This window comes from Oceanicaulis alexandrii DSM 11625 (assembly GCF_000420265.1).
In the GTDB taxonomy this organism is placed as follows: Bacteria; Pseudomonadota; Alphaproteobacteria; order Caulobacterales; family Maricaulaceae; genus Oceanicaulis; species Oceanicaulis alexandrii.
The window spans coordinates 1,406,250-1,461,443 of record NZ_ATUP01000001.1 but is presented as its reverse complement, the minus strand read 5'-3'; the positions used below and the strand labels follow the sequence as shown (position 1 = coordinate 1,461,443).

The 55,194-nt window shown below is 61.9% G+C and carries 58 protein-coding genes (2 of these 58 running past the window's edge); 38 read left to right on the top strand and 20 right to left on the bottom strand.

Features of this window, described 5'->3' with window-relative positions; translation table 11 throughout:
* The 4 genes in view from mnmG to G405_RS0107170 are tightly spaced (at most 10 nt apart) and all read left to right on the top strand, a layout consistent with a single transcriptional unit that may run on beyond the window.
* Window positions 1-92 carry the final stretch of a tRNA uridine-5-carboxymethylaminomethyl(34) synthesis enzyme MnmG gene (mnmG, locus tag G405_RS0107185; protein WP_022700839.1) on the top strand. The gene continues 1,801 nt to the left of window position 1, outside the view, so only the last 92 of its 1,893 coding nucleotides appear in the window; its start codon lies beyond the left edge, outside the window; the stop codon is at window positions 90-92.
* The gene (locus tag G405_RS0107180; protein ID WP_022700838.1) at window positions 89-727 is read left to right on the top strand and encodes a 16S rRNA (guanine(527)-N(7))-methyltransferase RsmG; all 639 of its coding nucleotides are present in this window, start codon (window positions 89-91) and stop codon (window positions 725-727) included. Before mnmG ends, G405_RS0107180 begins: the two co-directional genes overlap by 4 nt.
* A gap of 10 nt (window positions 728-737) precedes the next feature.
* Window positions 738-1,556 (top strand): ParA family protein, encoded by an 819-nt coding sequence (locus tag G405_RS0107175; protein WP_040705353.1) that lies wholly within the window; start codon window positions 738-740, stop codon window positions 1,554-1,556.
* A complete protein-coding gene (locus tag G405_RS0107170; RefSeq protein WP_022700836.1) occupies window positions 1,553-2,485 on the top strand; it encodes a ParB/RepB/Spo0J family partition protein in 933 nt (310 codons plus the stop codon). Before G405_RS0107175 ends, G405_RS0107170 begins: the two co-directional genes overlap by 4 nt.
* Before the next feature lie 108 nt (window positions 2,486-2,593).
* Here the strand turns inward: G405_RS0107170 and holA are convergent, their stop codons facing one another.
* Genes holA through G405_RS0107155 form a run of 3 tightly spaced genes read right to left on the bottom strand, consistent with a single transcriptional unit; the run spans window position 2,594 to window position 4,629 of the window.
* The gene (holA, locus tag G405_RS0107165) at window positions 2,594-3,640 is read right to left on the bottom strand and encodes a DNA polymerase III subunit delta (protein WP_022700835.1); all 1,047 of its coding nucleotides are present in this window, start codon (window positions 3,638-3,640) and stop codon (window positions 2,594-2,596) included.
* Entirely contained in the window at window positions 3,637-4,140 is a 504-nt protein-coding gene (gene lptE, locus G405_RS16455) for an LPS assembly lipoprotein LptE (RefSeq protein WP_022700834.1), read from the bottom strand. The genes holA and lptE overlap by 4 nt, the downstream gene beginning before the upstream one ends.
* A 9-nt stretch (window positions 4,141-4,149) precedes the next feature.
* Window positions 4,150-4,629 (bottom strand): DUF3576 domain-containing protein, encoded by a 480-nt coding sequence (locus tag G405_RS0107155; protein WP_022700833.1) that lies wholly within the window; start codon window positions 4,627-4,629, stop codon window positions 4,150-4,152.
* Window positions 4,630-4,880: 251 nt separating this feature from the next.
* Between G405_RS0107155 and G405_RS0107150 the strand changes: the two genes are divergently transcribed.
* Both G405_RS0107150 and G405_RS0107145 read left to right on the top strand, forming a co-directional pair.
* Window positions 4,881-6,065 carry a porin gene (locus G405_RS0107150; protein ID WP_022700832.1) on the top strand — a complete coding sequence of 395 codons (1,185 nt, stop codon included), beginning with the start codon at window positions 4,881-4,883 and terminating at the stop codon, window positions 6,063-6,065.
* Window positions 6,066-6,163: 98 nt separating this feature from the next.
* The gene (locus G405_RS0107145; protein ID WP_156861410.1) at window positions 6,164-6,730 is read left to right on the top strand and encodes an NtrZ family periplasmic regulatory protein; all 567 of its coding nucleotides are present in this window, start codon (window positions 6,164-6,166) and stop codon (window positions 6,728-6,730) included.
* Here G405_RS0107145 and G405_RS0107140 read toward each other — a convergent pair.
* The gene (locus G405_RS0107140; RefSeq protein WP_022700830.1) at window positions 6,727-7,344 is read right to left on the bottom strand and encodes a thiamine phosphate synthase; all 618 of its coding nucleotides are present in this window, start codon (window positions 7,342-7,344) and stop codon (window positions 6,727-6,729) included. The genes G405_RS0107145 and G405_RS0107140 overlap by 4 nt on opposite strands.
* On the opposite strand from G405_RS0107140, the gene G405_RS0107135 reads away from it, so the two are divergent.
* Window positions 7,343-8,038, top strand: a complete 696-nt coding sequence (locus G405_RS0107135) for a YggS family pyridoxal phosphate-dependent enzyme (RefSeq protein WP_022700829.1) — start codon at window positions 7,343-7,345, stop codon at window positions 8,036-8,038. The genes G405_RS0107140 and G405_RS0107135 overlap by 2 nt on opposite strands.
* On the opposite strand, the gene G405_RS0107130 is transcribed toward G405_RS0107135, so the two are convergent.
* Window positions 8,035-8,544: a L,D-transpeptidase family protein gene (locus G405_RS0107130; RefSeq protein WP_022700828.1), complete on the bottom strand. Its 510-nt coding sequence runs from the start codon at window positions 8,542-8,544 to the stop codon at window positions 8,035-8,037. The two genes, G405_RS0107135 and G405_RS0107130, sit on opposite strands and share 4 nt — an antisense overlap.
* A gap of 329 nt (window positions 8,545-8,873) precedes the next feature.
* Here G405_RS0107130 and G405_RS0107125 point away from each other — a divergent pair, with 329 nt between their 5' ends.
* A complete protein-coding gene (locus G405_RS0107125) occupies window positions 8,874-9,560 on the top strand; it encodes a response regulator transcription factor (RefSeq protein ID WP_022700827.1) in 687 nt (228 codons plus the stop codon).
* Between the two features lie 236 nt (window positions 9,561-9,796).
* On the top strand, window positions 9,797-10,411 hold the full coding sequence (locus G405_RS0107120; RefSeq protein ID WP_028284611.1) for a helix-turn-helix domain-containing protein: 615 nt from the start codon (window positions 9,797-9,799) through the stop codon (window positions 10,409-10,411).
* On the opposite strand, the gene G405_RS16450 is transcribed toward G405_RS0107120, so the two are convergent.
* From G405_RS16450 to G405_RS0107090, 6 genes are all read right to left on the bottom strand, one after another.
* Window positions 10,392-10,841, bottom strand: coding sequence for a BLUF domain-containing protein (locus tag G405_RS16450; RefSeq protein ID WP_022700825.1), 450 nt, complete (start codon window positions 10,839-10,841; stop codon window positions 10,392-10,394). The two genes, G405_RS0107120 and G405_RS16450, sit on opposite strands and share 20 nt — an antisense overlap.
* Before the next feature lie 9 nt (window positions 10,842-10,850).
* Window positions 10,851-12,206, bottom strand: a complete 1,356-nt coding sequence (locus G405_RS0107110; RefSeq protein WP_022700824.1) for a globin-coupled sensor protein — start codon at window positions 12,204-12,206, stop codon at window positions 10,851-10,853.
* Window positions 12,207-12,319: 113 nt separating this feature from the next.
* Window positions 12,320-13,129, bottom strand: a complete 810-nt coding sequence (gene xth, locus G405_RS0107105) for an exodeoxyribonuclease III (RefSeq protein WP_022700823.1) — start codon at window positions 13,127-13,129, stop codon at window positions 12,320-12,322.
* A gap of 32 nt (window positions 13,130-13,161) precedes the next feature.
* The gene (locus G405_RS0107100; RefSeq protein ID WP_022700822.1) at window positions 13,162-13,788 is read right to left on the bottom strand and encodes a hypothetical protein; all 627 of its coding nucleotides are present in this window, start codon (window positions 13,786-13,788) and stop codon (window positions 13,162-13,164) included.
* A 303-nt stretch (window positions 13,789-14,091) separates the two neighbouring features.
* Window positions 14,092-16,137: a putative bifunctional diguanylate cyclase/phosphodiesterase gene (locus G405_RS0107095; protein WP_233346049.1), complete on the bottom strand. Its 2,046-nt coding sequence runs from the start codon at window positions 16,135-16,137 to the stop codon at window positions 14,092-14,094.
* Window positions 16,138-16,357: 220 nt separating this feature from the next.
* Window positions 16,358-17,359, bottom strand: a complete 1,002-nt coding sequence (locus tag G405_RS0107090; RefSeq protein WP_022700820.1) for an adenosine kinase — start codon at window positions 17,357-17,359, stop codon at window positions 16,358-16,360.
* A 137-nt stretch (window positions 17,360-17,496) separates the two neighbouring features.
* Here G405_RS0107090 and G405_RS0107085 point away from each other — a divergent pair, with 137 nt between their 5' ends.
* Window positions 17,497-18,393, top strand: a complete 897-nt coding sequence (locus tag G405_RS0107085; protein ID WP_022700819.1) for an ATP-grasp domain-containing protein — start codon at window positions 17,497-17,499, stop codon at window positions 18,391-18,393.
* Here the strand turns inward: G405_RS0107085 and G405_RS0107080 are convergent.
* The gene (locus G405_RS0107080) at window positions 18,390-18,974 is read right to left on the bottom strand and encodes a hypothetical protein (RefSeq protein ID WP_022700818.1); all 585 of its coding nucleotides are present in this window, start codon (window positions 18,972-18,974) and stop codon (window positions 18,390-18,392) included. The two genes, G405_RS0107085 and G405_RS0107080, sit on opposite strands and share 4 nt — an antisense overlap.
* A gap of 45 nt (window positions 18,975-19,019) precedes the next feature.
* Between G405_RS0107080 and G405_RS0107075 the strand changes: the two genes are divergently transcribed.
* The 14 genes from G405_RS0107075 (at window position 19,020) to trmB (ending at window position 30,610) form a co-directional block, all read left to right on the top strand.
* The gene (locus tag G405_RS0107075) at window positions 19,020-19,523 is read left to right on the top strand and encodes a universal stress protein (protein WP_022700817.1); all 504 of its coding nucleotides are present in this window, start codon (window positions 19,020-19,022) and stop codon (window positions 19,521-19,523) included.
* Between the two features lie 90 nt (window positions 19,524-19,613).
* Window positions 19,614-20,174 carry a NifU family protein gene (locus tag G405_RS17275; protein ID WP_028284608.1) on the top strand — a complete coding sequence of 187 codons (561 nt, stop codon included), beginning with the start codon at window positions 19,614-19,616 and terminating at the stop codon, window positions 20,172-20,174.
* Window positions 20,175-20,268: 94 nt separating this feature from the next.
* A complete protein-coding gene (locus G405_RS0107065) occupies window positions 20,269-20,907 on the top strand; it encodes a malonic semialdehyde reductase (protein WP_022700815.1) in 639 nt (212 codons plus the stop codon).
* A 3-nt stretch (window positions 20,908-20,910) separates the two neighbouring features.
* Entirely contained in the window at window positions 20,911-21,558 is a 648-nt protein-coding gene (gene tsaB, locus G405_RS0107060) for a tRNA (adenosine(37)-N6)-threonylcarbamoyltransferase complex dimerization subunit type 1 TsaB (RefSeq protein ID WP_022700814.1), read from the top strand.
* Window positions 21,555-21,998, top strand: coding sequence for a GNAT family N-acetyltransferase (locus G405_RS0107055; protein WP_022700813.1), 444 nt, complete (start codon window positions 21,555-21,557; stop codon window positions 21,996-21,998). The genes tsaB and G405_RS0107055 overlap by 4 nt, the downstream gene beginning before the upstream one ends.
* Before the next feature lie 92 nt (window positions 21,999-22,090).
* On the top strand, window positions 22,091-22,507 hold the full coding sequence (locus G405_RS0107050; RefSeq protein ID WP_028284606.1) for a Fur family transcriptional regulator: 417 nt from the start codon (window positions 22,091-22,093) through the stop codon (window positions 22,505-22,507).
* A 125-nt stretch (window positions 22,508-22,632) separates the two neighbouring features.
* Window positions 22,633-24,039, top strand: coding sequence for a tRNA (N6-isopentenyl adenosine(37)-C2)-methylthiotransferase MiaB (gene miaB / locus G405_RS0107045; RefSeq protein WP_022700811.1), 1,407 nt, complete (start codon window positions 22,633-22,635; stop codon window positions 24,037-24,039).
* Complete coding sequence (locus G405_RS0107040) at window positions 24,036-25,049, top strand: PhoH family protein (protein WP_022700810.1); 1,014 nt, start codon at window positions 24,036-24,038, stop codon at window positions 25,047-25,049. Before miaB ends, G405_RS0107040 begins: the two co-directional genes overlap by 4 nt.
* The gene (gene ybeY, locus G405_RS0107035) at window positions 25,042-25,518 is read left to right on the top strand and encodes an rRNA maturation RNase YbeY (protein WP_022700809.1); all 477 of its coding nucleotides are present in this window, start codon (window positions 25,042-25,044) and stop codon (window positions 25,516-25,518) included. The genes G405_RS0107040 and ybeY overlap by 8 nt, the downstream gene beginning before the upstream one ends.
* Before the next feature lie 2 nt (window positions 25,519-25,520).
* A complete protein-coding gene (locus G405_RS0107030; protein WP_022700808.1) occupies window positions 25,521-26,444 on the top strand; it encodes a hemolysin family protein in 924 nt (307 codons plus the stop codon).
* A 3-nt stretch (window positions 26,445-26,447) separates the two neighbouring features.
* A complete protein-coding gene (lnt, locus tag G405_RS0107025) occupies window positions 26,448-28,070 on the top strand; it encodes an apolipoprotein N-acyltransferase (RefSeq protein WP_022700807.1) in 1,623 nt (540 codons plus the stop codon).
* Window positions 28,071-28,126: 56 nt separating this feature from the next.
* Window positions 28,127-28,561, top strand: coding sequence for a helix-turn-helix domain-containing protein (locus G405_RS0107020; RefSeq protein ID WP_028284604.1), 435 nt, complete (start codon window positions 28,127-28,129; stop codon window positions 28,559-28,561).
* 88 nt (window positions 28,562-28,649) lie between these two features.
* Entirely contained in the window at window positions 28,650-29,822 is a 1,173-nt protein-coding gene (gene metK / locus G405_RS0107015; protein WP_022700805.1) for a methionine adenosyltransferase, read from the top strand.
* Window positions 29,823-29,905: 83 nt separating this feature from the next.
* Window positions 29,906-30,610 carry a tRNA (guanosine(46)-N7)-methyltransferase TrmB gene (trmB, locus tag G405_RS0107010; protein ID WP_022700804.1) on the top strand — a complete coding sequence of 235 codons (705 nt, stop codon included), beginning with the start codon at window positions 29,906-29,908 and terminating at the stop codon, window positions 30,608-30,610.
* Between the two features lie 2 nt (window positions 30,611-30,612).
* Here the strand turns inward: trmB and G405_RS15280 are convergent, their stop codons facing one another.
* The gene (locus G405_RS15280; protein WP_022700803.1) at window positions 30,613-31,248 is read right to left on the bottom strand and encodes a hypothetical protein; all 636 of its coding nucleotides are present in this window, start codon (window positions 31,246-31,248) and stop codon (window positions 30,613-30,615) included.
* A 218-nt stretch (window positions 31,249-31,466) separates the two neighbouring features.
* Between G405_RS15280 and rimP the strand changes: the two genes are divergently transcribed.
* The 4 genes from rimP to infB all read left to right on the top strand — a co-directional run bounded on the left by rimP (window position 31,467) and on the right by infB (window position 37,141).
* Window positions 31,467-32,003, top strand: a complete 537-nt coding sequence (rimP, locus tag G405_RS0107000; RefSeq protein ID WP_022700802.1) for a ribosome maturation factor RimP — start codon at window positions 31,467-31,469, stop codon at window positions 32,001-32,003.
* Window positions 32,004-32,022: 19 nt separating this feature from the next.
* Window positions 32,023-33,759 carry a transcription termination factor NusA gene (nusA, locus tag G405_RS0106995; protein WP_022700801.1) on the top strand — a complete coding sequence of 579 codons (1,737 nt, stop codon included), beginning with the start codon at window positions 32,023-32,025 and terminating at the stop codon, window positions 33,757-33,759.
* Entirely contained in the window at window positions 33,756-34,397 is a 642-nt protein-coding gene (locus G405_RS0106990; RefSeq protein WP_022700800.1) for an RNA-binding protein, read from the top strand. Before nusA ends, G405_RS0106990 begins: the two co-directional genes overlap by 4 nt.
* A gap of 137 nt (window positions 34,398-34,534) precedes the next feature.
* Window positions 34,535-37,141 carry a translation initiation factor IF-2 gene (infB, locus tag G405_RS0106985; RefSeq protein ID WP_022700799.1) on the top strand — a complete coding sequence of 869 codons (2,607 nt, stop codon included), beginning with the start codon at window positions 34,535-34,537 and terminating at the stop codon, window positions 37,139-37,141.
* 180 nt (window positions 37,142-37,321) lie between these two features.
* Here the strand turns inward: infB and G405_RS0106980 are convergent, their stop codons facing one another.
* Entirely contained in the window at window positions 37,322-37,852 is a 531-nt protein-coding gene (locus tag G405_RS0106980; protein ID WP_028284603.1) for a phosphoribosyl-AMP cyclohydrolase, read from the bottom strand.
* Between the two features lie 122 nt (window positions 37,853-37,974).
* Here G405_RS0106980 and G405_RS15275 point away from each other — a divergent pair, with 122 nt between their 5' ends.
* On the top strand, window positions 37,975-38,904 hold the full coding sequence (locus tag G405_RS15275; RefSeq protein WP_022700797.1) for a LysR family transcriptional regulator: 930 nt from the start codon (window positions 37,975-37,977) through the stop codon (window positions 38,902-38,904).
* A 12-nt stretch (window positions 38,905-38,916) separates the two neighbouring features.
* Here G405_RS15275 and G405_RS0106970 read toward each other — a convergent pair whose 3' ends face one another.
* Together G405_RS0106970 and G405_RS15270 are read right to left on the bottom strand one after the other, a co-directional pair.
* Window positions 38,917-39,765, bottom strand: a complete 849-nt coding sequence (locus G405_RS0106970; protein WP_022700796.1) for a phytanoyl-CoA dioxygenase family protein — start codon at window positions 39,763-39,765, stop codon at window positions 38,917-38,919.
* Window positions 39,762-40,403 (bottom strand): TetR/AcrR family transcriptional regulator, encoded by a 642-nt coding sequence (locus G405_RS15270; RefSeq protein ID WP_169447503.1) that lies wholly within the window; start codon window positions 40,401-40,403, stop codon window positions 39,762-39,764. Before G405_RS15270 ends, G405_RS0106970 begins: the two co-directional genes overlap by 4 nt.
* A gap of 173 nt (window positions 40,404-40,576) precedes the next feature.
* Between G405_RS15270 and G405_RS0106960 the strand changes: the two genes are divergently transcribed.
* The 6 genes from G405_RS0106960 to pnp all read left to right on the top strand — a co-directional run bounded on the left by G405_RS0106960 (window position 40,577) and on the right by pnp (window position 46,481).
* On the top strand, window positions 40,577-42,031 hold the full coding sequence (locus G405_RS0106960; protein WP_022700794.1) for a TrkH family potassium uptake protein: 1,455 nt from the start codon (window positions 40,577-40,579) through the stop codon (window positions 42,029-42,031).
* Window positions 42,032-42,055: 24 nt separating this feature from the next.
* A complete protein-coding gene (locus G405_RS0106955) occupies window positions 42,056-42,517 on the top strand; it encodes a DMT family transporter (RefSeq protein WP_022700793.1) in 462 nt (153 codons plus the stop codon).
* Between the two features lie 70 nt (window positions 42,518-42,587).
* Window positions 42,588-43,010 carry a 30S ribosome-binding factor RbfA gene (rbfA, locus tag G405_RS0106950; RefSeq protein WP_028284601.1) on the top strand — a complete coding sequence of 141 codons (423 nt, stop codon included), beginning with the start codon at window positions 42,588-42,590 and terminating at the stop codon, window positions 43,008-43,010.
* The gene (truB, locus tag G405_RS0106945) at window positions 43,010-43,963 is read left to right on the top strand and encodes a tRNA pseudouridine(55) synthase TruB (protein ID WP_028284600.1); all 954 of its coding nucleotides are present in this window, start codon (window positions 43,010-43,012) and stop codon (window positions 43,961-43,963) included. Before rbfA ends, truB begins: the two co-directional genes overlap by 1 nt.
* A 15-nt stretch (window positions 43,964-43,978) precedes the next feature.
* Window positions 43,979-44,248 carry a 30S ribosomal protein S15 gene (gene rpsO, locus G405_RS0106940; RefSeq protein ID WP_022700791.1) on the top strand — a complete coding sequence of 90 codons (270 nt, stop codon included), beginning with the start codon at window positions 43,979-43,981 and terminating at the stop codon, window positions 44,246-44,248.
* 103 nt (window positions 44,249-44,351) lie between these two features.
* Complete coding sequence (gene pnp, locus G405_RS0106935; protein WP_022700790.1) at window positions 44,352-46,481, top strand: polyribonucleotide nucleotidyltransferase; 2,130 nt, start codon at window positions 44,352-44,354, stop codon at window positions 46,479-46,481.
* A gap of 77 nt (window positions 46,482-46,558) precedes the next feature.
* Here the strand turns inward: pnp and G405_RS0106930 are convergent, their stop codons facing one another.
* A complete protein-coding gene (locus G405_RS0106930) occupies window positions 46,559-47,044 on the bottom strand; it encodes a hypothetical protein (protein WP_169447502.1) in 486 nt (161 codons plus the stop codon).
* Window positions 47,045-47,055: 11 nt separating this feature from the next.
* Complete coding sequence (locus tag G405_RS0106925; protein WP_022700788.1) at window positions 47,056-47,535, bottom strand: hypothetical protein; 480 nt, start codon at window positions 47,533-47,535, stop codon at window positions 47,056-47,058.
* A gap of 506 nt (window positions 47,536-48,041) precedes the next feature.
* Between G405_RS0106925 and G405_RS0106920 the strand changes: the two genes are divergently transcribed.
* Window positions 48,042-50,492 (top strand): S9 family peptidase, encoded by a 2,451-nt coding sequence (locus G405_RS0106920; RefSeq protein WP_022700787.1) that lies wholly within the window; start codon window positions 48,042-48,044, stop codon window positions 50,490-50,492.
* 74 nt (window positions 50,493-50,566) lie between these two features.
* Here the strand turns inward: G405_RS0106920 and G405_RS0106915 are convergent, their stop codons facing one another.
* Window positions 50,567-52,111, bottom strand: coding sequence for a porin (locus G405_RS0106915; RefSeq protein ID WP_022700786.1), 1,545 nt, complete (start codon window positions 52,109-52,111; stop codon window positions 50,567-50,569).
* Window positions 52,112-52,217: 106 nt separating this feature from the next.
* A complete protein-coding gene (locus tag G405_RS0106910) occupies window positions 52,218-53,039 on the bottom strand; it encodes a LytTR family DNA-binding domain-containing protein (RefSeq protein WP_022700785.1) in 822 nt (273 codons plus the stop codon).
* 184 nt (window positions 53,040-53,223) lie between these two features.
* Between G405_RS0106910 and G405_RS0106905 the strand changes: the two genes are divergently transcribed.
* The gene (locus tag G405_RS0106905; RefSeq protein ID WP_022700784.1) at window positions 53,224-54,387 is read left to right on the top strand and encodes an acyltransferase family protein; all 1,164 of its coding nucleotides are present in this window, start codon (window positions 53,224-53,226) and stop codon (window positions 54,385-54,387) included.
* A gap of 77 nt (window positions 54,388-54,464) precedes the next feature.
* Window positions 54,465-55,194, top strand: partial view of a hypothetical protein gene (locus tag G405_RS0106900; protein ID WP_028284598.1) — the 5' portion only. Its footprint extends 338 nt past the window's final position; only the first 730 of its 1,068 coding nucleotides appear in the window; its start codon is at window positions 54,465-54,467; its stop codon lies beyond the right edge, outside the window.

Sequence of the window (55,194 nt, the reverse complement as noted above, 5' to 3'; positions counted from 1 at the left end):
AAGCGGCTCGTATTGAAGGCGTTACGCCTGGCGCCCTGACGGCGCTCCTGGCGCATCTGAAACGTCGGACGGCCGGGGCGCAGAGCGCATGAGCGAGATGAGCTACGGGCCTGAGCAGTTTCAGGCTGAAACCGGTGTTTCACGTGAAACACTGGAGCGGTTCGAAACCTGGCGGCGGCTTCTGGAAGAGACCAGCGCCCACACCAATCTGGTGGGGCGGGGGACGCTGGCCGAATTCTGGCATCGTCATGCGCTGGATAGCTGGCAGGTGCTGGAGTTGATGCCAGGCGCCGCCCGCTGGGCGGATCTGGGCGCCGGGGCGGGTTTTCCGGGTCTCGCCATCGCTTTCGGCTTGATGGAGCGTGGTGTTGAGGCGGGCCATGTGTTGATGGTGGATTCTGTCGCCAAGAAAATGGCGTTCGTGAACCAGGTCATCCGGGAAACCAAAGCCCCCGCGATTGCGCGTGCAGACCGGGTGGAATCGATCCATCCTGTCCCTGAAATGGATGTCGTCACCGCCCGCGCCATGGCGCCTTTGGGCAAATTGCTCGGCTATGTCCATCCATTTGTGGAAAAAGGGGCTGTAGCCCTGCTTCCGAAGGGCGCACGGTATAATGAGGAATTGACCGAGGCGCGGAAAAGCTGGACTTTTGAGGCAGAGGTCTTGCCGAGCCGTACATCGCCCGAGGCCGCTATTCTTAAAATCAGGGGACTTGCTCGTGTCTGAAAGCTCTCGCATCGCGCCGCCCAAGGTTATCGCCGTCGCGAACCAGAAGGGGGGCGTGGGCAAGACCACGACCGCCATTAATCTGGCCACGGCGCTCGCCGCCATCGGTCAACGGGTTGTCGTCCTCGATCTGGATCCGCAGGGTAACGCGTCCACGGGTCTGGGCGTCTCTCGTGCAGACCGGCGAGCAACCTCCTATGACGTGCTGGTTGATGAGCGTCCGTTGCAGGACGCTTTGATCGACACGGATGTGCCGGGCCTGGCGATCATTCCCTCTGATGAGAATTTGTCGGGCGCCGAGCTTGAACTGTCGGATGCGCCGCGTCGCTCCTATCGGTTGCGGCATGCGATTGACCGTTTTCGCCGGACGCTCTCAGGCATGGGCGAGCATTGCGATTACATCCTGATCGACTGCCCGCCCTCTCTCAATCTTCTGACGGTGAACGCCATGACGGCGGCCGATTCCGTGCTGGTGCCGCTGCAAACGGAGTTCTTTGCGCTGGAAGGTCTGACCCAGCTGATGCGGACGATTGATCTTGTTCGCGGAAACTTGAACAAAACCTTGGAAATACAAGGTGTTGTCCTGACAATGTATGACCGCCGCAACAACCTCTCATCTCAGGTCGCCGCCGATGTGCGTGAGCATTTCGGAGACAAGGTCTACAAGACGGTCATACCGCGTAATGTTCGGGTGTCCGAGGCGCCGAGCTTCGGCAAACCGGTTTTGCTGTACGATCTCGAATGCGCCGGGGCGCAGGCCTATCTCAAACTGGCCAGTGAAGTGGTCAAGCAGGAGCGGCGCGCAGCTGACGCGCTGACCCCGGCATGAGTGCAGACGAACGCAAGCCGAGCCGCGGTCTGGGCCGAGGTCTGTCCGCCCTGCTGGGCGAAGGGGAAGAGGCGGACGCCATCCGCGCGGACACCGCCAACGCCAAGCGGTCCAGCTCCAGCCGGGACGGGGTGCAGATCTTGCCCGTGGAACTGGTTCAGCCCAATCCTGACCAGCCGCGCAAGACCTTCACCGAAGCTGATCTGGCCGAGCTGAGTGACTCCATCGCGACGAAAGGCCTGCTCCAGCCCATCCTGGTGCGTCCGATGTCGGGTGAGACCGAGCGCTACCAGATTGTCGCCGGTGAACGCCGGTGGCGGGCGGCGCAGCGCGCGCAGCTGCATGAAGTCCCGTGTCTGGTTCGTGAGCTAACCGATCGCGAAACCTTGGAAATCGCGATCGTCGAGAACGTCCAGCGGGCGGATCTCAATGCGGTCGAAGAGGCGCGCGCCTTCCGTCAACTGGTGGAGACGTTTGGTCATACTCAGGAAGACGTGGCCAAGGCGGTCGGCAAGTCGCGCGCTCATGTGGCGAACACCCTGCGACTTCTGGCGATGCCCAAAGCGGTGCTTGCGCATCTGGAGGCTGGCAGTCTGACCGCCGGGCATGCGCGCGCTATCGCCACAGCGCCCAATCCTGAAGCCTTGGCCGAACAGATCATTCGTGACGGCTTGTCAGTGCGCGCTGCGGAAGCTCTGGCGCGGAACGCCTCAGGCCAGGCGCCGGAGCGCAAGTCGGCGTCCAGCGGGTCCCAGCCCAAAGATGCGGATACGCGGGCGCTCGAAGCGGATCTCTCCAGCCGGCTTGGCCTGGCGGTCGAGATCAAGGCGAAGGGCGAGCAAGGCGAGCTGCGTGTCCGCTTTTCCAGCCTCGAGCAACTTGATGATGTGTGCCGTCGACTCAGCCAGACCGGATCAGGCGCCTATTAACCTGAATTTCCATTTCGCTGAGAGCGCTTGATCCGTAGACAGATACGCCGATTGAAATTTCAGGCGCTCTCAGCAAAATTTTTCCATAAGTAACTGTAATAAAATCACTTATCGACGCGCATTTGCGGCGGCGCGTGACAGGCGCAAGATCAGATCCCCGACAATGGCCTCGGCCGGGGCGCCCGAACGTTTGACAGCGCGTTCAGCGTCAAAGGCATATTTACGCGCCTGGTCCAGACGCCGTCCGGTCCATAGTCGCGCTGACCGTTTGAACTGGTCTGCTGGCGGTCCAAAGCGCGGAGCGCCCGCCCGAGCCAAAGCGCCCGCATCGCCGCCACCGGTGTGGAAGGTGTCAAACTGGTCGATGCGGCGTTGCAAGCCCCGTAGCACGCCGACAGGGTTCAGACCGGCGGAGAGCCCGCGGGCATAGGCGGCGTCCGCTGCGCGCACATCACCCCCGAGCGCTGGATCCAGGATCTGGTCCATGGCGGCTTCTGAGCCCACGGCCGAGATGTCAGCGATATCCTGCCGGGTGATCTGCGCGGGTACTCCGTCGCGTTGCGCGGCGAGACCTTTATACAGGATGAGCTTTTCCACCTCGCTACGCGCCAGGGCGCGATCGCCTTCCAGAAAGGGCGCGAGCATGGCGCGTGCGTCCGGGTCCAGGGAGAGGCTCTCGGCGCGAAACATCTCTTCAGCGAGGCCGATCAGATCGCGTGCATTATCGGCATAGCAGGGCGCGGCGAGGCTGCGTTTGCCGTCTTCCGCGGCCTTGCGGAGTTTTGAGGTTTTTCTCAGATCGCCTGATTCAATCACCAAAGTGGCTTCTGACGGCGTTACGCCGTCATCGACTTCAGTCAGCAGACGGGCGACGGGCGCAGAATCGCCTGACAGGCGCAAGCGCACCAGACGCGGATCCCCGGTCATCGACAGAGCTGCAAGCGCGTCGGCCAGCGCAGCGGGATCGGCTTTCACGTCATCATCGGTCAGCCGAGTGACAGCGAACGGATCGTCGGGATCCTTGACCAGCGCTTTGGCCAGGGTATCGGCGCGTTCGCGCACCATGCCCAGATCCGGCCCATAAACCAGATAGATCGAATAAGAGCCGTCAGGCTTGGACAGAGCCCGGTCCGCATCGCGGGGTTTGAGCTTCACCGTCGCTCAATCGCCTCGCGCTGACGCAGCGCAACGGCGATCTCCTGCACCAGACGTTCCGCCATGGCCTCAGAAGCCTGCTCTTCCGCGTTCGAGGCGCCGGATACGAGCGAATAGGGATCTGAGCTTGCATCGAAGAGAGATTCTTCGCGCAGCCGGCCTTCCGTGATCACTGCGCCTGCAGCGTCGGTCAGCGTATACGTCGTCGTGATGACCAGAGCGTATTGGCGAGCGATGCCCGTGGCGCTCAGACCGAGTGAGCTTTGCGCCGTCTCATTGGTCAGAGTCAGGTGATAGGGACTGCGTCCATCACCCAGAAAATCACGCAGGGCGTCTTCAATCAGATAGTCCACGCGCTCCTGACCGCGGCTGACTTCGAGCCCGGGCAATTGGCTGAACCCTGCGCCGCCATAGAGCGGTTTGAAGCCGCAGGCGGACAGGCCGATCAGTGTGATCACCAGAACGCCGGTGCGAAGCAGGGAGGAGCGCAAGGACAGCATCTGTGCGGATTAGTCCTGAATGGTCTGAATGCGCAGCTGGCGTGCACGGGTCAGAATGGCGTTTTCGATCTGGATCCGGGTTGCAGGATCAACCTCGGCGTCCGCCCAGTCGCCATCGGCGCCGCGCACTTGCTTGAACAGCTGAACGGACAGGGCGTCGGCCCGCAAGCGGGTATCCAGAATGTAGACAGTCGCCTTGAAGCGCTCATTCTGGATCTCGGGATTGGCGTACCAGTCGGTGATGATGACGCCGCCGAACGGATCGACTTCAGAAAGCGGCATGAAGGACAGCACTTCGAGAGAAGACCGCCACAGGAAGCTGTTCACGCCGATGCCGGCTTCAGGTGCGTCGCTGACCTGTCCGCCGCCGCCGAAGACGCCGCCCAGAAGACCACGATCCTGACTGTTGTCGCCACGTGATGCGCATGCAGCCAGGCTCATCACACAAGCGGCGACGGCGAACGGAGTGATCAAACGGCGAAACAACATGTAAACGGCTCCCGGCCAAGCGGTTTAGCGCCGGTTTCCGACGCGTCTTTATCTTATTGCTCTATAGCATGCCGGTGCGCGGACGCCAGTCTTGAGGCTGGCGCTCTTGACGGAACAGCTGTTGTTTTCATGTCACAAATATTCAATTCCGCCGTCTGATTTGGCCTGTCAGCTTGACGGTCAGCATGGGTTAGGCGGAGAAAACAAGGGCACGTCCGGGGGGACGGGGCCGTTCGGCGAGGCCACGAGTTATGACCTGTTTCCGTAAGGCGCTGATTTTAGGCGTCTTCTCAGGCGGGCTCGTGGCCGCGCCGACATCAGCCTGGAGCCAGGATGCTCCGGCGCGCCCATCTTTTCTTTCTGAAACACATTTTGAGTTTGAAGCGGATGTTGATCTCGTCGTCGGGGTCGGAGAATCCGCAGTTCGAAAAGACTCGCCTTACGCCGATCTGACGCTGCGCGGCTCCAGTGAAACCCTCACAGAGCAAGCCTGGCGCTATGGAATCGAGCTTGAAGCGCGTCTGACCAGCTCGGACGGGCGGCGCGGCTTGGCGCGTTCCGGGTTGATCGGACCCGAAGTCTCAGGGCGCCCTGTTGCGGGTCTGTTGACGGGCTTGTCAGGCGATGCGGGGCTTGATGACGCCAGTGCGCGGTTCATCGCTGAACAGGCGCAGCTCTATCTTCAGACACAATGGGTGAAACTTCGCGCCGGATTGGGCGAGACTGCTGCAGAGTTGGAAGCGTCTGAGCCGCTGCACACGTTTCGCCTGACCCGCGCTCAGGGCGGGCTGTTTGACCTGAGCGGTCTGAATCTGGCGGATACCGGGCTGACATTGGCGGATGCAGCGCCGACTGTGTCGGTTCAAACGCAACGCCTTGTGGGTCTGAGGATGTCAGCATCCTTTGCGCCAGACAGTGACCCCTGTGCGCAGGGTTGTCATCCGGCCGGACCTGAGGTTCTGCGTGCCGATTTGAGCGCGATCTGGTCGCTGGCCGCCAGTTTTGACCGGCGCTCGCCGTCAACCGGCGTGCGGTGGAGCGCATCACTGGGGTATGAATCCGCGCAGGCGGAAGGTCCGGTCGCAGGCCTGTTCGATAATCCCTGGCTGTTGCGGGCGGACGTGGTGCGCCAGGCGGGCGATCTGACGCTCAACATGTCTGGTCTGACTGGGTCAGACGGCTATCTGGACGCTGAATACGACAGTTTTGGCTTTGGGTTGGCGTATGAACAAGGCGACTGGGTCTATGGCGCCGAGCTTGGGTATGGCCGGTCTGAATTGGTAGGCGCCGAGAGTGTCAGCGCGCTCATCGGCGCGTCCCGGCTGGTTGGCGCGAACGGGTTATTGGGAGTTGGGCTCATGACGGTGCGTGAACGTGCGAACGGCGCGGATCGTGACAGCGTTCAAGTGCTTGTAGAGACAGGGTTGCGTTTTTGACACGCTCAATGCGGATTGTGACGGTCGGCCTCTTCCGGCGCCTTACAAGCGTCACAGGGCTACGCTATGTTTGAGTTTGAATTTGATTGGATGGACTGATGCGTTTCAAGACGCTCCTTGCGACACTGCTGTGCACCGGCGCTCTTTGCGCCGGCACGACGGCGTATGCGCAAGAGTCCAATTCCGACAATGCGTTCGCCTTGACCGGGGGCGCCAGCCTGGCCCCTGTGCTTGAGCCGTTCACGCTGTCTCTACGGACATTTGACGCCCTGGATGCGGCGCCCGACGCTGTGATGTCTGATCCGGTGGACCTGCCGTCTCGCCCAACCGTCATTGATGATCGCGGTTCGGCTTCTGCGCTGCCCTGGTATGAGCGGTTTACGCTTGCGCCGTCGGCCACGCGGTCGGTCTGGGCCCAGCCGTCTGACGAATTTCAGCTCCAAGCGGGCGATCGCTGGGGTGTGACGCTGGGATACACCGCGCCGGCGCGCGGTGATCAGGGCGTCGACCTGGAAGACTTCAGCGCTGGCGCTTTTATCGAGTTTTCGGACCATTTCCGCTTTGGCGGCGAGGTGCGGTTCACCTCTCCTGAAGAGCAGGTGTTTGGAGAAAACGGCGAGGACAAAGCGCCGGAAATCCGGTTCGAGTCCGCCTTCCGCTTCTAGGTTTGCGTCTCGCCTGACACGGCGCCCACTGCGCCAATTCCTGAAATCCCCAAGCCCTTTAGCCGTTTGATGGTGCGTAGGTTGACGCCGCCAAGCGCATAAACAGGCATTTCAGCATGACGTGCGAAGGCGGACAGCCTGAACGCGCCCATCGGGCGAGTGGCGCTGGGGCTGTGGGAGTGAAACGCTGTGGAAACGAAGGCGAGATCCGCCAGCGTCTGAGCGCGGCGCAGGGCTGAGGGGGTATGCGCGCTGGTGGAGATCAGCCCGTGTGAGCGTCTGACATTGGCGCCGGTCAGCCAGCGTTCCGGCCAGTGGACGCCGTCAGCCCCGGCCTCTGCAGCCAGATCAGGTTCCGCCGCGATCAGGCACAGCCCACCTTTATCGTGTTGGATTGTCACCAGTTCTACGGCTTGCGCGTGGAGGTCGTCCCGGCCGAACAGCCTCAGAATCAGGCCTGCTTGTTCTGGAAGCGCGTGGGCGAGAGCTTTCAAATCGGGCGTGCGGTTGGGATCGGTGAAGCAAAACAGGCCCGGCAAACCCGCTCGCGGGCCCTCCAGTGCGTCCGCCAGCCTTGCCAGACGGGCTGTGTCGTCATACCCAGTCATCGCCATGACAGACCTTTATCCCACTTCCATTGACGGCATCGCCGCAGCGCGCGCCGAGATTTTGACCCGTATCGCCAAAGCGGCCAAGCAGGCGGGGCGCTCCGACGATGCGATTGATCTGGTCGCCGTCTCCAAGGTCCAGCCTGATGAGCGGATCGACGCCATGCTGGCCACAGGTCAGCGCATTTTTGGTGAGAACCGGGTGCAGGAGGCGCAAGCCCGCTGGAGCGATCGCCGTACAGCCTACCCGGATCTGGAGTTGCGCCTCATCGGACCGCTTCAGACCAATAAGGCGGAAGACGCCTGCGCCCTGTTTGACGTCATCGAAACGCTGGATCGCGAGAAGCTGGCGGGCGCCTTGGTAAAGGCGATGGAGAAAACCGGCCGCCGGCCTTCGCTTTATGTGCAGGTCAATACCGGTGACGAACCCCAGAAAGCGGGCCTTGCGGTGGGGGAGTGCGTTGATTTCGTGCGCCATTGCCGCCGAGATCTCGATCTGCCCGTCGAAGGGCTGATGTGCATTCCGCCCGTGCAAGAGCCCGCAGCGCCCCATTTCGCCCTGTTGTCCAAATTGGCCGAGCGTGCCGCGGTCACAAAGCTGTCCATGGGGATGAGTTCGGATTTCGAGCTGGGCGTGCGTCTGGGCGCGACATCGGTCCGCGTGGGCTCGGCGCTGTTTGGCGAGCGGGTCAAGGCCTAGGGCGCGATCTCGATCCAGTCGTTCGTCGTCAAAAAGCCCACAAGCTCTACAAGCTGATCGCGCGCAATCGCGACGCAGCCCTCTGTGGGTTTGAACTCGGGCGAGGCGCAATGCAGGAAGATGGCGGAGCCGGCGTCAGGCTGGGGCGGATCGTCATTATGTCCGAGCACCACCACCAGATCATACAGCCCGTCTTCACGCGTCATCGTCTCACACGACGCCGGATAAGGCAGACGCACAGGCAGGTTATAGGCCGGATCTGACGCCGCATCGCACCAGCCGTCATCAGGCCGGATCGGATCGATCACCAGCGCGGTCTCAGGCTTGTCGATGCGGTCAGCCCGCCAATAGGCGCGGCGCACCCGCCATCGCCCGATCGGACTGGCGCCGTCGCCTTCAGATTTGAGTTCGGCGGCGATCACGCCTGAGCGTCCCAAAGCGCACGGGGCGTCAAATTCAGGGCCGGCCAGAGCGGCCTGTCGCGCGCTTGCGCTATACACCGTCATTCAAGATCTCCAGCCTGTGCACGGACTAACACGTATGTGAAACGGAGTATGGGCGCCGTAAGAGGGTCGGCGACGGGGTGCGTTTCGCCTTTTGACAACGCGATAGCGTACCCCGTTCGCCTCCCCCACCACGGCGGGCGGCCTCACGAAAAAATTCGCAAGGCTCACAAAGGCGTCAGGCAAGTTTCACGCCGTTTGGAGTACACCCGCCTTGTATTGAGATTGCGCGTTAGACGTTGCGCAAACGGGTGCGGACGGGCAAGGCTTACCGGGCGAAATGCGGCCGGTGGGCGCAGTTTGCCGGGCCTCGCCCGACTGGAGACAAAGCCATGACGAACAAGAAAACGATCCTTCTGGTTGATGATGATGACGATCTGCGCGAAGCCCTGGCCGAGCAGTTCAGCTTTGAAGATGATTTCAAGGTGCTCACCGCCGACGCCGCCAAACCGGGCATGGAGCTTGCTCGATCCGAGCCGGTGGACATCATCATTTTTGATGTGGGCCTGCCCGACATGGATGGCCGCGAAGCCTGCCGCCATTTGCGCAAGGACGGCGTAAACACCCCGATCATTCTGCTCACCGCCCAGTCCGGCGACGCCGATCACGTGCTGGGTTTACGCTCTGGCGCGGATGATTTCCTGGCCAAGCCGATCAGCTTCGTGGTGCTGCTCGAGCGCGTGCAATCGCAATTACGCCGGCATCAGCAAAGCGAAGACGCCGTGCTGCAGGTTGGCCCCTATCGCTTCAAACCAAGCATGAAGCTTTTAGTGGATGGTGAGGACAGAAAGACGCGTCTGACCGAGAAAGAAACCAATATTCTCAAATACCTGTATCGAGCCGGGGGGCAGCCTGTGGCGCGTGAGGAATTGCTTGATCAGGTCTGGGGGTATCACCGCGAAGCCAACACCCACACGCTGGAAACCCATGTCTATCGGCTACGTCAAAAGATAGAGCCCGACCCCCAGCACGCCCGGCTGCTGATAACCGAGAGTGGGGGCTACAGGTTGCAGATGTAGTCAGAGAGCGACATGCAGCGGTGCTGAGCCGGTGACAGGCACCGCCAGCATGACGCGAATGAGAATCATTGAATTCCAGAGCGCCTTCAGGGGCTTGAGGCGGGGATATGCGGGATAGCGCCCACGAGCGCCTTACATTAAGGTTCTGTAATCCACATTAATTTTGTGTATATTAAATACCTTGAGATTGTAGGTCTTTAGACCACATCACTCCTAGAAAAACAGGGGGGTGGTGCTTGATTAAATCGGAAGATACCGAGGTTGGAAAACTGTTGCAGGCGTTCCGGCGAGAGACGGGCGCCAAACAAGCATCGGTGGCGGAACAACTCGGCATTAGCCAAGCTCATTATTCCAGAATTGAAACCGGCGCCCAGCAGCCATCCTTTCACCTGCATGCCCGGATCATGCGGTTGCTCGAAGATGTCCGGTTCCAGTATTCCTTTGATCGGTGGCGCCTGACTGTGCGCATGTCTCCGACGCTTGTGAGCTTGATCCGGGGCAGGGGAAATGAAGTCGAGCTCATTGAATTTTCAAAAGGGTTCAGAGCGCTAGGGGGGAGTTACGCCCTGGTTGAGCCCGGAGATCGGCTGGACGGCGTATTAGGTGAAGACGCAGATGATCATTTCCAGCGTCTCAGGCAGGTGGGCGCTTTCAATGGAGAAGTGCTTCTGGTTGAAAATACCTGGCGGTCAAGCACGCCACATGGCGAGGCGTATTATCAGGCTGTTTCAACTGCGATCCCGGATGACCAGGGCGGAACAGCGCTTCATAGCCATCATCGACTGATCAAACAGCATGTTTATGAAGACACCATTCGCGAAGTCGGTGATTTCAGAATCCTGATGCGCTAGGGGTTTCCAGACCCGCTTCCGCGATAACGCCATGGCGTCGCAGCAGGCGCCCGCGATTGATGATGGTTTGAACGCTCACCGTATCAAAGTCGATCTGGGCGGGTTCCCAAGCGGGCAGATATGCAGGAGCGGCGAAGCCGATAGACCAGTCTTTGAAGGTTCTCTCTTCAAGCTCGTCGAAGTGTTTGAGTTGAACGCCAAAATGCCTTTTATCATGCTGGATTCGTTCAAAGGTTTCTTTGACTTTGGCGGTCGGACCTTCAAGAATCTGAAAGAAGCGGTTCACCTCGACGCCCAGAATGCCACTGATCTGATTGCGAGAATTGTGATCGCGTCCCGCATTCATGATCTCTCCCAACGGACCTGTGAGCGAGCCGGGGCGGATCGGAAAGCTGGGATAAGAGGTGTAGATGAGTTGGGATAAGGCCATGAACGATGCCTAGCCCCTCACTCTCATTGTGGAGAGAAACTGCTCCACGGACTCAGACAGGCTGGACGAACACGTCTGCACCTCCGTCGCCGCCGAGGTCATAACGTCGACGGAAATCGATGCGTCTCTGGCGGCTTTCTCCATGTCCGAGGACGCGGAGGCGACCGCTTCATTACCCTGAGCGGCGCTCGTTGAGCTGCGTGTAATCTCGGTGGTGGCGCTGGCTTGCTCTTCGACGGCTGCGCCAATTCCCATAGACGTTTCAGAGATCTTGGAAATGGTGTCCTTGATGAGCGACATCGCTTCCACGACAGTGCCGGTCGCAGCCTGGATCTCAGCGATTTCACCGCCAATTTCGTCAGTGGCTTTTGCGGTTTGATTGGCCAGCGTTTTAACTTCCTGGGCGACGACGGCGAACCCTTTGCCGGCCTCCCCGGCGCGCGCGCTTTCAATAGTGGCGTTAAGCGCCAGCAGATTGGTTTGCTCTGCAATTTGCTGGATCAAGGTGACGACGCCGCCGATCTGTGACGCCGCCTGATTGAGACGTTCTATGTCTGTGACCGCAGTTGTGGCGAGCTGCTCTGCTTTCCGGGCGATGTCGCTTTGGCTGTTTGCGCGTTCTGCGATTTCGCGCGTCGCAGATTCCATCTGATGCGAGGCCGCGGCGACGGCTCGAACGCTGGCGGCGGATTCTTCTGCGCCGGAAGCCGCGCTCACGGCCCGTTCAAGAGTGGCTTCGACCGTGGACGCAACTTTCTGTGAGGCGTCGCCAATTGTTTCCGAGACGGATGTAAGCGTGCCGACCAGATTGCCGACATTTTGCTCGAACTGCGATGCGAGCTCATGTCTCTCGCGCGCTGCGTTGGCTTCGGTTTCTTCAAGGTACAAGGAAACCGCCAGTTCCATGTCCAGGAAGATGGCTTTGACCAAGGCGTCCAGTTGGTTGTCCAGCACTTCAGTCTGGCGCGGACGAAGCCCCATGATCCCGGCGCTTTGGGACTTGGCGACCGCTCTGATCAGAGCGGAGGCCAGATGGGCGTAGCCGCCGATATAGTAACGCGGTTCAAGCCCAAGCCGGCTGTGAGCAAGCCCGATCCTGCGAACACCTTCGAAATAGGAGCTGTCAAAGCGACCGGAGACGATGGACATCCAGTGCGCCTGCTGACGCCCCTTGGCGCTGTCCATGTGATCTTCATCTGTGAAGAAGCGTGCAGCCGCGGGCGTCGACTTTATGACGTTGTAGAAAGCGGACAATGCGCCAGGCAAAACTTCTTCAATGGTTGGACGACACTGAGACAAGGCCTCTCGCGTCGGCGTGTCAAACCCCAGAAAGTCCAGACGTTCCGCCCGATCGTGTTCTTGCATGCTTTCCTCCACAGTCGGTTTGACTGTTGAGAGATTCATCAAAGCTGCAATGGTAATTCATATGCTTATTCGGTATTGTTTATACTCAGTTGAATTAAGATTTATTAACTATTCTATCCTAGCCGCAGGGTCACCGGCGCGTGATCTGAGGGCTTCTCCCAGTCGCGGGCCTCGTCCCAGATCCTGAAACTGTCGCGCCCGTCTTTGAGGGCCGCGTCCTTCAGCGCCGGACTGACCCAGATATGGTCGAGGCGCCGGCCGCGATTTGAAGCGCGCCAGTCCTTGCTGCGGTAGCTCCACCAGGTGAAGAGCTTTTCGGGTTCGTCAATCAGTTCGCGCGCAACGTCGACATACTCGCCCGCTTGCATCCAGGCGTTCAGCGCTTCCACTTCGACCGGGGTGTGCGAGACGACTTTCAGAAGCTGTTTGTGCGACCACACATCATGTTCGCGCGGGGCGATGTTGAAATCGCCGACCATGACGATGGGCGCGTTTTCCTTGGCGCGATCCGCGGCATAGCCCTTGAGCCGGTCCAGAAAGTCCAGCTTGTGCTTGAAGCGGGGATTGATCTCGGGGTCAGGTTCGTCGCCACCGGCAGGAATGTAATAGTTCTGCAGCTCGACCCCGTTCACTTGCACCCGCTGAAAGCGCGCTTCGCCGCGCGGGCACAGCGGGTCCTGATCCAAGGCCTCGATCGGGGTGCGAGACGCGATGGCGACGCCGTGCAGGCCTTTCTGGCCGACGATATGCAGATGGGGAAAGCCCATCTCCTCAAAGGCTGCGCGCGGAAACTGATCAGGCAGGCATTTGATCTCCTGCAGGGCGATCACGTCCGGGTTCGCCTGTTGCACAAAGCTGGCCACATGCGGGGCGCGCAGGCGGACTGAATTGATGTTCCAGGTGGCGAGGGTGAACGGGGTCATAGGAAATCCTGCTAGAAAATGCGTCGAAGAGATCAGAGGATATTGTAGGTGGCGCCGGCGACGCCGACCGGCCAGCGCCCGCGCACATACAGCCGCCAGCGCGCCAGGAAGGGATGCGGCGGGTCTTCGTCTTCCGCTTCCGCCATCAGCACGAGCACGGCGCCATGAGCGGCCTGAACCAGACCGCCAGCGGCGGCGTTGATCACGGTTTCATCAAACATGTCGTCCATGGAGGCGCTGGCTTCGGCGGCCTCCTTGGCGAGCTCGCCAATCTTTGACGCGACAAGCGTCAACGCCGCTTGAAGCGCTTGTTCATCCAGCCGCTCCAGTGCGCGCTCGACCAGTGCGGAGCGCTGCATTTCCTCAGCTTCCCAGGCCCAGGGGTCCCGGTCCAGGGTTTCGGCCGCCGCAATGGCGTCAGACCAGTCGCCCATCTCCGCGGGCTCGGCCTCGGGCATGCCCAGGCCATCCAGATAGGCGCGGGCCAGCGCCAGTTCCCGTGAATCGAGCGGTTCGCCGAGGCGCGAGAAAAAGGCGGGATCGCCGACGGATTCTGCGAAGGCGCGCGCCTTGTAAAGGAGCGGGATTTCATCAAGCAGGCGCGCAATCTCGTCTTCCGCGCCGCTATAGTCCGAAGGGGAGGGATCAAAATCGGTCATGCCCTCTGTTTAACGCGCCTTGCAGGAAGACGACAGCGGTCATGATAGTGGGGCTGAACGAAAATCGCCCGGCGACCTGGGGTGAAGTCGCCGGGCGTTTCGCCTCGCGTCCATCAGGGAAGACGCGGTGTCATGACGCTGGGGGGAGCGTCACGACGTCCTGAAGCGTCGGGGGGACGGCGCGCATTCAGGAGCAGCCCTCAGCTGCAGGTGTAAGAATGCCACAGATTTATAGAAAAGCGAATTAAAAAGTGGAAATATCTTGTAAGTGATATTTATGCATCATCCGGGGAGAGACCGGAACTAGCCGGCCACACTTTCCCGACCACCAGCAGATGCGAAGGTCACAAGCTCGGCGAAGGGCATGGGACGGCCAAACAGATACCCTTGCGCCAACGTCGCGCCCAGCGCGCGCAGGGCGCGGTACTGGTCATGAGTTTCGACGCCTTCGGCGACGGTCTTCAGCTTGAGGGATTTGGCCATGGCCAGGATGGTTTCAACCACAATGCGGGCGTGCTCGTCCTGGCTCATATCGCGCACGAAACTCTGATCGATCTTGAAGACGTCAAAGGGCATGCGGGTCAGATAGGACAGGGAGGAATGCCCGGTGCCGAAATCGTCAATGGCGAAGGTGACGCCCAGTCGGCGCAGCGGTTCGATCTGTTCGATCACGCGCTCGGGTTCACGCATGGCGGTGGATTCCGTCAGCTCCAGCTCCAGGAACTCAGGCGGCAAGCCGCTGTCCTGCAAGGCTTCCAGCACCGTCTGGGAGAAACCTTCGCTTTCAAACTGCATGGCGGAGACGTTCACAGCCACCGGCACATCCAGGCCGCGTTCACGCAATTGCTGGGCTTCATGGCACGCGCGGCGCAGCACCCAGTCGCCGATTTCACCGATCAGGCCGCACTCTTCCGCCGCCTGGATGAAGGCGCCGGGCGACAACAGGCCTGCCGTCGGATGGCGCCAGCGCACCAGTGCTTCTGAACCGGCGATCGAGCCGTCCACCATGGAGATCTTGGGCTGGTAGAAGACCACGAGCTGGTCGTCGCGTACGGCTTCACGCAGCTCGTTCTCCAGCACCAGTCGCTCAAACGCGCTCTGGTTCATGGAGGTCTCGAAGAATTCACAGGCATTGCCGCCGGCGCGTTTCACCGACGCCATGGCGAGGTCGGCGTGACGCAGCAGCGTTTCCGGATCCGATCCGTCGCGCGGGAAACAGGCGATGCCCGCGGAAATGCCCAGAAAGACCTGATGGCCTGAAATCTCGAAGGGGCGGCGCACCGAATCCACGATGCGGCGGGCCAGGCGCGCGGCGTCTGCGCTGTCGCGCAGGCGCGGCAGCAGGACGGTGAACTCATCCCCGCCCAGGCGTGCGACCATGGACGGTTCCTTGGTCAGATCGCCCTGAGACAGATCCCAGCCCCGGACGGCTTCGCGCAAACGGCGTCCGACGGCTTCAAGCAGACGGTCGCCTTCGCCAATCCCGAGGGAGTCATTGACGCGTTTGAAGCGGTCGAGGTCGAGAAACAGGATCGCGCCTTCTTCACCCGATTCAGACGCTTCGCGCGCCACGCGCTCGACTTCCTTACGGAAGCGTTCGCGGTTGGGCAGCTCGGTGATCATGTCCACATAGGCCAGGCGATGCACGCGCTTCACGGACGCGTCGAGACGCGCAAACATGCGGTTGAAGGCGTTCGCCAGCACTTCCAGCTCATCGCCGGTATGCACTTCGATACGCAGATCCAGCTTGCGTGAGGACGCCAGACGCGCGGCCTCAGTCAGGCGGCGGACAGGGCCCAGCGCCTTGCGCACGATCAGCGCGACCAGCGGCAGGAAGACGATCAGGGCCGCTATGGCGATCACCAGCTGGCGGATGATGATGTCGATGGCCGGGGTCACCACGGCGGACATGGGCACGGTAGCGACCACCGCGCCGATCAGACGGCCGTTGAAGAACACAGGCTCGGCGACGCGAATGTCATCGCCCACGCGTTCAACGCGGGTGTCCACAGCGCCGATGGCGGACTGCACCAGATGATCGGCGGCGCGATCACCGACGCCGTAGGGCACTTCGCCATTGAGCGCGATGACGCGCCCGTTCACATCGGCCACATAGACAGAGCTGACGTCCGGCCTCGCGCCGAAATCAGCCAGCAGACGATTGGTCAGGCCTTCAATGTCACTCACGGCGATGGCGTTGGCGGCTGTGGAGGTGAACAATTCAGTGATCAGCTCGGCATGGACCAGGCCCGCCGAATTATTGTCTTGGGACTTCAGCTGGTATTCGACAGCCATGAGCGCAGTCGTCGCGGCGACAAGGATCACCCCGCAAAGCAAAGTGAACTTCATCACCAGAGATCGCATCACTCTGGAAATTGCGTGTCTGATAGGCGCCATCAGGACCCCAGCTGCAGGCGAAAGGCGTGCGGAATGCACACGAAACACCGTGAGGCTGAACTGATGTGCTAAAAATCAGGTTAAGGACGAAGCGAAAAGTCAAAAAGGACCCCGCCGGGGCGGAGTCCTTGATGAAGTCTTACGCACTTTGCAGATCAGTACAGGCTGAATTCTAGTCCAGCGTGACGCCTTTCTGCGCCGCCAGATCCTTCAGCGAGACAAGCGGACGCGCGCCCATGTGCGAGATCACTTCAGCGGCGGCGATAACGCCCAGACGGCCGCAGGTGTGAAGGTCCGCGCCGCGCGAATACCCTGCGAGGAAACCGGCGGCGAACTGATCGCCGGCGCCGGTCGTGTCTACGATGGTTTCAACGGGGTCGGCGTCCACGCGCACTTCTTCATCACCGGACACGATCACGGCGCCCTTTTCAGAGCGGGTGATGGCGGCGACGCGGGTTTCTGCGCGCACTTTCGCAAGGGCCGTTTCAAAATCATCGACTTCGTACAGCGCCTTGATCTCGGCCTCGTTGGCGAACAACACGTCGATATGGTTTTTCACCAGATGGCGGAAGCTGTCACGGTGACGCTCCACACAGAACATGTCCGACAGGGTCAGGGCCACGCGGCGGTTGGCGGCCTGGGCGATTTCTGAGGCGCGCACGAAAGCGGCTTTCGCTTCGGGGCGGTCAAACAGATAGCCTTCCAGGAAGGTCACGGTCGCAGACTGGACCAGTGCGGGGTCGATATCGGCTTCATCCATCATTGTGGACGCGCCCAGGAAGGTGTTCATCGCCCGGCGCGCATCTTCTGGCACAGCGATCAGGCAACGCGCTGTGGAGGGGCCGTCCTTGAGCGGCTTGGTGTCGTAATGCACGCCGATCGACCGCAAATCATGGGCGAACACTTCACCCAGCTGGTCGTCAGCGACCTTGCCGATATAGGCGCCGCGGACGCCAAGGCTGGCCACGCCCGCGAGCGTATTGGCCGCAGAGCCGCCGGAGATTTCCTGCGCCGGCGGAAACGCCTCATACAGGGCCTGCGCCCGGTCTTCGTCAATCAGCAGCATGGCGTCCTTGGCCAGACCGTGTTGCTCGATGAAGGCGTCATTCACAGACGCGAGCACGTCCACAATGGCGTTGCCGACGCCAAGAACGTCGTAGCGGGTTTCGGTCATGTGAGGGTCATCCTGCAGCTGAAATCGGGGGGCGTGTACCGCGGGGGCACGGCAAACTCAACCCGCAGAAGGGTTCTGGAAAACCTCTATGGGACGGGTTAAGCGATTGCGCCAGCGCCATTTGACCGAGGAAGCCCATGACCCGCATCTGTTTTCTGACCTCCGCCGACATGATGAAGGATCGTCCGGGCGCCCGTGACGACTGGTTCGAGTTCGATCTGGAATTCGGCGCCTTGTCCAAGGCGTGCGCGGCGGAAGGGATCTCCCTGGAAGCCTGCATCTGGGACCAGCCGTTTGACGCCTCGGTCTATGATGGCTTCATGGTGGGCACGGTGTGGGATTATCCGCCCAAGCTGCAGCATTTTCTCGATACGCTCGATCGGCTCAATGAGATCGCCCCCGTTTATAACAGCCCGGCCCTGGTGCGCTGGAACATCGAGAAAACCTATCTCAAGGCGCTGGATGAAGCGGGCGCTCCCTCTATCCCGACGCTCTGGGCGGACAAGGCGGATGCGGACGCTATTGCAGCGGGGTTTGACCGGTTTGGCGGCGACAAGATCGTGGTGAAACCGCTGGTGGGTGGCGGTGCCTGGCGTCAGGCGCTGGTCAAGAAGGGCGAAGCCTTGCCCGACGCAGATGATCTGCCGCTTGGCGCCTGCCTGATCCAGCCCTTCCTGCCCGGCGTGCCGGAAGAGGGCGAATACTCGATGATCTTCTTTGGCGGGCGGTTCTCCCATGCGCTCAACAAGCGCCCCAAATCCGGCGATTACCGGGTGCAGTCGCTGTATGGCGCCACCGAAGTGCGTTGGGAGCCGTCCGAGGCGGATCTCGCTCTGGCGCGCGAGGTGCTCAACGCCGCCCGCGCCATCACCGGCGAGGACGAGTTTCTCTACGCTCGCGTCGACATGGTGCGCGGCCTGACCGGCGGGCTGGTGGTGATGGAGCTCGAGATCATCGAGCCGTATCTCTATCCCGAACAAGGCCCGGACATGGGCGCGGTGTTTGTCGAAGCGCTGAAAGACAAGCTCGCCTAACCTGCGTCCGGTTTGGCGGTGAAGCGCGTGATCAGTGCTTCGGGGTCGTAGGGCACAGGGCGTCCGGGGCGGAAGGCGAAGGCCAGATAGCCGCCGAGCGCCGCAAAGGGCAGACCCGCCAGCGCCAACATGGCGCTTTGCTCATTGAGCATCATCCAGCCCATATAGCTGATCGCCATGCTGGCCATCACCACCCCGACCCCGCCCAGGATCAGGCGTGAGCCCAATGTTTGCCCTTCCGTAAAGCGCACTGTGCCGAACCGGGGACGCAAGGCCTCGTGAAGGGCGACCAGCAGCGTCTGGAACTCCAACGCATTATCCTGCCAGTCACTCAAGGATACGGCGCGTCGACTGCCAAACAGGATCTCGCCAGACGGGCCGCTGACCCGGCACACCACCTGGCTTTGCGCGCCCGCCATCTCCACGGACAGGCGCACGCCGTTGACGGCGTCCAACGCAATCCGGCGCTCGAGCCGCCCCTCTTCCACCCATTCAAGGCGGTCAGAATACAAAATCACCTGCCGCGCCGGCCGCAAGGCGTTGCGTTGGTCGGTCATTTGGGCGAGCGGGGCGTCAGTCATGATGGTGTGTCTCAAGGGGCTGCGTCATGAGCCCTCTTGCCGGAAATGACGGAACGCGGCAACGTCGCAGACATGAGCACGCCGCGTAAATTCCTTCTGATCGCTGACGGCACCGAAGAAAGCCGCTCCGCCGCCTATTTCGCCGCCCGCCGCGCCCGCAATACGGGCGGGGTCGTCACCGTGCTGGCCGTGGTGGACACTGAAGGCGGGTTCGAACACTGGCTGGGTGTGGGCGAGACCATGCGCGCGGAAGCGCGTGAAGCCGCCGAAGCGGCGCTTGAAAGCCTGTCAGAGGATGTCGAGGAGGTCACCGAGACCCGTCCGGAAGTGATCTTGCGCGACGGCGATCTGATCGAGGCCCTGCGTGATCTGCTGGAAACCGACCCGGCGATTTCAATCCTCGTTCTGGGCGCATCGACCGGCAAGGACGGCCCTGGCCCGCTGGTCAGCGCGCTGGGCCGCGGCAAGGGTCTGTTTGAAGACCGGACCATTCCGGTGACGGTGGTGCCCGGCAATCTGTCGCGCGCCGATATCAAGGCGCTGACCTGACAGGCCATGATCCCTTACTTCGTCTGGGGTTGAACGCCGCCGCGCCACGGGCCATTTCAAGGGTTCACAGACCCGCGCAGGATGCCCGATATGTTTATCCAGACCGAAGACACCCCGAACCCTGATACGCTGAAATTCCTGCCCGGCCAGTCCGTTTCCATGGAAGGTCCGCGTGATTTCGCGACGCCGGAAGAGGCGGAAAACTCATATCTGGCGCGTGAGCTGTTTCGGGTTGATGGCGTCATCCGCGTTTTCGCCGGTCAGGACTTCATCTCTGTGACCAAGGCTGAAGGCGTGGACTGGCCCCATATCAAACCCGCCGTATTGGGCGCGATCATGGATTGCCTGGAAAGCGACAAGGCGCTCTTTGGCGACGCCGAGCATGACGGCCATGCCGCTTATGAAGGTGAAGCCGCCGGGATCGTGAAAGAGATCAAGGATGTCATCGACACGCGCGTCCGCCCCGCCGTGGCGCGCGATGGCGGCGACATCGTCTTTCACAGCTATGATGAAGGCTCGGGCGTGGTGCAGCTTCACATGCGCGGCGCCTGCGCAGGCTGCCCGTCCTCGACCCTGACGCTCAAGCAAGGCATCGAAAACCTGCTCAAGCACTATGTGCCTGAAGTGAGCAGCGTCGAGGCTGTGCTTTAATCGCTTCAGAACCAAATCAGACAAGTATGGTCGATCTTCACGTTGATCGCCTTCAGGCTGATTCACCCGTTGTCATCGTATCGGAGCCGCATTTATGACCGACGCCCAAGCCCCGCTCGCCCTGGAAGACCGTCATGGGGTGTTGCCCGATCACGCGCTGGACCAGCTGTTCCGCGGCGCGCGCACCTTTTATTCGTGGGAAGACAAGCCGGTGTCGGAGACGACCATCCGCGCGCTCTACGAGCTGCTGCAATATGGCCCGACCAGCGCCAATCAGTCTCCGGCGCGTTTCCTGTTCCTGCAGGGTGAACATCAGGCCCGGCTGAAACCGCACCTGATCGAACCCAATATCGAAAAGACCGTCACCGCGCCGGTGACGGTGGTTCTGGCCTGGGACTGGAACTTCCACGAGAAAGTGCCCCAGCTCTTCCCGCACAATCCGGAAGCGAAAGACTGGTTTGAGTCCGACGAAGCCCGGTTTGAAAACGGTTTCCGCAACAGCACGCTGCAAGGCGCCTATCTGATCATGGCGGCGCGTGCGCTGGGCCTTGATTGCGGGGCCATGTCAGGCTTTGACAAGGACGGCGTCGACGAGGAATTTTTCAAGAATGATCCCGAAATGGGCGCCTGGCGCTCCAATTTCCTGATCAATCTTGGATACGGCACCACTGAGAAACTCTTCCCGCGCTTGCCGAAGCTCAGCTTCGACGAGGGCGCCAAGCTGATGAAGTAAGCCATGAGCAAACCCGCCTTTCTGGTGGTGGACACGATCGGTCCCTGGTGCGCCTGCGCGGTGAAAGCCGGGGATCGAATCGTGATGCGGGCTGAAGAAATCGGCCGCGGCCATGCTGAAGCCTTGGCCCCTATGGTCGAGGACTGTCTATCAGAGGCCGGCGTCAGCCCGCAATCTCTCACCCGGATCGGCGTGAATGTGGGGCCGGGCGGGTTTGCCGGCACGCGCGTGGGCGTTGCGTTCACGCGCGGACTGGCGCTCTCGACCGGGGCGAAGGCGCTGGGCGTGTCCAATCTGGATGCATTGGCCCTGCGCACCGACCCCAAGGGCGAACGCACGGTCATGGCCATTCATGACGCAAGGCGCGGCGATCTGGTCTGGCGACTTTACACGCATGGCCGTCCGGTGACGGACATCTGCCATGGCAACGCCCATGACGCGCAAGATGAAATGGAAGCCTTTGGCGGGCTGTATCTGACCGGGTCTGGCGCGGCACTGGTGGGCGCTGATCCGAGCCATTTCGATCCGGCGCCGCCTTTGCGCGAACTGCTGCAGCTGACCGAGGCTGCGCCTGATGATGCGCCCTCTCCCTCCCCGCTCTATGCGCGTCCGCCGGATGCGAAACTGCCCGGCGGCCATACGCCGGCATGAGCGCCGTTGAAGGGTTTGAAGCCGGCGTTGAGGCGGCGGAGCTTTTCGCTGCGCTTCACGCCGCGTGCTTTGACGACCCCTGGAGCGAGGCGGACTTTGCCCGCTTGCTGGCGTCATCCGGCGTCAAAGGCCTGATTGCGCGGTCTGAGGCGACGCCGCAAGGCCTGTCGCTGATCCGCACGGTGGCTGGGGAATGCGAGCTTTTGACCATTGGCGTTCTGCCCGATGCGCGCCGGTCGGGCGTCGGGGCGTTCTTGCTGGCGCAAAGCGAGGCGGCGGCGCGCCGTTCGGGCGCCCGGCGATTGTTTCTGGAAGTGTCAGAGCGCAATACGGCTGCGAGCGCCCTATATGAGGGGGCAGGCTATCGTCAGATCGGCTTGCGCAAGCGATATTATCGCGACGGGGCCGCCGCACGGGTTCTGGCGCGCGATCTGGTCTGACATCGAAGTCGCGCGACATATGGACACGCCCCGCCGAGGCTGGCTATCAAGGACAGGACGGGGCGCACGCCCCACAGGTTAGGGAGTTGGCGATGCCGGATCGGATTGAGAAGCTCTGCGTGGAAAAAGGTCTGCGCATGACAGAACAACGCCGCGTCATCGCGCGCATCCTGTCGCAAGCTGAAGACCACCCCGATGCGGAAGAGCTGCATCGCCGCGCCTCGGACGTGGATTCGCGTATTTCGCTGGCCACCGTCTACCGCACCGTGCGCCTGTTTGAAGAAGCCGGCATCATCGAGCGTCATGACTTCCGCGACGGCCGCTCGCGCTATGAAGAAGCCTCAGACGACCACCACGACCATCTCATTGACCTGAAGACCGGCGAAGTGGTCGAATTCATGGATGAAGAGATCGAGCGCCTGCAAGAGGCCATCGCCAAGCGCCTGGGCTACAAGCTGGTCGATCACCGGCTCGAGCTTTACGGCGTAAAGATCGAGGACGGCAAATAGAGGGGCGTTAACCGCGCTTCAGGCAGCGGATCGTCAAGCGGCGCCTTGCATCCGCCCCACTCTATCCCCATAACCCGTCCTCCCTTATCCACATACTTTCGCCGCAAGGGAGGCCGGCTCCGCCCATGACCGATATCATTCGCGACGCCGACACCACGCACAAAGACCGCAAGCGCCTGTTCATCAAGACCTACGGCTGTCAGATGAACGTTTATGATTCAGAGCGCATGCGCGATGTCCTGGCGCCTTTGGGCTATGAGCCCGCCGACGAGCCCGACGGCGCGGATCTGGTGATCCTGAACACGTGCCATATCCGCGAGAAAGCGGCTGAAAAAGTCTATTCCGAGCTGGGGCGCCTGAAGCCGCTCAAGGAAGAGAAAGCCTCCACCGGCAAGCCGATGACCATCACGGTCGCCGGCTGCGTCGCCCAGGCGGAAGGCGCGGAGATCCAGCGCCGCGCGCCGGTCGTTGATCTGGTGGTCGGCCCGCAAACCTATCACAAGCTGCCTGAACTGATCGCCAATGTGCACCGCGCGCGCGGCGAAGCCCTCGACACCGAGTTCGAGGTCGAAGAGAAATTTGACGCCCTCGCCGGACCCGAGCGCCATGTGGAGGGCTTCACGGCCTTCGTCACCGTGCAGGAAGGGTGTGACAAGTTCTGCACCTTCTGCGTGGTGCCTTATACCCGCGGTGCGGAATGGTCGCGTCCGGTGGACCAGATCGTCGCCGAAGTACGGGCGCTGGCCGCCAAGGGCGTGCGCGAAGTGACGCTGCTGGGCCAGAACGTCAACGCCTATCATGGCGATGCGCCGAAGGCTGACGCCGCAGGCGGGGTTTGGGGCCTTGGCCAGCTGGTGCGCCATCTGGCCAAGATCGGCGGCATTGAGCGGATCCGCTTCACCACCTCTCACCCCAAGGACATGGACGACGATCTCATCCAGGCCTTTGCGGACGAGCCCAAGCTGATGCCGTATTTCCACCTGCCCGTGCAGGCGGGATCGGACAAGATCCTCAAATCCATGAACCGTTCGCACACGGCTGCGGATTATCTCGAGAGCATCGAGAAACTGCGCGCAGCTCGCCCCGACATCGCCATTTCCGGCGATATGATCGTGGGCTTTCCCGGCGAGACCGATGCGGATTTCGAGGCGACGATGGAGCTGGTGCGCCAGGTCAATTACGCGTCCTGCTTCTCGTTCAAATACTCCAAGCGTCCCGGCACGCCGGGCGCCGCCATGTTCAACCAGATCGACGAAGCGGTGAAAAGCGAGCGCCTGGCGCGCTTGCAGGCGCTTTTGTCAGAGCAGCAGATCGCGTTCAACCGCTCCATGATCGGCAAGACCTTGCCTGTCCTGTTTGAGCGCGAAGGCCGGTTTGAGGGCCAATTGTCAGGCCGCAGCCCCTATCTGCAGGCGGTTCATTGCGAAGGCCCGCTTGAACTCATCGGTCAGATCGCCAATGTGGAGATCACAGGGGCAAGCCAGAACGCCCTGTCCGGACGTCTGATTACAAAGGAAATCGCAGCCGCGTGAGCCGCTCATCAAAACCGCGTCGCCCCAAGCGGGCGGCGTCCGAAACGCTTCATTTTGAAGATTCCGATCTCGTTCGCATCCTTGCCGGGCCGGGTCACGAAAACTTCGCCACGCTCGAGCATGAACTGGAGGTTCAGCTTGAAGCGCCGGGCGGGGGTCAGATCGTGATCACTGCCGAAGAGGCGCGAGCGCGGATCGAGGCGCGTCGTGTGCTCAATGCGCTCTATGGCCGGGCAAGCGAAGGCCTGCCCATTGATCCGCCCGCCGCTCGAGCCGCCTGCCTGATGGCCGATGACGACGCCGGCGAAGAGATCGACGCTGTGATCCGGGTGCCGCGGGGCGCCAGCTTCGCCGCCCGCACCGATGGTCAGCAGGGCTATGTGAGATCGCTCAAAAACGATCGCGCCTATGACATGATCTTCGGCGTCGGCCCGGCCGGCACCGGCAAGACGCTGCTGGCGGTCGCTTATGGCGCCTCGCAACTGGCGCTGGGCAGCGTGGACCGGTTGATCATCACCCGTCCTGCGGTCGAGGCCGGCGAACGGCTGGGTTTCCTGCCTGGTGACCTGACCGAGAAGATCGATCCGTATCTGCTGCCGATCTGGGATGCGCTCCGGGACGCTCTGGGTCAGCGCCTGAGTGAGAAAATGCGCGAGGAGGGCCGGGTCGAAGTGGCTCCGCTGGCCTTCATGCGCGGTCGGACGCTCAACAACGCCTTTGTCGTCGTCGACGAGGCCCAGAACGCCACCATTCCTCAAATGCGCATGGTCCTGACCCGGTTGGGTGAAGGCTCGCGCATGGCGGTGACGGGTGATCCGACCCAGACCGATTTGCGTCGGGGGGAGCCTTCGGGCTTGCCGCATGCGTTACGCCTGCTTCAGGATGAACAAAGGATCGCCGTGCATCGCTTCACCCGCCATGATGTGGTGCGGCACGGTTTGGTGGCGCGCATCGTGGACGCCTATGAACGCGATGACGCCGTGCGCAGCGACGAGGCGGGTCATGTCTGAGGCGGTGATTGAGGCGGATTGCGTGGAATTTGTTCTCGAAGCCGAGAACTGGAGCGAGCATGAAGGCTTGCTGGACCGCTGCCGCGCCGCCATCGAAGCCGGGCTGGGTCAGCTGGAGGATCCGCGCGCCGGAGCGGCCGTGATCTTGTTCTCAGATGACGCCACCGTGCATGAGCTTAATCGCCGGTTTCGTGACAAGGACAAGCCCACCAATGTGCTGTCCTTCCCGGCGCCAGACCGTGAAGGCTATCCGGGCGACGTGATCCTGGCGTATGAGACATGCGCGCGCGAAGCACAGGCGGCGGGGCTTTCACTCATTGATCACGCTGCGCATCTGGCGCTTCATGGCGTTTTGCATTTAAACGGGTTTGACCATCAGGAGGAAGACGAGGCGACCGAGATGGAAGCGCTGGAGACGGCGGTTCTCACCGGTCTGGGGATGTCAGATCCCTACCTCGTACAGGAATAGGCATGAACGACGATCCGTCTTCGCGAAGTCTTTTGGCCCGTTTCAAACGGGCCTTTGGCGGGGCGCGCCCCGAAACCCAGGACGTTGAGCCGATTGTGAACGGCGCGCCTGATCCCATGGATGCTGGCGCATTCCTGGTGAATATGCGCGAGTTTCAGGACATGCGCGTGGATGATGTGATGGTGCCTCGCGCCGACATCGTCGCCATCGACATTGAAACGCCGCTCAAGGAATTGACGCGCACCTTTGGCGACGCCACGCATTCGCGCCTTCCGGTCTACCGCGAGACGCTGGATGACCCTGTGGGGCTGGCGCACATCAAGGACGTGCTGGGCTATATGTCCCGCTTCGCAGAGGAAGGCTCTGAGGGCGGGCCGGATGGTTGGGGCGATATGCGCATCTTGCCCGCTATTCGTCGCCCGCTGCTGTATGTGCCCGCCTCCATGCGCGCGTTCGACTTGCTGTTGAAGATGCAGTCTCGGCGCATGCACATGGCCCTGGTGGTCGATGAATTTGGCGGCACGGATGGGCTCGTCACCCTTGAAGACCTGATCGAACCCATTGTGGGCGACATCGAGGATGAGCATGACGAGGCGGAGACGCCCAACATCCTCGCCAAGGGTCCGCATTGCTGGGAAGCGGATGCGCGCGCCATGATCGAGGACCTTGAAGAGGTCGTGGGTTGCGAGATCGCCACCGAAGAAGAAGAGAATGATGTGGACACGCTCGGCGGGCTGGTTTTCCACCTGGCCGGTCGCGTGCCCGAGCGCGGCGAGGTGTTGGCGCACCCCTCCGGCTTTGAATTTGAAGTGCTCGATTCTGATCCGCGTCGGATCAAGCGCCTGCGCGTGAAGCCGGGCGCCGGATCGACGCTGGCGGGCGATGAAGCCAGCCGGATGGCCGCTGGCGCCATCAGTCCGGACTAGACCATGACCGGCGTCCTGCCCCGCCTGCGCCGGCTTCGGGCGGGATATCGCGCGCTGTCAGGCTGGCGGCTCTTCGCCGTGCTGTTCGGCTTGGGCGCATTCGGCGTGCTCGGGCATGCGCCCTTTTTCATCTGGCCCGCTTACGCCGTGGCGCTCACCGCTCTGGTCCTGACGCTGGATGACGCCAAACGCCGCCCGAAACCTTTGCGCAGCGGCTTTGTCCGCGCCTGGTGGTTCGCCAGCGGCCAGTTTCTGGCGGGTACAGGCTGGGTGGCGAACGCCTTCCTGGTCAGCGCTGGCGACCATGCCTGGCTGATATGGGCGCCTCTGATCTTGCTGCCGGCGGGGCTGGCGCTGTTCTGGGGGCTGGCGGGCGCCGTCTATGTCAGGCGCGCTCCGGCTCATGCCGGCCGGATCGCCGTGTTCATCCTGATTGTGATGGCTGTGGAGTATCTGCGTAGCACGGTGTTGTCAGGCTTTCCGTGGAACTTGCCGGGCCATGTGTTTGAAGCTGGAGGCGCGATCAGCCAGAGTGCGGCTCTGGTGGGCGCTTACGGCTTGTCTGTGCTGGCGCTCTGCCTGTTTTCAGCACCGGCCGCGTTCAGTGGTCCAGGCTCGCGCCTGTCGAGGTCTGTCCCTCTGATTATCGGGCTTGTTCTGATCGCCGCCAGCTGGAGTTTCGGACAAATCCGGTTGAGTCAGGCTCAGACTTTAGTCGAAAGCGATTATCAGTTGCAATTGGTGTCTCTCAACCTGCCTCAGGAGGAGAAACGTTACGCGGCGCGTCATGACATTCTGGATCAGTATCTGGCGCTGTCCTCGGACTTGACCGATGTGGATGCGATTATCTGGCCCGAAGGCGCGATCCCGGCGATGTTGCTGGAGTCGCCTGATCTGTTGGCGGAAATCGCGGACGCCTTACCCTCCGGGACGCGGTTGATCACCGGCACGGCGCGGACGGATCGGGGCCTGAACGGTCGTCCGCGCGCATATTTTAATTCACTCGTTTCCATGAAAATCGACAATAATCGCCCGATCCTTGAGGCGCAGTACGATAAATCGCGACTGGTGCCGTTTGGCGAAAGCAATCCATTCCTGTCGCTGACCGACTGGATGGGCTTTGAAAGCTTGTCGGAGATCGCGCCCTATTACAGTCCAGGCAGCGGAGCGCAAACTCTCGCACTGGACGGGTTGCCGAGTATGGCGCCTTTGATCTGTTATGAGGCTGTGTACTCCAGGTATTCACCAAGACAGTCAAATAGACCCGATTGGTTGTTGAATATTTCAAATGACTCTTGGTACGGGAATTCCGCTGGCCCTCAACAGTTGCTTAACCAAACTCAATATCGCGCGATAGAAGAAGGATTGCCGCTGGTTAGAGTCGCTGCTGCAGGTATATCTGGCCAGATCGATCCTTATGGTCGGCTCATTGAATCCATTCCGTCAAGTTCAACTGAAGTATTGTTGATTACATTGCTTGAAGGATTAGGCGATACGCCGTATGGGGTGTATGGAAATGCACTCTGGGTGATTGCTTCGCTTGTTTTGGCTGCAGTCATGCATTGTCTAACGGTTGTGTCATTTACGCATTCAGGTAGAGGCGCGCGACCGGCTGAGGGGCGTTGAGCGTATCGCATCAGACCAAACTATGGTTGTATGCTTTCGCAGATAAGGAATATGAGATGACTGCCAATCCGAGAGGTCCGAATGCGGTTGATCGCCATGTAGGATCGCGTATCCGGCTTCGTCGTCAGCTTCTGAATCTGAGCCAGGAAAAGCTGGGTGAAGAGTTGGGCGTGACCTTTCAGCAGGTTCAGAAGTATGAGCGCGGCACGAACCGGGTTGGCGCAGGACGCCTTTGGAATTTGGCGCGCGTGCTCGACGTGCCGGTGTCCTTTTTCTACGACGGTGTGAATGAGGGCGCAGGGCAGCCTGGCTTTTCTGAGGGTGATCAGACTCCGATCGTCGATGACTTCATCCAGTCTGCTGATGGCGTGGCGCTGGCGCAGGCGTTCGCGCGCATCAAGGATTCCAAGGTGCGCCGCCGAATTCTTGAGTTGGTGCGGACGCTGGCCGCTGAAGAAGCGGAAGCAACTGCGACCGAGCCTGCGTCCTAACTCAAGCGTGACCGGTCGGGTCTTGCTTTCCGTGCGCCAATAGGCTTTAAGCCAGCCATATAAAGATCGCTTTATATGGAGCACGCTGTTGGCCCGTTCGTCTTACCTTTTTACCAGCGAAAGCGTGTCCGAGGGTCACCCGGACAAAGTATGCGACCGCATTTCCGACGCGATTCTGGACTTGTTTCTGTCCAAGGATCCGGTGGCCCGTGTGGCGTGTGAAACGCTGACGACCACGAACCGTATCGTTCTGGCGGGCGAGGTGCGTTGCGCCGGCGCGATCAAGGATGACGAGATTGAAGCGGCTGCGCGCCGCGCCGTGCGTGATATCGGGTACGAACAAGACGGCTTCCATTGGGAGACCGCTGACGTTCAGAACTATCTGCACGAACAGTCCGTGGACATCGCCCAGGGCGTGGATGAAGGCTCCGGGTCGTTCGCCGATGAAGGCGCAGGCGATCAGGGCATCATGTTCGGGTTCGCCTGTGATGAAACGCCTGAGCTGATGCCGGCGCCGATCACCTATTCCCACCAGATCCTCAAGGAGATGGCGCGGCAGCGTAAGTCTGGCGAACGTCCCGAGTTCGAGCCGGACGCCAAATCCCAGGTGACCTTGCGCTATGAGAACGGCCGTCCGGTCGGCGTGACCTCCGTGGTCGTCTCCACCCAGCACAAGGACGGCGTGAGCCTGGACGACGTGCGAGAGCTGGTGCGTCCGGTCGTCAAATCGGTGCTGCCCGAGGGCTGGTTCCCGCCTGAAGACGAGTTCTATGTCAATCCAACCGGCAAGTTCGTCATTGGCGGACCTGATGGCGACGCCGGTCTGACCGGTCGCAAGATCATCGTGGACACCTATGGTGGCGCGGCGCCTCATGGCGGCGGTGCGTTTTCGGGCAAGGACCCGACCAAGGTGGACCGCTCCGCAGCCTATGTGGCGCGATATCTCGCCAAGAACGTCGTGGCGGCTGGTCTGGCGCGCAAATGCACCATCCAGCTCAGCTACGCCATCGGCGTGTCCAAGCCGCTCTCGGTTTATGTCGATACGCACGGAACCGGCGATGTGGATGAAGCCAGGCTGGAAAATCGCCTGCGAGAGCTGGTCGATCTCAGCCCGCGCGGCATCCGCACCCATCTGGGACTGAACCGTCCGATTTATGAGCGCACCTCGGCCTATGGTCATTTTGGCCGCACGCCGGACGCGGATGGCGGCTTCTCCTGGGAGAAGACCGATCTCGTCGACGCGCTGAAATCGCTGGCGTAAGCGCCTCGAACGGACTGTGCAGGGAGCCGGGTTGTTTCAGCCCGGCTCTTTGTTTTTTTGCGCAGGGCCGGTAAAGGGCCGTCATGACCCAGACTCGACCCGACGCCCAATCTCAAGACCGTCCCCAGAACCGGCGCCTGTATGGCCGCGCAAGCGGGCACAAACTGACCGAGCGTCAACAAACGCTGGTGGAGACGCGCCTGCCGGCTTTGCAATGGCCCGATGAAGGTGATCTGGACCCCAAGGCGCTGCTTCCTGGCTTTGAGACATACGTGCTGGAAGTGGGCTTTGGCGGCGCCGAGCATTTGATCGGTCAGGCGCAACGCGCGCCAAAGACCGGCTTTTTCGGAATTGAGCCGTTTCTGAACGGTGTTGCGAAAGCGCTGGTGGGCATCGACGATCACGATCTCAAGAACGTGCGCGTCAAACGCTCGGACGCCCGCGATGAAATGATCCGCATGCCCGATGGGGCGTTCGAGAAGATCTTCTTGCTGTTCCCTGACCCCTGGCCGAAAAAGCGTCACGCCAAGCGCCGTTTCGTTCAGCCCGACACCGCGGCCGAGTTTGCACGTCTGTTGAAGCCGGGCGGGCGTTTGCGCGTGGCGACGGATGTGCGCGCCTACGCCGATCACGCCCTGCCGATCCTGATGGATACGGAGGGGCTGACATGGACGGGCGAACAGGCGTCAGACTGGCGTGAAAATCCGCCCGACCACATTGTCACCCGCTATCAGTCCAAGCATCTGGGCGACATCGAGCCGGTGTTCTTTGATTTCCTGAAGATCTAGCTCTAACAGGCGCCCGAATAGGCGTCGGCATAGGGCGCGTCCCAGCAGGTCAAAAGCCGGTCGACCACATTCAGATTCTGGGGTTGCTCCACATAGCCATCCGGCATGCGAATGTGTGGATTGTCGGCGAGGAACTGACGGCGTGCGGCCATCTCCTCCTCGCTGGGGGGCATGGTCGCAAGGGCGGCCCGCGCCGCCTCCGCCGCCGCTCGGTCCCTGCGCATGAAGGCGATGGTGGCGTCGACATAGAGATTCCAGTCGGCGTTGGAGAAGCGGGCGGCGTCGAAATAGGCGATGGCCTGTTCTGTTTCGCCGCTCATGGCGAGCATTTGTCCTGCATGCCAGCCGATTACGCCGGGCCGCTCAGGATTGAAATGCGGCGACTGATCCATGTAAGCGATCAGCAGATCCGCAGCGGCTTGTTCGCAGCCCGGCTGATCGCCGACAGGTCGCCAGCCGCCTGAAAAATCCTGATCAAAGGCGTTTTGCTCCAGCGCCATAAGCGATAGAAACCGGGTCTCATCAACGCCGCAGCCAGCCAGGCGCGTGCGCGCGTCCGGGGCAAGGGCGTCAAAACTCGGTGCATCCTGGGCGAGCAGTGTCAGTCCCAGCGTGAGCGCGGTCAGTGCGATAACCATGGTGAGCCTCCTGTTGGATCTTCATTGTCCGCGAATGTGCGGGCGTGAGGAGTTAAAGTATGGAAAGGTGGCTGAGCCCGCCCCATTGCTTTTTTGTGGATCTGCAAGTATAAGCCCCGCAACAGTTCGATATGCCGGACGGCATGTTCGAGCGGCTCGGCATCCGGGCCGCTTTTTTCGTACTCGCAGTCCGGACCAGACACAGATATTTGACGCCCATGAAAGCACGCAGCCCTCAAGACCAACGGATCCTCGAGATCGCAGAACCGATCGCCGAAACGCTGGATCTTGAGATTGTGCGCGTGCGCGTGATGGGCGGCAAGAAGACCCTGGTTCAGATCATGGCGGAGCGTCATGACGGGACCATGGTCGTGGAAGACTGCGCGCGCCTGTCCCGCGCGCTGTCGGACGTTTTCGAGGAGACGGATCCGGTCTCTGGCGAGTATGATCTTGAAGTGTCCTCGCCAGGCATTGACCGTCCCCTGACCGCGCTGTCGCATTTTCAGCGCTGGGAAGGCTTTGAAGCCAAGATCGAGCTCGATCGCCTGGTGGAGAACCGCAAGCGCTTCCGCGGCATGCTGGCCGGGATCGAGGATGAGAACGTGCTGATGGATCTGGCGGGCGAGGAAGACACGGCTGTCATCCCGTTTGACTGGATTGCAGACGCCAAGCTGGTGATGACCGACGCTCTGGTGGAGGCGAGCCTGAAGGCCCGCGGTCCCATCGAGGGCGAAGACGGTCAGGCCGACGAGTAGAACGAGAAGGAACGCGGATATGGCCATCGGGGTCAGCGCCAACAAGCTGGAAATCCTGCAAATCGCCCGCGCGGTGGCGCAGGAGAAGATGATCGACGAGTCGATCGTGCTGGAAGCCATTGAAGAGGCGATCCAGAAGGCGGCCCGCTCGCGCTATGGCGCGGAGCTCGACATCCATTGCAACATCAACCCCAAGACCGGCGAGATGCGTCTGACCAGCCGCACGACCGTGGTTGAAGAGGTTGAGAACGAGGCGCACCAGATCACGCTGGATGAGGCCAAGAAACGCGATCCCGAAGCCGAAATCGGCACCTTCTACGAAGAAGAACTGCCCCCGATCGAATTTGGCCGCGTCGCATCGCAGACCGCCAAGCAGGTGATCACGCAGAAAGTGCGCGAAGCTGAACGCCAGCGCCAGTTCAACGAGTACAAGGATCGCATCGGCGAGATCGTCAACGGCATCGTCAAGCGCGTCGAATACGGCAATGTGATCATCGATCTGGGCAAGGCGGAAGCCATTATCCGTCGCTCGGACGGCATTCCGCGCGAAAGCCTGCAGGTCAATGACCGCGTGCGCGCCTATATCTATGACGTGCGCGAAGAGACCCGCGGTCCGCAGATCTTCCTGTCACGCGCGCATCCGGACTTCATGGCCGCCCTGTTCGCGCAGGAAGTGCCGGAAGTCTATGAAGGCGTGATCGAGATTCCGCGCGTCGCCCGCGATCCGGGCAGCCGCGCGAAAATCGCCGTTATCTCCAATGACAGCTCAATTGATCCCGTCGGCGCCTGCGTGGGCATGCGCGGCAGCCGGGTCCAGGCTGTCGTCAACGAGCTGGCTGGCGAAAAGATCGACATCATTCCGTGGAATCCCGATCCCGCGACCTTCATCGTCAACGCCCTGCAGCCGGCGGAAGTCGCCAAAGTGGTGCTCGATGATGAAGCCGAGCGCATCGAAGTGGTCGTGCCTGACGACCAGCTCTCGCTCGCCATCGGCCGTCGCGGCCAGAATGTGCGTCTGGCCAGCCAGCTGACCGGCTGGGCCATCGACATCCTGACCGAGGAAGAAGAATCCGAGCGCCGTCAGAAAGAATTCTCGGTTCGCACCAGCACCTTCATGGATGCGCTGGATGTGGATGAGGTCATCGCCCAGCTGCTGGCCACCGAAGGCTTTGCTGAAGTGGAAGACATCGCCTTCGTCGATCTCGAAGAAATTGCGGTGATCGAAGGCTTTGACGACGACACGGCTCAGGAAATCCAGACCCGGGCGCGTGAGTATCTCGACAAGCGCGACATTGAGCGAGACGCCCGCCGCAAAGAGCTGGGCGTGGAAGACGCGGTTCTTGAGGTCGAAGGCGTCGACCTGCCGATGGCGGTCAAGTTCGGCGAAAACGAGATCTGCACCATTGAGGATCTTGCGGGTCTGACCCCGGACGATCTGCGCGGCTGGTATGAGACGCGCGATGGCGAGCGCGTGCGCGAGCCGGGCATCCTGGAAGGCTCTGACATGTCGGCGGAAGACGCCGAGATGCTGATCATGCGCGCGCGCGTGATCGCCGGCTGGATTTCCGAAGAGGATCTGCCGCAAGTTGAGCCCGAGGCTGAAGAGGTTGAGGCCGACGCCCTTGACGAAGAGGCTTCCGATGTCGATCTGGAAGACATCGACCTTTCCGATCTGGAAGCAGAAGCGGAAAAGCTGGGTGTTGATCTGGCTGACCTCCTGGACGCTGACACGACGGAGGAAGACGAGAAGTCGTGAGCCGCGGGGCGCGACATGGCCGATCCAAACCGGTGCGCGAACGCCGATGCGTCGCCACCGGAGAGGTGAAGGGGGAGGAAGACCTCCTTCGCGTGGCGCTGAGCCCTGAAGGGCGCGTAACCCCCGATGTGGCTGCGCGCTTGCCTGGCCGAGGCGGTTGGGTGACGGCGGATAGGGCCCTGGTCGACAAGGCTGTGAAAAAACGCCTGTTCAACCGGGCGTTCGAGCAACCGGTCGAGGCCCCTGACGATTTGGCCGATCAGTTCGAAGCGCTGCTGAAAGCGCGCGTTCTGAACCTTTTGGGGCTGGCGAGACGCGCCGGCCGGCTGGAACTGGGAAGTGATGCGGTGCGTTTGGCGCTGCAGACCGAGCCAGGACCGGCGTGGAGATTGGAAGCCAGTGACGCCGCCCCTGACGGGCGCAAGAAGCTGGACCACCTGGCGAAGGCGATCGAAAGCGACGCGCCGGTGCTGGGATGTTATGACGCTGACGCCCTCAGTCGGGCCTTGGGCGTTGGGAATGCGGTTCACGGGGCTTTGGCCCAAGGACCGGAAGCGGCGGGGATTTCCGCCCTCGCGTCGAAGCTTGCAGGGTTCGTTAACCTCGATCCTGCGGGCCCAGGCGCACAGAAGAGTTGAAACGCCTTGGAAGCTGGCTAGTTTAGCGGGCCTTCAGGCCGGGTCTTCCCGGAGGCGACCTGAACAGATGACGGACCCTGGCGCACGCGGCGGCCGGGTTCCGCCCGAAGATGTCTAAAGCCGCGGCAAGGACGCTTATGAGCGACGCTGACGAACGCAATAATTCGGGCCGCAAGCCTCTCTCCATCGGTGGACGTTCCTCTGGAACCGTGCAGCAAAGTTTTGCGCGCGGACGCCAGAAGTCTGTCGTAGTGGAGAAGAAGCGCAAGCGCCCCGGGCCTGCCGGCAAGGACGCCGCGACGGGCAAATCCGGCGCGCCGCTGACCCAGAAAGACAAGACGCGCGCGGCGCTGGCCGCCAAAGCCAAGCAGCTGGGTCTGTCTGAAGAAGAACTGATCAAGCGCCAGCAGGCCATTCTGCGCGCCCGCTCCGAGCAAGAAGAGCGCGCCGCCAAGCAGAAGGTCGAAGAGCAGGCCCGTCAGGCGCGCGAAGACGAAGAACGTCGCGCGCTCGAGGACATGCGTCAGCGCGAGAAAGAAGAGCGTCAGCGTCGTGAAGACGACGAGCGCCGCGCGATCGCTGAAGCGGAAGCTGCGCGTCTCGCCGCCGAACAGGCGAAGATCGCCAAGCCCGCCAAGAAGTCTGCGCCGGCTGACATCGAGCAGCCCGAGGAACCGTCTGGCAAGACACCGTCTCGCAAGGCGGACAAAGGCAAGGACAAGGCCGATCGCGGCGATGCCGAGGATACGCGCAACATCCTTGAGTCCATGGGCGGCCGGGTGAAGTCCAAGAAAGACGCGCCGGGCGGCGACAAGGCGCAACCTTCGCGCACCAAAGAGCCCAAGCGCCGTCAGGGCAAGCTGACCATTCAGAACCTCGTTGAGGATGATGAAGGCCGTCAGCGTTCGCTGGCGTCCATGCGCCGGGCGCGCGAGCGTGAAAAGCAGCGTCGCAGCCAGGGCGGCCAGTCGCGCGACAAGGTCGCTCGCGAAGTGGTCGTGCCTGAAGCGATCACCGTTCAGGACCTCGCCCAGCGTATGGCCGAGCGTGCGGCGGACGTGGTGAAGTTCCTGATGACCCAGGGTCAGATGGTCCGCGCCAACGACATGCTGGACGCCGACATCGCCGAGCTGATCGTCGAGGAGTTCGGTCATACCGTGAAACGCGTCGCCGAGGCGGACGTGGAGACCGGCTTCATCTCTGATGAGGATCCCGAAGACAGCCAGAAGCCGCGCCCGCCTGTGGTGACGGTCATGGGTCACGTCGACCACGGCAAGACCTCGCTGCTCGACGCCCTGCGGTCCACCGATGTGGCCGCTGGCGAAGCGGGCGGGATCACCCAGCATATCGGCGCCTATCAGGTTGAGCTGAAATCCGGTGACAAGATCACCTTCCTGGATACGCCAGGTCACGCAGCGTTCTCCTCCATGCGCTCTCGCGGCGCCCAGGCGACCGATATCGTGATCCTTGTCGTGGCCGCTGATGACGGCGTCATGCCCCAGACCATCGAGGCGATCAGCCACGCCAAGGCGGCCAACGTGCCGATGATCGTGGCCGTCAACAAGGTCGACAAGCCCGACGCCGATCCTCAGAAAGTGCTTCAGGAGCTGCTTCAGTACGAAGTGTTCGTGGAAGACATGGGCGGCGACGTTCAGGCGGTGCCGGTCTCGGCGCTGAAGAAAACCGGCCTTGATGAGCTGATGGACGCCATCAACCTTCAGGCCGAGATCCTGGAGCTCAAAGCCAACCCGGATCGCTCTGCGGAAGGCGTTGTGATTGAATCCCAGATCGACAAGGGCCGCGGCCCGGTTGCGACCTGTCTGGTCAAGCGCGGCTCTCTGAAGCGCGGCGACATCGTCGTGGCCGGCGCCCAGTGGGGCAAGGTGCGCGCGCTGGTCAACGAGCGCGGCCAGCAAATGAAAGAGGCGGGTCCGTCCCTGCCGGCCGAAATTCTCGGCCTCGACGGCGCTCCGGAGCCCGGTGAAGTCTTCGCCGTGGTGGACAGCGAAGCGCGTGCGCGCGAGCTGGTGGAATACCGCGAACGCGTCAAGCGAGACAAGGCTGCGGCGGCCCGGACGGGCGGCGGCGCATCGCTTGAGCAGATGATGGCCAAGCTGAAGTCCAACGAAGTTCAGGAGCTGCCGCTGCTGATCAAGGCGGACGTGCAAGGTTCGGCCGAAGCGATCATCGGCGCCCTGGAAAAAGTCGGCAACGAGGAAGTCCGGGCCAAGATCGTCCATGCGGCCGCCGGCGGCGTGTCGGAAAGCGATGTTCTGCTGGCCCAGGCCTCAGGTTCGCCGATCTTCGCGTTCAACGTCCGCGCCAACAAGCAGGCGCGCGACCTGGCCGAGAAAGAAGGCGTGGAGATCCGTTACTACTCGGTGATCTACGATCTGATCGACGACGTGAAAGGCACGCTGGAAGGCATGCTGGCGCCGGAAAAACGCGAAACCTTCATCGGTTACGCCCAGGTGCTGGAAGTCTTCAACATCACCAAGACCGGACGCGTGGCGGGTTGCCGCGTGACCGAGGGTGTGGTGAAGCGCGGCTGTGGCGTGCGTTTGCTGCGTGACGATACGGTGATCCACCAGGGGCATCTGTCCACGCTGCGCCGCTTCAAGGACGAAGTGCCTGAAGTGCGCGCCGGCACCGAGTGCGGCATGGCGTTCGAGAACTATCAGGACATTCAGGTCAACGACGTGATCGAATGTTTCGAAGTCGAGGAAATCCAGCGCTCGCTGTAGACCTCGCTTTGATGGACTGGAAATGATTAAGGGCGGCTCATAGAGCCGCCCTTTTTCGTGCGTCTGACCGGAGTGGCGAGGGGACATTGCTCCAAACAGGGCAGTCCGCACGATCCGTGGTCGCAAGCCTTGATGAGGGCGCAGCGCGAGGGGCAGTCGACCCGCGCTGCGTTGCCCGATCTAGTTCGGGGTGTAAGGCAGCGAGGAATGGTGAAGGACGATTTTCAGCGCGCCGTCTTCATCCTGAACATAGCCGAAGCTGTATTCCACCTTCACTTCTTCGCCTTCGGTGGTCGTGAAGAAGTAATTGCCCATGGCCATCGCGCTGTCAGAATCGATGATTGTGGCTTCATTCTCCCAGCGCACCTGGGTGTAGGGCGCGATGGCGAAACCGCCATCTTCCTCGATCTCACCGCCAACGAAGTAGGAGAGGGCTTCGTCGAAGTCGCCCCGGAACTGGTCTTCAGACGCCAAAGTCGGTTTGAACAACACCGTGTGTCCGTCATAGGCGTAGAACTGTTCGATATGCGCGCGCGCAGCAGCCTCGTAGTCTTCACCGGCAGTATAGGCGGCGCCGATCGCGACGATACCTGCGCCCCAGGCCTCTTGAGCGGCCTGAACATCAGCGCCCGTGATCGCATGATCGGAGGCCTGCGCGGCGCCCAGCGCCAATGTCGACGCGAGCATGGCGGAAACAGTGAATGTTTTCATGACAATCCCTTTGCTGTGGAGGGCGTGTCGCCCATACGCACTGAGCTAGTGGGGCGTTGCGATGTTTGCTAATGGAAACTATGCCTTAGATTGATAGCTTCAGGGCATGGATAGGGGTGGATATGCGGCCGACGCTGCGCCAGATCGAGTATTTTGTGACCGTGGCGGAGCTGTGCTCTTTCCGTAAGGCGGCGGACAAGCTGGCGGTCACTCAACCCAGCCTCTCCAAGCAAATACAAACGCTTGAAGCGGAGTTGGGAGTAAGCCTGTTTGAGCGGTCATCGCGACAGGTCACGCTCAGCCAGCCCGGCCAGGCCTTGCTGGAAGACGCCCGCGCCCTGCTCAATCAGGCCCATGGATTCAAGGCGAAGACGAAAGAGCTGCGGACGCGGCAGGCCTATCATCTGAACGCGGGGGTTTTGCCCTCCATCGGCGCCTATTTCATGCCGCGATTTACGCAGCGTTTGCGGTCGGTTTTTCCCGATCTGCAAATCAGCTTCATTGAAGGGCCCTCCCAGGAGCTTTTGGGAAAGCTTGCTCAGGGGGAGGTGGATTTTGTCATCGCCTCACGCGGACCGCAGGCTGATTTCTGCACCAAGTCCCTGTTTGAAGAGACGCTGTGGATTTGCAGCACGCCGGAAGATGAGCTGATGCAGCCTGTGGAGCCGGCGCCGCTCGAGGCTCTCAAAGGACGCAGGCTTGTGACGCTGAGCCCGGATTTTCACCTGTCGGAGATTGTCGCTGAATTGGCTCAGAAGGCTGGCGCCGAACTCAGCACCGAGTATCGCGGATCCAGTCTGGACGCCATCCGGCAGATCGCGGCGCGCAGTTCTGCTGTTGCGGTCCTGCCCAGTCTTTATGCGCTCGGCGAGGCGATCCGGGACCCTGCGTTCCGGGTTCGCCGTCTGGCGCACCCGGACGCCATTCATCCGGTGTTGCTGTACTGGCGGCGGACGGTGCGAGACCAGGCGTTTTATGAGCGCCTGGCCGTTGAGATCATCGCCGAGAAGATGGCGATTCGGGACGAACGCGCCCCGCATCTGCGGGTTTGAGTCCAGGCAGGATCAGGGTGACGGATCCAGAAGCCGGTTGGGGTGCATGCCGTTCACATGGCCCATGAAAGGGGGATGGATCTGATAGCCCAGGAGTGACGGCAGAGGCGCATCAAGGGTTCTGACGACGTCTGGCGGCACAGACAGGCTCATATTCTCCTGGGTCCGCAGCCAGGGCGCGCAATATTGCGCGGTCAATGCGAGTCGGCTGTCGCCGGTCGTGTTCTCGCCGCCCGCATGCCAGAGCCCGCCATGAAAAACCAGAGCGTCGCCCGGCTCCATGACGGCGGGCGTCCAGGGGTCTTCAGGGCCGGGACGGCGGTCGGAAGCCCAGCGATGGCTGCCGGGCCAGATACGCGTGGCTCCATTGTCTTTCGTAAAGGGATCAAACGCCCAGATCGCAGACAGACCATGGCGGGCGTCCGGCCGCATGTCCGGGTAGAACCCGTCATCGGCGTGGGGCAGCTGCGGCGTTTCCCCAGGCCCGATATTGATGGCGAGGCTGGCGGACAATAGCGGTTGGGCGTGGAGCCGTGCTTTGAGAATCCCCAGGATTTGCGGATGGGCGATCAGCAGGTCCAGGGCGCGTGTCTTGGCTAACACCGCATACGCACGCTGGGTCTTGAAGCCTTCAAAATCATTGCGGCCCGTCGGACCCAGCAGGTTGCGCAAAGCGGCCTCAGCGGTCTCGCGCACCTCATCGCTCAGCAGCCCCTTCAAAATGACATAGCCGTCGCGATCATAGGCTTTGAGCAGATCACTGGATGGCGGATGGCCAATCACAGCGGTCTGTTTGTGCTTCCCGGCTAGGTCCGCCGTGAACAGATCGTTCTGACTTTCAAGGGTTCGGGTCTCGCTCATGACTTGCTGCCCTCTCTCAGTCCCAGGCTCTGGGCGATCAGGATCCAGATGGCGTGCGCGAGTTGGTCCACATCCGGATTGGCGGCGTTTTTGAGCGCCATCGACATGCATTGCCGCAAGCCTCCCAGCACGAAGGCTGCGGCGATCTCGGGATCGGCTTGCCGTGGCAGGTCTCCGTCCATCTGGCCTTGTGAAATATTGCGCGCGCCACGCTCGATCAGCATGGCCATGCAGACGCTTTCGGCTTGCATGACGCTGCTGGAACGGCCCAGCGGGCCAAACAGGGTGCGGGTAAACGGCTCTTCCAGGAAAAACCGGACGACCGCACGCACGCGCTGCACTTCACGCTGGGCCCAGGTTTCGCCCCGAAAGTTCTGGTTCGCAATGCTGGCGTACCGGTCATAAAAATCTTCCACGACGGCCGCGACCAGACCGTCCTTGGAGCCGAAATGATGATAGGCGAGTCCGGCTGAGACGCCGGCGCGGTTGGCGATATCGGTGATTTCGGCTGCTCCGGCGCCCTCAATCAACGCGCCGCGGGCTGCATCAATCAGTTTTTCTCGCGTGCGCCGACCCCGCAGGGTGGGGGCTGACAGGGGGCCAGGCTGACCGGATGTCATGGGTGTCAGGACGTTCATCATCACCTCCAGACAAAAATTTGAATTGAATTCAATTCAAATTCAAGTCCGGGGATATCCCTTGTTCAGGAGGCGACAGACTTGAACCCCTTCAAACACAGGTCTAAAGACCCCGCCTTATCGCGACATGGCCGTTCCTCCGGCGGTTCCGGATGGGCGTTGGAGGTGCGCGCATGATGCCCCATTTGCGAAATGTGTCCCTGATCTGGGGCGTCTTGTGTCTGGGCCTGGCTGTTTTGGCGGGCCTGCATATGGCGGCTTCGCACCTTCTGGTTCATGACGGGGCCGGCGAAGGGTTTGCCGCCTGCATGCTGATCTCCGGCTTTCTCGGCGGCGTGCTGACGCTGGTCGGGCTGGGAGAGCGCGCGCGGCTGGGGTTTCGCGGCGCTGTGATTTTGACCCTGGGCGCCTGGTTCGGCCTGCCTTTGCTGATGGCGATCCCGTTGCATGAAGAAGCGGTGGGGCTGAGCATCACCGACGCCATCTTTGAAACGGTCTCCGGGCTCACCACCACGGGCTCGACGGTGATCAGCCATCTGGAGGCGCAGCCGCCCAGCTTGCTGGTTTGGCGCGCCCTGTTGCAATGGATTGGCGGGATCGGGATCATCGGCCTGTCCATCGCCATCCTGCCTTTGTTGCGCTCAGGCGGAATGCAATTGTTTCATCTGGAATCCTCCGATCGCTCACCGGACAAGCTGATCGCCCGGCCCGGTCATCTGGCGGGCGTCATCGCCGGGCTTTATCTGGCGCTGACCTGTCTGTGTGCATTGGGGTATGTCTTCACCGGGATGAGCAGGTTTGACGCCGTGCTGCACGCCCTGACCACTGTGTCCACAGGCGGCTATTCCACGACGGACCAGTCCATGGGCGGCTTTTCCGCCGGCGCGCAATGGGTGGCGATCGTCTTCATGCTGGCGGGCGCCATCCCGTTTCTGGCCTATGTGAGAGCGGTCAGCCGTCATGAAGGCCGGCGACCGGGCGCCTTTGAAGAGATCATGGGCTTGCTGGCGATCGTGGCTCTGGCGAGCGGATTATTGTTCGCCGCCGAGCTGGGCGGTCCGCCCGAGCATCCTGACGCTCTGCGTCTGGCGCTGTTCAATGCGGTCTCTGTGCTTACGACCACCGGGTATGCAGCGGGCGATTACCAGCTCTGGGGACCGCTGGCGATGGCCACGATCTTCTTCCTGACCTTTCTGGGCGGGTGCGCCGGCTCGACGGCGGGCGGGTTCAAGGTCTTTCGCATCCAGATCATGCTCAAATCGACCTGGGCCAGTCTGCAGGCCGCCTCCTCGCCCCATGCGATCACGGTGGCCCATCATGCCGGACGGCGTCTGACGCCGGCGGACAGCGCCTCGGTGGCCTTGTTTGCAGGATTGTATGTGGCGTGCTTCGCGGCGGGGGCGGTCGCGCTGTCCGCCTTCGGTCTTGATTTTCTGACCGCGGTGACCGCCTCGGCCACCGCCATTGCGAATGTGGGGCCGGGCCTGGGCGAGGTGATCGGACCGGCGGGTAATTTCTCGACGCTTCCCGATCCGGCAAAATGGATTTTATGTCTGCAAATGCTGTTGGGGCGTTTGGAGATCCTGGTGGCGCTCTATGTCCTCACTCCGCGCTTCTGGATGCGCTGACCCGGCTGTGAAGGAGGCTGTTCCATGCCGATCAACACGCTCGCCCCGTTTATCCTCACCGTCATCGCCGGCGCCATGGTCGCCGCGCAACCGGCGTTCAACGGTCAGCTGTCCGGGCATCTGGGGTCGCCCTTGCGTGCGGCGCTGGTCAGTTTCACCGCCGGGGCGCTGATCATGCTCGCGGCGGTGTCGGTGCTGGCCTATCGCGCCGGCTGGCCCAGTCTTGAGCGGATCAGCAACACCCCGCCGCACCTGTTTGTCATCGGCGGAGCGTTGGGGGCGGTGTTTGTGACCACGGCCTCCTGGGCGGCGCCGAAGATCGGCACGGGATCGTTCTTTGCGCTCTTGTTCGCCGCCCAGCTGATCGCGGCCATGGCGATTGACCATTTCGGCCTGTTCGGGATTGAGGAGCGCTCGGTGACCCTGCTGCGCATTCTGGGCGCCGGCTTTCTCAGCGTCGGGGCCTGGCTGGTGGTCAATCACTAGGCGCGCCGCCCTTGCATAACAGGGCTGGGCGCTGTACACACCCGCCCTTCGCAAACTCGATGCGCTCCGGTTGGACTCCGGACGCGTCCAGGCGACCCAAGAGGAATTCATGAAAGCCCAATCCCAACGCCAGCTGCGCGCCGGCGAGCTCGTGCGTCGCGCGGTGTCGGACATTATTCGCGAAGGCCGCGTGCACGATCCCCATGTGAACACGGCGGCTGTGACCATCACCGAAGCGCGCACCAGCCCCGACCTGCGTCATGCGACGGTCTATGTGGACCTGCTGGGCGGCGGTGACCGCAATGCCGTGGCAGAAGCGCTCAATCATGCTTCGGGCTTCATCCAGCGCGAGCTGGGCAAGCAGATCGAGCTGAAATTCACGCCCAAGCTTCGCTTCGCCGTGGATGACCGCATCGAGGATGTGGCCCAGGTGGACGCGGTTCTGGACCGTCCCACCGTCAAACGCGATCTCGATGACGAGGGCGAGGACTGATGGCGCGTCGCAAGAAGGGCGAGAAAATCCATGGCTGGCTGATCCTCGACAAGCCGCTGGAGATGACCTCCACCCAGGCGGTGTCGCGCTGTCGCTGGCTGTTGAAGGCGCAAAAGGCCGGTCATGCCGGCACGCTGGACCCGCTGGCGTCGGGCGTCTTGCCGATTGCGTTCGGCGAAGCCACCAAGACCGTGCCCTTCGCCCAGGAAAGCTCGAAAACCTATAAATTCACCCTGCGCTGGGGCAGTTCCACCACCACGCTGGACGCCGAAGGCGAGGTCACGGGCGAAAGCGATGTGCGCCCCGATCGTGACGCCATTGAAGCCGCTCTGGGCCAGTTCATCGGCGAGATCGACCAGGTGCCGCCCAAATTCTCCGCCATCAAGGTGGATGGCGAGCGCGCCTATGATCTGGCGCGGGCCGGTGAAGCGGTCGAGCTGGCCTCCCGTCCTGTGCGCATTGATGATCTGACGCTTCTGGATGCGCCGAGCCCTGACCTGGCGGTGCTCGAGATGAAATGCGGCAAGGGCGCCTATGTGCGCGCGATTGCACGTGATCTGGCGGCGGCTCTGGGCGCGGAAGGACATGTGGCGGCGCTGCGTCGCACCAGGGTCGGCCCGTTTAGCGCCGCACAGGCCGTTTCGCTGGACGCGTTTGAGGATTTGGTCCATAAGGGCCACGCGCTGGAGGCCCTGCTTCCGGTCGAGACCGCGCTGGACGACATCCCGGCGACGGCCGTGACCGAGGACGAGGCGTTTCAGTTGAGGCAAGGACGGTCGATCGTCTTGCCTCCCCGGCGAGCTTCAGAGCTACGCAATCTTCGCCAACCTCGCGACATCGCGGGGAAGGATTATTCGAAGGCTGTCGTGGCCATGGGGTCGGACCGGGCCGTTGCGATCGGCGAAGCACGCGCGGGTCAATTTTCGCCTGTTCGTGTCTTTCAATGGGATTAGGAGCCCGATTAGACGATGTCGATTACGGCAGAACGTAAAGCCGAACTGATCAAAGAGCATGCCCGTGGCGAAAACGACACCGGGTCTGCTGAAGTGCAAGTCGCTGTGTTGACCGAGCGTATCGCCAACCTCACCGAGCACTTCAAAACGCACAAAAAAGACAACCACTCCCGTCGTGGCCTGCTGAAGCTGGTCTCCCAGCGTCGGCGCCTTCTCGATTATCTGAAGAAAATCGACGAAGCCCGCTACAAGGCGATTGTGGCTGCTCTGGGTCTGCGCCGCTAGGCGCTCCCGATGAAACGCCGGCCGCCAAGGGGCGCGCCGGCGTTTTCATATCCGGCGACCGCAATCCGGCGGCGCCGCACATGACCGTACGAACGAGAGATAAATGTTCGATATCCAAACCGAAACGATTGAATGGGCCGGCCGTACGCTGACCCTCGAAACCGGCCGCATGGCGCGCCAGGCAAACGGCGCAGTGCTCGTCACCTATGGCGAGACCACTGTTCTTGCGACGGCGGTCGCACAGAAAGACGTCAAGCCGGGAATGGACTTCTTCCCGCTGACCGTGAATTACCAAGAGAAATACTTCGCAGCCGGCAAGATCCCGGGCGGCTATTTCAAGCGTGAAGGTCGTCCGACCGATAAAGAGACGCTGACCTCGCGTCTGATCGACCGTCCGATCCGTCCGCTCTTCCCCAAGGGTTTCAAGAACGACACCCAGGTGATGCTCACCGTGCTCAGCCACGATCTGGAAAATGATCCCGATGTGGTCGGCATGGTCGGCGCGTCCGCCGCCCTGTGCCTGTCCGGTCTGCCCTTCCTGGGGCCCATCGGCGCGGCGCGCGTGGGTTACAAGGATGGCGACTACGTCATCAACCCGACCGTCGACGAGCTGACCGAGTCCGAGCTGGATCTCGTGGTCGCCGGCACGTCGGACGCCGTGATGATGGTGGAATCCGAAGCGAAAGAGCTGTCGGAAGAAGTCATGCTCGGCGCTGTGATGGCCGGCCATGAGGCGTTCCAGCCGGTGATCGACATGATCATCCGCCTGGCAGAGAAAGCCGCGAAAGATCCCTGGGATTTCGTGCCGGTCGACAATTCCGAGCTCGAAACCAAGGTGCGCGGTCTGGTCGGCGACGAGATCGCCAAGGCCTACACCATCACCAACAAGACCGAGCGTCAGGCCGCTGTCTCCGCCGCCAAGGAGAAAGCTGTCGCTGAACTGGCCGCCACCGAAGACAATCCTGACGGCGCCGAAATGGCTGTCCTCAAGGACGTCCTGAAAAGCGTGGAAGCCAGCGTCGTGCGCGGCGGCATCATCAAGACCGGCAAGCGCATTGACGGCCGTTCGCTCGATCAGGTTCGCCCGATCGTGTCGGAAGCCACCGTTCTGCCGCGCACCCACGGTTCAGCCCTGTTCACCCGCGGTGAAACCCAGGCGCTGTGCGTTGTGACGCTGGGCACCGGCGAAGATGAGCAATTCATCGACGCCCTGACCGGCACCTACAAAGAACGCTTCTTGCTGCACTACAACTTCCCGCCCTATTCGGTCGGTGAAACCAGCTTCCGTCTGGCCCCGGGCCGTCGTGAAATCGGTCACGGCAAGCTCGCCTGGCGGGCGCTGTCGGCTGTGATGCCGAACGCGGAAGCCTTCCCCTACACCGTGCGTCTGGTGTCCGAGATCACCGAATCCAACGGCTCGTCCTCCATGGCGACCGTGTGCGGCGGCTCTCTGGCGCTGATGGATGCAGGCGTTCCGATCACCCGTCCGGTGTCCGGCATCGCCATGGGTCTGATCAAGGATCCTGAAGGCGTGGCCGTGCTGTCCGACATCCTCGGTGATGAAGATCACCTCGGGGATATGGACTTCAAGGTGGCCGGCACCTCCGAGGGCGTCACCAGCCTTCAGATGGACATCAAGATCGCCGGCATCAACAAAGACATCATGCAGACCGCTCTGGACCAGGCCAAAGGCGGCCGCATCCACATTCTGGATGAGATGAACAAGGCGCTTTCGGGCACCCGTGAGGCTCTGAACGAGCACGCGCCGAAGATCGAAACCATCCAGATCCCGGTCGACAAGATCCGCGACGTGATCGGTTCGGGCGGCAAGGTCATCCGCCAGATCGTCGAGGAAACCGGCGCGAAAGTGGACGTCAATGATGACGGCCTGATCAAGGTCTCCGCCGTGTCCGCCGACTCCATCAAGGCGGCTCTGGACTGGATCAACGGTCTGACCGCCGAGCCGGAAGTGGGCAAGATCTACAAAGGCAAAGTGGTCAAGGTCGTCGATTTCGGCGCCTTCGTGAACTTCTTCGGCCCGCGTGACGGCCTCGTGCACGTCTCCCAGCTGAAGAACGAGCGCGTGGGTCATCCCAAGGACGTGGTCAGCGAAGGCCAGGAAGTCTGGGTGAAGCTGCTGGGCTTTGACGACCGCGGCAAGGTGCGCCTGTCGATGAAGATCATCGACCAGGAGACCGGCGAAGAGATCAGCGAAGAAGGCGGCGAGGACTAATCCTCTCCCCTTTGATCGCGAGATCAAAAGAAACCCCGCTGGCGCAAGCCGGCGGGGTTTTTTGTAATCTCTACGGGTTAGCGCCACCCCCAGCGACGGGGCAGGCAGTGCGTGTCGTCCGGCGTCTGCACGCGCATCAGCAGTTCTCGTGCAACGGGATCATAGACCGGGCAGCCCCGGGAATCGGTGTCGAACATTTTGAGTTCGGGACTGAAATCATGAGTGTTCAGCAGGAAGATCGCCAAGTCCTGGCGGTCCAGCTGGCGGATCGAAGCGTCCAGACCCTCCGGTTCGCGCCCTGTGGCGCGGTAATAGCGATAGAGCAGTTCTCGCTCATAACTCTCGAGCCCTCGGCCCTCATCCTGCGCCAGAGAGCATAGCATGGCGTCCGGGTCGCCCTGGTCGATCGCGGTCAGCATCTGATCGGGGTCGCCGTCATACGTCTCAGGGCACACGCGCCAATGGGGCAAATTAATCGGTTCAGGAGCGGCGGGCTGAGGTTGTGAACAGGCGCAGGCGAACAACATCAGGCTGAGAGCGGTAATGGCTAGGTTGAGACGCATCGCGACCATATCTACCGCAACCCCCAGCGACGGGGCAGGCAGTGCGTGTCGTCCGGCGTCTGCACGCGCATCAGCAGTTCTTGTGCAACGGGATCATAGACCGGGCAGCCCCGGGAATCGGTGTCGAACATTTCGAGTTCGGGGCTGAAGCGATGAATGGTGCGCAAGCTCGCGGCCAGCTCCTGCCGGTCCAGCTGACGGATTGAGGCGTCCAGGCCCTCCGGTTCGCGCCCTGTGGCGCGGTAATAGCGATAGAGCAGTTCTCGCCTGTGGCTCTCCACATACCGGCCTTCGTGAAGGGCGAGCGTGCATACGATAGCGTCATGGTCGCCTTCATCGACGGCATCCGCCATTTGATGAACATCGCCGCCATACAATTCCAGACAAGCGCGCCAATGGGGCAGGACAATCGGTTCGGGCGCGGCGGGCTGAGGTTGTGAACACGCACCGGCGAACAACATCAGGCTGACAGTACTGATCGCGCGCAACATATCCGCCCCCAGAGGACCGCCCCTAAACCCCAATTCCCATATTGGAGGGTAAAGATGGCGGGATGCAACTTGAGACTATTGGAGCGGTTCGATTGCGAAGCGCTTGCGGAGAAACGTGCCCGGGCCGAACCTGCCCGGATTTGTCACTATTGGACGGACTGGCAGGCTCGGACGCTATCGACTCGGTGATCTGGCCGTCGACTCTGCACAAGCAGCCGCGCAATTTGTTCAGGCCCGGCGTGATACGCGTCGGCTTGAAGCTGAGATCAAGGCGCTTGAGAGAGAACTGCCCGCCTTGCGACAAGCGTTGTGGGACCGAACCGAGCGCTTGAATGAAGCCATTGCGTCACGGGCCTGCATCAATACAGCGAGGCGGGCCAAGGGCTGTGTCGGCGCCTGAACGCCAGACGAAACTCTATTCCCTTACCAATCCGTCATTCTGCGGACAGGCAAAGCTCCGTTACACTCTAACCTGAATGCGAAAACGCAAATCAGGGGAGGGCTTTATGTCCATACTTATCCGTGCGGCGCTGGGCGGCGCGCTGAGCATAGGCGTCACCATCGGCACGGCGTCGGCTCAGGAGGCGTATCGCCTGCCGCCGCAAGAGATCGTCGATATCGTGGATGCGCCGAACGCGCCGTACACCACGCTGTCGCCGAACAAGCGCCATTTGCTGCTGTTGCATCGCGAAGGCTTGCCGCCGATTTCCGAGATGGCGCGTCCGATGGAGCGTCTGGCGGGTTTGCGTCTCGACGCCGAGACCAATGGTCGTCATGGCCCGCGGACTGTGATCGGCCTGTCGGTGATTGATCTGGAGACGGGCGAGGAAACCGCGATTACGACGCCCGGTGATGTGGGCCTGTCGGGTTTCACTTGGTCGCCGGACGGCTCCAGGGCCGCATTTCTTGTGACTGATGACGACTCGATCGGCGTCTGGGTCGCCGATATGGAACGCGCTCAGGCCCGCGAGATTATCGACGAGGGCGTCAACGCGGTGTTTTCCGCGCTCGACTGGATGAGCGACAGCGAGACCTTGCTTGTCACCCTCACCAGTGATGAGCGCGGCCCGCGCCCGGAACGCGCGCGCGTGCCTACCGGCCCGGTGATCCAGGAAGCCGCCGGCTATGAAGCGCCGGTGCGCACCTATCAGGATTTGCTGTCTGACGCGGATGATGCGGCGCTGTTCGCCTGGCTGGCCGAAAGCCAGATCGTGTCCGTGGACGTCACCGCGCGGCGCTTGCGCGTGCGTGAGATTGGCGAGCCGGGGCTCTATTACGCGGTCGATCCGGCGCCGGGCGGTGAGTATCTGCTGGTGGAATCGCTTGAGCAGCCCTTCTCCTATGACGTGCCCTGGTCGCGCTTTGCGGAAACCAGCGAAGTCTGGACGATGGACGGCGATGTGGTTGCGGAGATCGCCAGCCATGGCATCGCTGACGGCGTGCCCATCGGCGGCGTCATCGAAGGGCGCCGGTCCATCACCTGGCAGGATTCTGCAGCGGCGCGCCTGGTCTGGGCGGAAGCGCTGGATGGCGGTGATCCGCGGGTCGAGACCGATGAGCGCGACAGCGCCTGGGCGCTGGAGGCTCCGTTTGACGGCGAGCCGGTGGAGATCGCTCGGTTTGAGGACCGCTATTACGGGACCCAGTTCACCTCTGAAGGCCAGATCGGCATCGCCACCGAATATGACCGTGACACCCGCGTGGTGCGGTCCTGGCTGGTGGATTTCGCGGCCCCCGGCGCAGACCCGCGCTTGCTCAATGAACGCTCGATCCAGGACAATTACGCCGATCCGGGCTCGCCGCTCAGCGTGCGCAATGCGTATGGCCGTTCGGTCGCGGCCGTGGTGGACGGCGCGATGTATTTCACTGGCGATGGCGCCAGCGCGGACGGGGACCGTCCCTTCCTCAGCCGCGTGGATTTCGACACGCTGGACACCGAGATCCTGTGGCGCAATTCGGGTGAAAACTATGAGCGTGTCATTGATGTCCTGACTGAGGACGGCTCGGTGTTCCTGACCTCTTATGAGGATCCGACCACCCCGCCGAACGTGCAGCGCCATGACGGCGAGACCGTCACCCGCATCACGGATTTTGAAAACCCGCACCCCCAGCTCAACGATATTCGCAAGGAGTTGATCACCTATGAGCGTGAGGACGGCGTGCCGCTGTCGGCGACGCTTTATCTACCCGCTGATTATGAAGAAGGCGACACCCTGCCCTTGCTGATCTGGGCGTATCCACTGGAATACAACTCCGCGTCCGACGCCGGTCAGGTGCGGGGCTCGCAATACCGCTTCTCTCGCGTGGCGGGCACCAGCCCGCGCTTCCTGGTGACCCAGGGCTATGCGCTGATGGAGCGGGCGACCATGCCGATCGTGGGCGATGATCCGTTGACGGTGAACGACACGTTCGTGGACCAGCTGGTGATGTCAGCCGAAGCCGCCATCGCCGACAGCGTGGCGCGGGGTTATGGCGATGGCGAGCGCGTGGCGGTCGCCGGCCATTCCTACGGCGCGTTCATGACGGCGCATCTTCTGGCGGGCTCGGACCTGTTCCGCGCCGGCATCGCGCGGTCGGGCGCCTATAACCGGACGCTGACCCCGTTCGGTTTCCAGTCCGAACGCCGCACCTATTGGGAGGCGCCTGAGTCCTACTTCATGCTGTCGCCCTTCATGCACGCCAATGACATTGATGAGCCCATGCTGATGATCCACGGGCAGATGGATAATAATTCGGGCACCTATCCGATTCAGTCCGAACGCATGTTCGCCGCCGTCAAAGGCAATGGCGGCACGGCGCGCCTGGTCATGCTGCCCTATGAAAGCCATGGCTACCGCGCCCGTGAGAGCGTGCTGCACGTGCTGGCGGAATCCATCGACTGGCTCGACACCTATGTGAAGCCGGAGGAAGCCGTGGTGCCGCACACGCCGGATCAGGGTGAGCGCGAAGTGGAGTAACGCTTTTCCGAGCCTCAATAAAAAACCCCGCCGGACCGCTCCGGCGGGGTTTTCTGTGCCAGATGGAAGGGAGCTTAGAAGCTCGCCTGAACGCCCAGCGCGAGGACGTTTGTGCTGGCGTTGCGTTCCGACCAGCTTTCGCCGGTGGGCAGATTGCCGCCGGACAGGAAGTTCAGCGGCACCCAGCCTTCGGTGCGGATCAGCTCGCCGAACAGATTGACCGAGGGGCTGATGAAGTAGGACCCACCCAGAACCCATTGGTCCTGTTTCTCCCAGGGCGCGCCGCTATCACCAGACACAAAGCGGCTGAATTCAAACGACAATGCGAAGTCTTCACTCGATTGCACATCAAACCAGTAGCGTCCGCCCAGGGTGAAGGCGTTCGGCGCCACCGCTTCAAACGCGGAATAGATCGGCACGGGAGAGGCGGTGCCCGCCCAGTCTTCGGTGGTCGAGGCGTATTCGCCCAGAAGCTCCAGACGCCCCAGATCGGCGCGGGCGTAGATCGCCCAGCCCGGATTGCTCTCGTCGCACGGATTGAAGTGGAAGACCGGATACGCCTGGCAATAGGCGGTGGCTTCAGTGTAGCTCGCGCCCGCCATCAGTGTGCGGCCTTCAGACAGTGCGGCCGTGTAGTTCACGTCCACGGCGAAATTGTTGACCCGGCTGGGGACGTTCGTGTCTTCGACCGGGGCGTTATGGGCGCGGAATTGCGAGCCGCCCTGAATGGCCATGGCGCGCACATGCAGGCCGTTATTGTAATAGCCGACCATGCCGCCTGTCGCGAGACCGGCGAAGGCGTGCCAGCTGGTGGAGTTGGTGAACGGGCTGACGGTGTCGTTCAGGCCGAACGGCGTGTCCATCTTGCCGATGGCGGCGTACCAGGGGCGTTCGGACAGATTGCCGAACAGCACGAAGGCGCGACGCAGCTGGATCTGGTTGCGATTGAGATCGGTCAGCGTGCCCGATCCGAAGCTTTGCTCGGGATCGTACAGCATCTCTGAATACAGGGTGATATTGTCCGTCATCCGGCCTGTGACCGCCAGCTGGGCGGAGTGGACGATGAATTCAGACACCGTCTCGCCGATCTGGTTGGCCGAGGTCGGATGGCGCATCAGCCAGCCGAACTTGGTGTTGGAATTGCTTTCCTGGTAATCGGCCAGCGCCGTCACATTGCCGCTCAGGGTCACCCGGCGATCAAGTTCGCCATTGTCTATCGCGTTCAGAATGGTCAGCGCGCGCGTGTTCACGCCTTCAGCGTGATCCAGGATTTCATAGCCGTACTCAGGGCTGACGCCGACCAGGTTCTGGTGGAAATCATCACCATGATGAGCGCCATGGTCGCCGGTTCCAGCGTGATGCCCGTGGGAGGCTGTCTGCATCGGCGCATCCGCCTGTGCACGCGCGGGATGATGCGGCATGGCGGCGGGCGCGCTTTGCGTGTCTGACTGCGGCAGCAGGCCCTGGGCGGCCAGAACGTTCAGCAATTGCTGGTTCGTGGCTTCCAGTTGCGCAAGGCGGGCTTCAAGTTCTTCAATGCGGGCGTCGTCATCAGCCAGGGCTGGCGCGGCCACAGCCAGAGAGAGCAGGCTGACGCCTGCGATCAGTACGGATTTCATTTGCTTGTCCCCAAAAAGGTATGAATGAAGCGCAGTCCCATGCGCCCTGGCGAATGGGCCTAGTACCAATAGGGTTAACAAAGAATTTACTGAACTTGATCAGCGATTAAACCTGTGTGCGGTAGCCGCGGCTCACCGGCAGGCTGCGGCCGTCTGACAGGCGCGCTTCGGCGTCGCCGTCGCCGGTGGGGACCAGCTCCCGTATGGCCGGGCGGACGGTCATGTGAGAGCGGTGAAGGCGGACCGGGTCGGCGCCGGCGGCGTCCAGCAGGCCGATCAGCCGGGTGAGGGTCATGCGGGCCAGATGAGCGCCGGTGGGCGTGATGACTTCCACATAATTGCCCGCCGCGCTGGCGCTGATAATCTCGCTGGCGGGTAACCGGATTTCCCGTCCGCCGCTGCGCAGGGTGATCACATGATCCGCACGGGCGTCTTCTCGCGCGGCTCTCAGGCGTTGGCGGGCGTCTTCGAGTTCGCGCACGATCGCCAGCACAGCCAGCATCAGGGCGTAAGTCAGTACATCCTTGCGAAACTCGTAGAAAAACTCACCGAACAGACCGCCATAGGTTTCATAGGAAAACCCGAACATGAGGGGCCAGAGCAAGGCGCGCAGACCGTCCATGGTCACAATATGGACGAGTGAGAAGGCTGTGACCCCCAGCGCATGAACCGGTAGCGCGGTGCGCCAGCGTTCCAGGCTCAGAGGAAAGCGACGTTCCAGCAAGGCGACGGGGACGAACAGAGCCAGAATGACCAGATTGCTGGTGCCTTCCAGAGTCAGGGCGCGCAGCCAGACGCCGGTTTCGCCCGCCCGGCGCCATTCCTCGGCCAGGGACAGACCGTTCACCAGCCAGAAGCCCAGTGAGGCGATCAGATAAAACAGAAAGGCGCCTCGAAGGACGCGGCGTTCAAGATCGGGCGTGTGCATGGCCTGATCTTGCCCTGATGCGTCTGGCCTCGCCAGCGCGGGGCGCCGTGTTTCATCCCGTTTAAGCCGCGTTTCGTCCCTGGGGCGCAGGTATTGGTCCCACGGGTCCGCTGTTTGTCCTTTCGGGACTGCCTGAACGAGGCGCTGGCGTCAGTCTCGCCGCTGGATCGATTGGGAGACTGAGATGACTGAAACCGGCCCGCGCGCCAGCGCGCCTCCGACCCGCCGTTACGACCTTGATTGGCTGCGCATCATCGCATTCGGTCTTTTGGTCTTATACCATGTGGGCATGTTCTACGTGCCCTGGGGCTGGCATGTGAAAAGCGTGCATGCCGGGCCGGGCGCCGAGCCCTTGATGATGCTTTTGAACCCGTGGCGCTTGTCGCTGTTGTTTTTCATATCGGGCGTAGCGTTTTCCTATCTGCACGACAAGAAGGGCGGCGGGGCTTTTGCCGGCGAACGTACGCTCAGACTGCTGCCGGTCATCATTTTCGGCATGATCGTTGTGGTGATGCCCCAGACCTATTTCCAGCTGCGTGAGGCGGGTGAGATCGAGCCGGGCATTTTGTCCTTCTGGCCGCGCTATATCCTCGATTGGGAGATCGCCGGCGTCGCCGTGCCGACCTGGAATCATCTGTGGTACGTGGTCTATCTCTTTGTCTATGCGCTGCTCCTGGCGCCGGTTATGGGGCTTCTGAAAGCCTTCGGGCGCGGTCCGGGCGCCATGTTGGGCCGGGTCTGGGACAGCCGGTTCGGGCCGGTCTGGCTGCTGGCGCTCGGGTTTGCGCCGCTCATGCTCTATCGAGTGATGCTGGTTCCGCATTTTGAAACCACGCACAATCTGACCTGGGATTGGGCGAACCACGCCATCAGCTTCACTTATCTGCTCTATGGCGTCTTCGCCGCCAAATCGGAGCGGTTCTGGTCGTGTGTGGACCGTACGCTACCGCTGGCGCTGGGGCTGACGGTCGTTCTGGGCGTCGTGATGACGCCGATCTGGTCGCTCTGGTGGGACCAGATCGCCGAACATGCGGTTCCGTTGTGGATCGCGCGCGCTGCGCGGGTGCTTTACGCGTGGGCGATGATCGTGACGCTCTTGGGTCTGGCGCGGCGGTTCCTGACCGGAGACGGCCCGGTGCGGCGCTATCTGACCGAGGCGATCTTCCCGGTCTATATCCTGCACCAGACGATCACGGTCTCAGCCGGTTATATCCTGACCCGCATGGGCTTTGACGTCTGGACCGAGTTCGCGCTGGTCACCCTCATCACCTATGGCGGGGCGTTCGCCGGGTTTGAGATCATTCGCAGGATCAAGCCGCTCAGGCCGGTGTTCGGGCTGAAGCTCTAGGTCTCGGCTCCCCTGAAAGGCTCGACTCTGTACGCGTAAGCGCTTAACTGGTCGGGCTTTTCTGGGGGGAGATGACTATGGGCGCTTTTTCACGGGCCGCCATTGTACTGGGCGTGACGCTTGCGGGCAGCGTAGCTGCGGTGTTCGGGGCGGACGCCTTGCGCGACGCGGGCTATCTGCCCGATCCGGGCGAGGCGGGCGCGCCTGCCGCCGTTGCGCCAGCCGCGACGCCATTTGATCGCTTCATCCAGGCTTCGGGTTTGCAGAACCAGGCCACGGCTGCGAACGCGGCGTGCGGCTTTGGCGAGTCCCTGTCTGCAGGCGAGAGCGGGTTCTGGCTGGTCGGCGATGCGCCCGGCGTTCTGGGCGTCTACCGGGCCGAAGCGGGCGAGGCTCATGTGCTGCGCAGTTTCACTGCGTCAGCTGACAATCTGGTGGCCTATAGCGAATATGGCGAATTGTTCGTTCAAACCGGAGACGGGGCCTTCAACAGCCGGACCTTCGTGCTGGATGAGGCGGGCGAAGTGATCTTCACCGAGCCTTTGCTGGAGCGCGCCCGGATCGCGTTGACGTGTGAGGATGCGCAAGCGGCGGCGACGGAGCTGAACACGTTGTTTCGCGCCTCCGGCCCGGCGGTGGATCCGATCCGGTCAGGTCTGAACGCCTTTGTCGTCGGAGACGGCTATGAAGACTGGGTCTATCCGCGCGTGGACGGCCTGGTCGAGGCCTGCGCGCCCGCTGGCGGCGCGGTTCCGCTTGAGGATGACCGGACCACCCTGATCGCTGCGGAGTTCGACATGGACGCTC

Bases quoted from the DNA above. Each gene is read 5' to 3' on its own strand.
- G405_RS0106920 (WP_022700787.1), top strand. From the start codon at position 48,042: ATGTCCATACTTATCCGTGCGGCGCTGGGCGGCGCGCTGAGCATAGGC.
- miaB (WP_022700811.1), top strand. From the start codon at position 22,633: ATGACCGATATCATTCGCGACGCCGACACCACGCACAAAGACCGCAAG.
- G405_RS0107080 (WP_022700818.1), bottom strand. From the start codon at position 18,974: ATGACTGACGCCCCGCTCGCCCAAATGACCGACCAACGCAACGCCTTG.
- G405_RS15270 (WP_169447503.1), bottom strand. From the start codon at position 40,403: ATGAACGTCCTGACACCCATGACATCCGGTCAGCCTGGCCCCCTGTCA.
- G405_RS0106955 (WP_022700793.1), top strand. From the start codon at position 42,056: ATGCCGATCAACACGCTCGCCCCGTTTATCCTCACCGTCATCGCCGGC.
- ybeY (WP_022700809.1), top strand. From the start codon at position 25,042: ATGTCTGAGGCGGTGATTGAGGCGGATTGCGTGGAATTTGTTCTCGAA.
- G405_RS0106970 (WP_022700796.1), bottom strand. From the start codon at position 39,765: ATGAGCGAGACCCGAACCCTTGAAAGTCAGAACGATCTGTTCACGGCG.
- G405_RS0107075 (WP_022700817.1), top strand. From the start codon at position 19,020: ATGACGGAACGCGGCAACGTCGCAGACATGAGCACGCCGCGTAAATTC.
- G405_RS0107030 (WP_022700808.1), top strand. From the start codon at position 25,521: ATGAACGACGATCCGTCTTCGCGAAGTCTTTTGGCCCGTTTCAAACGG.
- G405_RS0106930 (WP_169447502.1), bottom strand. From the start codon at position 47,044: ATGCGTCTCAACCTAGCCATTACCGCTCTCAGCCTGATGTTGTTCGCC.
- G405_RS0107065 (WP_022700815.1), top strand. From the start codon at position 20,269: ATGACCGACGCCCAAGCCCCGCTCGCCCTGGAAGACCGTCATGGGGTG.
- lptE (WP_022700834.1), bottom strand. From the start codon at position 4,140: ATGCTGTCCTTGCGCTCCTCCCTGCTTCGCACCGGCGTTCTGGTGATC.
- G405_RS0106960 (WP_022700794.1), top strand. From the start codon at position 40,577: ATGATGCCCCATTTGCGAAATGTGTCCCTGATCTGGGGCGTCTTGTGT.
- G405_RS0107145 (WP_156861410.1), top strand. From the start codon at position 6,164: ATGCGTTTCAAGACGCTCCTTGCGACACTGCTGTGCACCGGCGCTCTT.
- G405_RS0106925 (WP_022700788.1), bottom strand. From the start codon at position 47,535: ATGTTGCGCGCGATCAGTACTGTCAGCCTGATGTTGTTCGCCGGTGCG.
- G405_RS0107180 (WP_022700838.1), top strand. From the start codon at position 89: ATGAGCGAGATGAGCTACGGGCCTGAGCAGTTTCAGGCTGAAACCGGT.
- G405_RS0107055 (WP_022700813.1), top strand. From the start codon at position 21,555: ATGAGCGCCGTTGAAGGGTTTGAAGCCGGCGTTGAGGCGGCGGAGCTT.
- G405_RS0107155 (WP_022700833.1), bottom strand. From the start codon at position 4,629: ATGTTGTTTCGCCGTTTGATCACTCCGTTCGCCGTCGCCGCTTGTGTG.
- G405_RS0107150 (WP_022700832.1), top strand. From the start codon at position 4,881: ATGACCTGTTTCCGTAAGGCGCTGATTTTAGGCGTCTTCTCAGGCGGG.
- xth (WP_022700823.1), bottom strand. From the start codon at position 13,129: ATGACCCCGTTCACCCTCGCCACCTGGAACATCAATTCAGTCCGCCTG.
- G405_RS0106910 (WP_022700785.1), bottom strand. From the start codon at position 53,039: ATGCACACGCCCGATCTTGAACGCCGCGTCCTTCGAGGCGCCTTTCTG.
- G405_RS0107100 (WP_022700822.1), bottom strand. From the start codon at position 13,788: ATGACCGATTTTGATCCCTCCCCTTCGGACTATAGCGGCGCGGAAGAC.
- G405_RS15280 (WP_022700803.1), bottom strand. From the start codon at position 31,248: ATGGTTATCGCACTGACCGCGCTCACGCTGGGACTGACACTGCTCGCC.
- G405_RS0107110 (WP_022700824.1), bottom strand. From the start codon at position 12,206: ATGCAAGAACACGATCGGGCGGAACGTCTGGACTTTCTGGGGTTTGAC.
- G405_RS0107090 (WP_022700820.1), bottom strand. From the start codon at position 17,359: ATGACCGAAACCCGCTACGACGTTCTTGGCGTCGGCAACGCCATTGTG.
- G405_RS0107125 (WP_022700827.1), top strand. From the start codon at position 8,874: ATGACGAACAAGAAAACGATCCTTCTGGTTGATGATGATGACGATCTG.
- rimP (WP_022700802.1), top strand. From the start codon at position 31,467: ATGAAAGCACGCAGCCCTCAAGACCAACGGATCCTCGAGATCGCAGAA.
- G405_RS0107130 (WP_022700828.1), bottom strand. From the start codon at position 8,544: ATGACGGTGTATAGCGCAAGCGCGCGACAGGCCGCTCTGGCCGGCCCT.
- G405_RS0107170 (WP_022700836.1), top strand. From the start codon at position 1,553: ATGAGTGCAGACGAACGCAAGCCGAGCCGCGGTCTGGGCCGAGGTCTG.
- pnp (WP_022700790.1), top strand. From the start codon at position 44,352: ATGTTCGATATCCAAACCGAAACGATTGAATGGGCCGGCCGTACGCTG.
- tsaB (WP_022700814.1), top strand. From the start codon at position 20,911: ATGAGCAAACCCGCCTTTCTGGTGGTGGACACGATCGGTCCCTGGTGC.
- G405_RS16450 (WP_022700825.1), bottom strand. From the start codon at position 10,841: ATGGCCTTATCCCAACTCATCTACACCTCTTATCCCAGCTTTCCGATC.
- truB (WP_028284600.1), top strand. From the start codon at position 43,010: ATGGCGCGTCGCAAGAAGGGCGAGAAAATCCATGGCTGGCTGATCCTC.
- G405_RS0106980 (WP_028284603.1), bottom strand. From the start codon at position 37,852: ATGAAAACATTCACTGTTTCCGCCATGCTCGCGTCGACATTGGCGCTG.
- G405_RS0106915 (WP_022700786.1), bottom strand. From the start codon at position 52,111: ATGAAATCCGTACTGATCGCAGGCGTCAGCCTGCTCTCTCTGGCTGTG.
- lnt (WP_022700807.1), top strand. From the start codon at position 26,448: ATGACCGGCGTCCTGCCCCGCCTGCGCCGGCTTCGGGCGGGATATCGC.
- infB (WP_022700799.1), top strand. From the start codon at position 34,535: ATGAGCGACGCTGACGAACGCAATAATTCGGGCCGCAAGCCTCTCTCC.
- G405_RS15275 (WP_022700797.1), top strand. From the start codon at position 37,975: ATGCGGCCGACGCTGCGCCAGATCGAGTATTTTGTGACCGTGGCGGAG.
- G405_RS0106905 (WP_022700784.1), top strand. From the start codon at position 53,224: ATGACTGAAACCGGCCCGCGCGCCAGCGCGCCTCCGACCCGCCGTTAC.
- G405_RS0107020 (WP_028284604.1), top strand. From the start codon at position 28,127: ATGACTGCCAATCCGAGAGGTCCGAATGCGGTTGATCGCCATGTAGGA.
- G405_RS0107085 (WP_022700819.1), top strand. From the start codon at position 17,497: ATGACCCGCATCTGTTTTCTGACCTCCGCCGACATGATGAAGGATCGT.
- nusA (WP_022700801.1), top strand. From the start codon at position 32,023: ATGGCCATCGGGGTCAGCGCCAACAAGCTGGAAATCCTGCAAATCGCC.
- rpsO (WP_022700791.1), top strand. From the start codon at position 43,979: ATGTCGATTACGGCAGAACGTAAAGCCGAACTGATCAAAGAGCATGCC.
- trmB (WP_022700804.1), top strand. From the start codon at position 29,906: ATGACCCAGACTCGACCCGACGCCCAATCTCAAGACCGTCCCCAGAAC.
- G405_RS17275 (WP_028284608.1), top strand. From the start codon at position 19,614: ATGTTTATCCAGACCGAAGACACCCCGAACCCTGATACGCTGAAATTC.
- G405_RS0107095 (WP_233346049.1), bottom strand. From the start codon at position 16,137: ATGAAGTTCACTTTGCTTTGCGGGGTGATCCTTGTCGCCGCGACGACT.
- G405_RS0107050 (WP_028284606.1), top strand. From the start codon at position 22,091: ATGCCGGATCGGATTGAGAAGCTCTGCGTGGAAAAAGGTCTGCGCATG.
- G405_RS0107140 (WP_022700830.1), bottom strand. From the start codon at position 7,344: ATGGCGATGACTGGGTATGACGACACAGCCCGTCTGGCAAGGCTGGCG.
- G405_RS0107135 (WP_022700829.1), top strand. From the start codon at position 7,343: ATGACAGACCTTTATCCCACTTCCATTGACGGCATCGCCGCAGCGCGC.